Here is a 51,115-nt window from a genome sequence, read left to right as displayed (position 1 = left end):
GGCTCGCAAATTTGACCCCGTATCGGCGTTCAATTTTGACCCCTTCGCGCGGCGTGGTTTGAGGGTAGCGCTCGACTCGTCGGAGCTGGCCGGGATTGCGGAGACGAGACGAGCGCGGGTGGCGTGATCGTCGTCGCGGCTTTTGAAGCGCCAGCTGTCGTTACCGGTTTCGACGATGTCGCAGTGGTGGGTCAACCGGTCGAGCAGCGCGGTGGTCATCTTGGCGTCGCCGAACACGCTGGGCCATTCGCCGAAGGCGAGATTGGTGGTGACGATGACGGAAGCACGCTCGTAGAGCCGGCTGACGAGATGGAACAGCAACTGGCCGCCGGATTGGGCAAAGGGCAGATATCCGAGTTCGTCGAGCACGATGAAGTCCATCCGGGTCAGATGTTCGGCAAGCCGGCCCTGACGTCCGTTACGGGTCTCGATCTCGAGGCGATTGACGAGGTCGACCACGTTGTAGAAGCGACCGCGGGCGCCGGATCGGATGCAGCTTCTGGCGATTGCGATGGCCAGGTGGGTTTTGCCTGTGCCGGTGCCGCCGACGAGCACGACGTTGCGCTGCTGGGCGATGAAGCCGCCGCCGGCGAGATCATTGACGAGCGTCTGATTGATCGGCGTGCCTTCGAACTGGAAGTCATCGAGATCCTTGGCCAATGGCAGCTTGGCGATGGTGAGCTGGTACTTGATCGACCGCGCCTGCTTCTCGTTGATCTCGGCGCTGAGCAGGTCGCCGACGATGTGCTGAGGTTCGTGCTGGCGCTTGACGGCCGTCGCCATGATCTCGTCGAAGGCAGCCCTCATTCCGTAGAGTTTGAGCTCACCCATGAGGTCGAAGATTTGGGTTCGTTCCATCAGATGGTCCTCCGGAGGTTGTCGTAACGGGCGCAATCGGCGATCGGCGCATGGCGGAGCGTCAGTGCCGCCGGCGTCATAATGTTGGCCGGTGCAGCGGGTTCGCGTTGGCGAGCCAGGATGTTGAGAACGACGTCAGCGGAATGAACGCCATGAGCGATCGCCTCGGCGCAGGCGGCTTCGACCGCCGACAAACCGTCCGTCAGCACCGCATTGAGGATGTCGACCATCTGTCGATTGCCGTCGTCGGTGCTGGCGAGCCTGCGCCGGATCCGTTCGATCGCGGCCGGCAACACCCAGTCCTTGAAGGGTGCGCCGTTACGTAAGGCCCCGGGTTTGCGCGCGAGCACCGGCACGTAGTGCCAGGGATTGTAGGTCGTCTCGCCGCGTCCGAACGATCGCGGATGCTCCGCAACGATGCGCCCGTCCTGACGGATCACGATGCGATCGGCATAGGCTTGAACTTCGACCGGGCGCCCGACGGCGCTGGCAGCGACCGAGTATTTGTTGTTGTCGAAGCGCACCAGGCAGGTCTTCGAGACCGATGCCGGCACCGCGTGGAATCCGTCGAACCGGCCAGCATAGGGAACGAGCTTGGGCCGCTCGGCTTCGAACACCTCCCAGACCGTCTGTTCGGCCAGTTCTGGATGTCGGTGCGCCTTGGCGTAGGCGATGCACTTATCCAGAAGCCACGCGTTCAACTCGTCCAGGGTTTTGAACCGCAGCCGTGGCGTGAAGAACCGTTCCCGGACCAGCCCGACCTGGTTCTCGACCTGACCCTTCTCCCAGCCCGACGCCGGCGTGCAGGCGACCGGATCGATCAGATAGTGGCTGCACATCTGCAGGAAGCGGCGATTGTAGCGGCGATCCTTGCCGACGAAGATCGTCTCTACCGCCGTCTTCATGTTGTCGTAGATGCCGCGGCTGCAGGTACCCTTGAACAGTGCGAACGCCCGGTCGTGGGCGTCGAATACCATCTCCTGCGTCTCCCGCGGATAGGCCCGCACGAACAGCATGCGGCTGTGGCACAGCCGGACATGAGCGACCTTCACGATCGCCGTCACGCCGTTGAGGAGAACGATCTCATGGCTCCAGTCGAACTGGTAGGCTTCGCCCGCCGCAAAGCTCAACGGAACATAGGCCGCCGCGGTCGATTGCCCGCGCTCCTTGCTCCAACGCCTGGCGTAACGCCGTACGGCATCGTAGCCGCCGTCATAGCCGCGTCCGCGCAACTCTTCGAAGATCCGGATCAGCGTCAGCTGTTCGCGAGCCGATTTGGCCGCGTTCGCCGCCAGCAGTTCATCAAGCTCCGCCGCCCAACGCCCGAGTTTGGGGCGCGGCTGGATCGAACGCTCATACTCGAACAAGGTCTTGCCCGACCTCAGCACCTTCCGGACCGTGTTCCGCGACACCTTCAGGTCACGGGCGATCTCCTTGATCGTCTTGCCCTTGATGAAGTGTTCGCGCCGTATCCGCGCAATCGTCTCCACGATCAGCATCCCCGACCACCTGCTTCATGACAAAGCAGGCAGCGCAACAGCCAACCTGTAGGGGGTCAATTTTGGACGCCGATCCCCCGGCTTACGGGGTCAATTTTGCATGCCGAATGACACATTGCCGACTATGAAGAAATGAAGGCCCGCACCCTGCGGATCGCGCGTGGCGAGGAAAAACCCGCCGTGGGCGAGGCGAAGGTATGGTTCGACTCCACCGAATCCTTCGCGGGCATCCTGACAACCGGCAATCGGGAGCTGCTGCACGTCATCGCCGAGCGCAAGCCGCAATCCCTTGAGGAGCTTGCCGAGATGACCGGCAAGGCCATGCCGAATCTGTCGCGGGTTCTCAAGAAGCTGGTTGGCCTTGGCATCGTCCGTATCGAGAAGGACGGGCGCAAGGTGGCGCCGAAGATTCTCTATGACCGCTTGGTGCTGGAACTGCCGCTGACCAGGCGGCCGCAATCGACAAGAGCAGCGGGAGGCTGACATGAACGTCCATCATTCCCCCAACGACCATCAGTCCGGCACGGTGGCGCTGCGCGCCGCGCTTTACCTGCGCGTCTCGACGGCGCGGCAGGCCGAGCATGACGTGTCGATCCCCGACCAGCGCAAGCAGGGCGAAACCTACTGCGCCTCGCGCGGCTATCAGCTCGTCGACGTGTTCGTGGAGGCCGGCGCGTCGGCCACCAACGACCGTAGGCCGGAATTCCAGCGGATGATCGAGGCCGGCACGTCGAAGCCCGCGCCGTTCGATGTCGTCGTGGTGCATAGCTTCTCGCGGTTCTTCCGCGACCACTTCGAGCTGGAGTTCTATGTGCGCCGTCTGGCGAAGAACGGCGTGCGCCTTGTGTCGATCACCCAGGAGATGGGCGACGATCCCATGCACGTCATGATGCGCCAGATCATGGCGCTGTTCGACGAATACCAGTCGAAGGAGAACGCCAAGCATGTCCTGCGCGCCCTGAAGGAGAATGCGCGGCAGGGCTTCTGGAACGGCGCGCAGCCGCCGATCGGCTATCGCGTCGTCGCGGCCGAGCAGCGCGGCGCGAAGGTCAAGAAGAAGCTGGAGATCGATCCGCTGCACGCGGAGACGATCCGCATGATCTATCGGCTGGCAATCCAGGGCGAAGGCGATTCCGGCCCGATGGGCGTGAAGGCGATCGTCAACTACCTCAACAAGCGCCACATCTATACGCGCCACGGTGGCCGTTGGGGCATCGGCCAGCTCTACCGCATCCTCACGCGGCGGACCTATATCGGTGAGCACGAGTTCAACAAGCGCTCCAAGGCGAAGGAGCTGAAGCCGGCCTCCGAGGTCGTCACGGTCGAGGTTCCGCCGCTGATCGACCGCGACACCTTCGACAAGGTGCAGGCGCTGCTACGCCATCGCAACCAGAAGGTCACGCCGGCGCGTGTCACCAGCGGCCCGACGCTGCTGACCGGCATTTGCTACTGCGCCAAGTGCGGGGGCGCGATGACGCTGCGCACCGGCAAGAGCGGGCAATACCGCTACTATGCCTGCTCGATCAAAGCCCGGCAGGGAGAGACCGGCTGCTCCGGCCGCGCGATCCGAATGGACAAGCTCGACCGGATCGTCGCCCGCCATATCGAGGAGCGGCTGTTGTGGCCCGACCGGCTGGAGGAGGTTCTGGCCAGCGTTCTCGATCGCAGGGAGGAGCGCGGCGCGCGCCGCCGTGAGCAGCTCGCTGAACAGCGGATGCGGATCGAGGACACCAAGATTCGCCTGAAGCGGCTTTACGACGGCGTGGAGGCCGGCGTGTTCGATCCGCATGAACCGGCCTTGGCCGAGCGCATGGCCGGCCTGCGCGGCATCCACGACCAGGCGCAGGTCGACGCCGAGCGCATCGAGGCGATGCTAAAGAACGCGGGAGAGAAGGCGATTTCGCCGACGACCATCCGCAGGCTCGCGGCTTCGGCAAGGGAAAAAATGCGACTCGCGGGCGGAGGCTATCGCCGCGAACACCTGCGGGCGCTGGCGCAGCACGTCGAGGTCGCGGAGCGCGAAGTTCACATCAGCGGGTCGAAGCACGAGCTGCTCAAGGCGTTGACGGGCGCGGATGCGGCTAAAACGTCAACGATATCAGTGCCCATTTCTGTTCCGAAATGGCGGAGAGAGTGGGATTCGAACCCACGGTACGGTTTCCCGCACACACGCTTTCCAAGCGTGCGCCTTAAGCCACTCGGCCATCTCTCCCGACACCTTCTCATGACGGGGCGTGCCGATTTTTGCAAGAGAGCTGCACCGTGGCATCGGGATTTATCTAACGAAACGGGATAGTCCCGCCATTTTACCCATCGCTGCCGCAAGCCGATGTGGGTGATCCTGTAACCCGCGCCGTAACCGAAGATCCGAGGGAAACGCCGGACGAGCGCGGCATTGCACGCCCCCGGTTGGTTAACCCGAAACTGCTTCTATTGCGTTTCAAGTGCCGAAGAACAGATCACTAAAGAGGGTTCCCTGCAAACGGCAGGATCAAACAGCTAATGAACGCCAGCGCCGCTACGCGAACCCACTACATGCAGCGGCCATGATTTCGACGTTGCCGCAGCAGCGGGACGGTTGTTTGCCGTGTTTTCGTTAAACGCGCGCGCCTCCTCCAGCGCTTCGGAAAAGTCCGCAAACCATTGCTGGATCGTGCCGGTACGCAACTTCCGCATCATAGCTTCCCAGCGCGTCCTGCGCTCCGTCAGCGGCATTGCGAATGCGGCGGCGATGGCGCGGGCCATCCCGTCGATTTCGTGAGGGTTGACGAGGAGCGCTGTCTGCAACTCGTTCGCCGCGCCTGCGAATTTGGACAACACCAATACGCCCGGATCGGCGGGGTTCTGCGCAGCCACATATTCCTTTGCGACGAGATTCATTCCGTCATGCAGCGGCGTCACCACGCCCACACGCGCCGTGCGATAGAGGCCGGCCAGCACGGTCTGACTATATCCGCGGTTGAGATAGCGAATCGGCATCCAGTCCGTTTCACCGTGACGGCCGTTGACGTCAGTCACGAGCTTCGCAAGTTCGCTCTGCAGATTGCCGTAGGCTTCGATGGTGCCGCGCGATGGCGTCGCAATTTGCAGCAGCGACACAGTGCGCTTCAGCGCGGGATTCAAGACCAGCATCCGATCGAATGCATTGATCCGGTTCACAAGGCCCTTCGAATAGTCGAGGCGATCGACGCCGATCGCCAGTTGCTCTCCGTTCAGGCTGCGGCGCAATCGCGATACGTCGGGATGCGAGGACGCCTTGGCGGCCTGCAAGGCAAATTTCTCGACATCTATTCCGATCGGGAATACCGCGCATCTCGACTTGCCGTAACGCGACGTCACGACGCCGTCCTGAATCTTGAGGCCTAGCTCCGATTGAAGATAGCTGAGAAAATTTTCGCAGTCTTCGTCGGTCTGGAAGCCGATCAGATCATAGGCCAGCATCGCCTCGATCAGTTCGCGATGATGCGGCACAGCACCTACGAGGGCGCGAGCAGGCCAGGGCGTATGCAGAAAAAACCCGAGGGGATTGCGGACACCGAGATCTCGCAATTCCGCGCCAAGCGAGAGAAAATGATAGTCCTGGATCCAGAACGCGGTATCCGACTTGCGGAAACGCATCAAGGCCCTCGCCATGAAGGCATTGACCTCACGGTACGATTGATAATCGTCGTGCGACACGCGAATGAGATCGGACCGGGAGTGCAGCGCGGGCCATAACGCCGAGTTGGCGAAGCCTTCGTAGTAACCGCCGTAATGCGCGGCCGGCAGATCAAGCAATGCGAGCGCTCCGGCTCCGAGGGCTTCAACTTCAGCAAAGGGTTCCTTGTGTGACCCGTCGCGTACTCGTCCGCTGGAACCTACCCAAATTGCCCCTGATTTTTCAACAACTGGTAACAACGCCGCCGCTAGGCCGCCTGTCAAGGGCTCATTAGCCCGCGCACGCGCCACGCGATTCGAAACGACAACGAGGCTCACAAGGATCCCCTCCCGCTTTTGCACCCGTCAGATAAACGTTCGTTCATCAATATGGTTCCTGCCTCCTTCCCACCAAATTGACGCCAAATTCAGGCAGTCTAGAACGAAACTCAAGTTCCCGGTGATTAAGTAATGAAACGGTTCTCACGGTACTTTTAACGAGAAATGTTTTTCATCGGATCAGCTGCGCCAGTATCGATCTTCCCAATTGCGCGACAATTTCATCCCGGTCAGGATCAATCCGGCCATCGAGTACGTTTGCGGGAAATTCCCGAACAGCGCGCCGGTTTTCGGATCAACATCCTCAGATAACAGCCCGAAGCGATTGCGATGCGCCAATGCATCCACAAAAGCCTCGCGCGCTTCCTCGCGCCGTCCGAGCGCCCACCACGCATCGATCAGCCAGAACCGGCAGATCAGGAAGGCGGTCACGGGCAGACCGAAATCATCTTCCGCCGCATAGCGCATCACATGCTTTTCGCGCAGCAACTCGCGCTCCATGGCCGCGACAGTCTTGATGAATCGCGGATCGTCAACCTCGCAGACGCCGAGTTCGGGTAGCAACAGCACGCTCGCGTCGAGATCATCGGATCCGAATGCCGCGGTGAATGCCTCGCGCTTCGGATTCCAGGCGCGCTCGATCAGTTCGGCATGCAGGGGATCGGCGATGGCGTTCCAGTGCGCCGCGCGGTCCGACAGGCCGAGCCGTTCCGCGATGGCCGCGAGCCGGTTGATCCCGGCCCAGCACATCGCTGCGGAATGGGTATGGATGCGCTGACGGCCACGATACTCCCAGATGCCGGCATCGCTGGTCATTGCGACCCGGGCCGCCTTGTCGCCTAGCGACTCAAGCAGCTTGAACAGGCTTTCGTCCCCTGGTCGCGGCAATCGCCGGTCGAAGAACATGGGCAGCGCGGCGAGGATGGCGCTTCCATAAGTGTCGTGCTGCTTCTGGTCGACCGCGGCATTGCCGACACGCACCGGTCCGTCGCCATGATAGCCTTGAAGGTCGGCGGCGATCCACTCGTTCAGCGGCAGGTTCGGGACCACGCTGTAGACCGGCTTGAGATCCTCCTCGGCATTGGATACGAGCGAGAGCGTGAAGCCGATGAAGTCTTCCATCGTCCGCGTGGCGCCGACGCGATTGAGCGCCTTGACGACGAAATAGGCATCGCGCAGCCAGCAATAACGATAATCCCAGGTGCGGCCCGAACCGGGCGCCTCGGGAATCGAGGTGGTGTGCGCGGCGATGATGCCGCCGGTTTCCTCGAAGTTGGATAGCTTGAGCGTGATGGCAGCGCGGATGATGGCTTCCTGCCATTCATAGGAGATGTAAAGACGACGCACCCAGCCCAGCCAGTAGGTTTTGGTTTCGTCGGCAAAACGCTGGGCGGTCGATGCCAGATCACCGGGAAACGCCTCGTCGTTGCCGAACACGAGATATATCGGCCGCGTCAGAACGAACGGCGTTTCATTTTCGATCAGCGCCAGGGGCGCATCGGTGGTAACCCGGATCGCGGTTCCGTCTTCCTCGAAGTAGCGAATGTGGTTGCTGCCCATCGAGTGCCGAGCCAGCGGCTTGCCATAGGCGTGCGTCGGCCGGATGCGGATCGTGATCCGGGGCAGACCCGCGACAGGCTCGATGATGCGAAACAACTGCGGCGGCCGGAATATGCGGCCATATTGCCGGAAACGCGGCGCGAAGTCGGTGATGCGCACGATATTGCCGTGCATGTCGGTCAGAATCGTAGAGACGATCGCGGTGTTGCGAACATAGTCGGACTGAAAGTCGGCCATGCCATCCAGCACGACATCACTGAAACCCTTTTCTTCGTTGCCGGCGAGCAGGCGCGAGAATACCGGGTCCGAGTCGAAGCGCGGGAAGCACCACCACACGAGCCGCGCGGTCGGATCGACAAGCGCCGCCGTGCGGCAGTTGCCGATGACGGCAAGGTCAAGCCCATGATCGGTCATTCAGCGACCGCTCGTTCACCGTCGAGCAGGCGGGCCAGCCAGGACCTGACATTGCTGGGCGCTTGAAAGTGGCCGTTCACGCCTTGGGCACGCCGTCCGACCGAGAATGACAAGCCCTTCATGTCCGGCATAATGGCAAAGACCGTTTCATCGGTCACATCGTCGCCGATAAAAACCGGCCGACGGCCCTTGAACGGCTGATGCGACATCAGTTCGGTTACTCCGGTCGCCTTGGTAAATCCAGAATGCTTGATCTCGCAGACGAACTTGCCCGGCAGCACCTCTATTGGCGCGTTCGGCAGGTCGGCGCGTATTGCCGAGACCCGATCATAGATCACGCGCTCGATATCCGGCGCCTTTCTGAAATGGAGCGCCAGCGAGTAACCCTTGTTCTCGACCAGGATGCCGGGATGCAGTTCGGCGATCGCTGCAAAACGTCGGATTAAATCCGGATTGAGCGGCGGCGCCTGCGCAGCCACGGCCTCGCTTTCGATCGAAATCCGCATCTCCGCGCCGTGGCCACCCACAGCTGGAAACAGCACCGGCGCGAAAATCCGGTCGATGTCGCTGAGCGATCGACCGCTGACCAGAGCGAGCGCGCCATCCATCCGCGTCAGCAGCCGCGACAGCGACCGCGCGAGCTTTGGCGGCACGTAGACCTCGTTCGGCGAGGGCGCGAGATCAAGCAGCGTACCGTCGATATCGAGCAACAGCGCAGATGTACCGAGCGGCAACGTGTGAGGCTCGGGGTCGGCGGCCGCGGAAGCGGTTTTGTTCGGTACGGTTTCCATTACACCCCGATTCATCGTGACTCCACAACGGCAAGCGGCGACGCCACCGATTCCAACGAACGCCGTTCGGCGGCAATTCCATATCGCCAACCGATCAGCGCGGCTACGATCATTAACGCCGACCCGAAACAATATCCGGCGAATACGCTGTCACGCGAGCCGCTGTCGATCAAGGCGCCGAACAGCGTCGGACCGACGACGCCACCGATTCCGGTCCCCACGGAATAGAATACCGCAATCGCCAGCGCCCGCACTTCGAGGGGAAAAGTCTCGCTCACCGTCAGGTAAGCCGAACTGGCGGCCGCCGAAGCAAAGAAAAAGATCACCATCCACGCGATCGTCTGGGTCTGTGCGGTCAGGACGCCGGAGGCGAAAAGATAGCCTGTTATGACGAGCAGAACGCCGGAGATCCCGTAGGTGAACGCGATCATCGCGCGGCGTCCGACGGTATCAAACAGCCGGCCGAGCAGCAGCGGTCCGAGAAAATTACCCGCCGCGAACGGCAGGAGATACCACCCGATCCGCTCCGCCGAGATGTTGTAAAAGGTCGATAGCACCAGCGCGTAAGTAAAGAAGATCGCATTGTAGAAGAACGCCTGCGCGGTCATCAGCGCAAGGCCGACCAGCGAGCGTTGCCGATACGTTTCGAACAGCGTCCGAACCACTTCGCGCAGCGGGGTGTGGCTGCGCATCCGGAGCCTGATCATCGGCCAGATCCCTTCGGCGGGTGCATCGGAGTGGCGAACCGCTATCTGTTCGATGTCGGCGACAACGCCCGCCGCTTCATCCGGCCGGCCATGAATCATCAGCCACCGGGGACTTTCCGGAATCCACAGGCGCATCACAAACACGACAAGCCCCAGGGCTGCGCCGGTGAGGAACGCGAGCCGCCAGCCTAGTTCGGGATCAATGACGAGTGGGTCGAGCAGCACGATCGCGCCCACCGCGCCGAGGGCAGCGCCGACCCAGAAACTGCCATTGATGCTCAGGTCGGTCCAGCCTCGGTAACGCGCCGGCACCAGTTCCTGAATCGTCGAATTGATCGCGGTATATTCGCCTCCGATGCCTGCCCCCGTGAGAAACCGGAACAATGCGAAGCTGGCGACGTTCCAGGACAACGAGGTCGCCGCCGTCGCGGCCAGATAGAGCGCCAACGTGACGAAAAAAAGTTTCTTGCGCCCGATGCGATCGGTCAGCCAGCCGAAGCCCAGCGCCCCGAGCACGGCTCCGATAAGATAGGCGCTGCCGGCGACGCCGATATCGAGGTTGCTGAAGCGAAGAATGGGGCTGTCCTTGAGCGCGCCGGAAAGCGCGCCGGCAAGCGTTACCTCCAGCCCGTCCAGTATCCAAGTAATACCGAGAGCGGTCACGACCCTCGTATGGAACGAGCTCCAGCGCAGGCTGTCGAGACGCGCGGGAATGTCTGTCTCGACGATCCGGTCCTTCGGTTCCTGCAATGATGGCCTTTCAATCGTCAAAAAGCGTGTGGCCGGCGGGCTTGTCCGTGGCCATCGGCCGAGCGAAACGCTCGGGGTCGCTCAGTATTCCATGGAATGCGTCGGGACATAAACTGTGGACCGCCGGCAGTCCACCCGTCAGGCCCCCTCCCCTTTTTAGCGGGACAGTAAACGTAGCTGGACTAGCAAACGCGCTATTTGGCTAGCTGGTTCCGATTTCGAAGGGCCTGTTGATGCACCTCCATGCCTTGAATAATTTCGAACGAACTTCCGCTGACCGGCGTCAAATCGGGACAGACGGGGCGGTGATAACCGGTTACCTTTGTGACGCCCGTCACGGTAGAAATGGCGCAGGTCACGCATAGAATACTGCTCTGACAGTCCATCGTGCGGCGGACCAGTGAACAGAAATGGGAGATGATCATGTCGATTCAGACGATTATCGGGAAAAAGCTGAGCGCAGCCATTCTGGCGGCCGGCTTGGCCGCGATCGCCGCGCCGCAAGGCGTTTCGGCCGGCGACCTTTCCGCCCGGCAGATTATCGACGGGCTTAAGGTCTCCAAGACGCGAAGCCTCAGCGCACCCGCGCAGCCGGCGCTGAGCACGAGCGATCTGGATTTCGTCAAAAGCGTGCGCGGCAAGGCCCGCTCGCTGTCCATGGGCGACCGAGATCACCTGGCCGAGATTGCCGCCAAACGTCCGAAGATCGATCTGGACATCAATTTCGATTTCGATTCCGCGGCTGTGACGCCACGGACCGAGCCGCAGTTGCACAGCCTTGGAAAGGCGCTGACCAGCGACGAGCTGGCAGGCTCCGTCATTATGCTCGGCGGGCACACTGACGGCAAGGGATCCGACGCCTACAATCACAACCTGTCCGAACGCCGAGCTGAGGCCGTGAAGCGCTTCCTTATGGAGAGATACAAGATTCCGGCGGCAAATTTGGTCGCGGTGGGATATGGAAAAGAAGGATACAAGAATTCGGCAGACCCGTTCGCTCCGGAGAACCGTCGCGTCGAGGTCGTCAATATGGCCGCGAAAGAGCAGGCTGCGAATAAATGATGCTGATACCGCGATGCCGCTTTGGAGCCGCCATGCCGCTCGCACGACCACGCGGCGCGAATGCGGTCATTGACGCGCCAGCCGCGCATTTACCAACCGTTGACAGGCGTCGCGTCGTCGGTTTGAAAATTCGGATCGCGTAAGATAAGGTCCCCGCGGCGTGTGTTGGAATGGCGTTTAACTCTTGGACTGGCGTCGCATGAACATTCGGGTTGCGGTGCTGACCGTGTTGACGCTGGCGACGGTGCTTGTGATGGCGCGGGCGGTCGCATCGGCCGCAGCCGCAGCCGACGGCAGCACACGGGTCGCGCTTGTCATCGGCAATGCCGCCTATCCGGACAGCGAGGCGCCGCTCAAGGAACCGATCAACGATGCCCGCGATGTTGCCGCCGAACTGAAGCATGACGGATTCGACGTCGAAACCGGCGAGAATCTGACCGGCGAAGCCATGCGCCTCGCGCTCAAGCGCCTCTACACCCGCATCAAGCCCGGCAGCGTCGCGCTGATCTTCTTCAGCGGATACGGCATTCAGTCCGGACGCCAAAGCTATCTCATCCCGGTCGACGCACAGCTGTGGACCGAAGCGGACGTGCGCCGCGACGGCTTTAGCCTGGAGACCATTTTGGGCGAGATCAATAATCGCGGCGCCGGAGTCAAGATCGCGCTGCTTGACGCTTCCCGCCGCAATCCGTTCGAGCGCCGCTTCCGCAGCTTTTCGGCCGGTTTGGCTCCGGTGATCGCGCCGAGCGGAACGCTGGTGATGTATTCTGCGGCATTGAGCTCGGTGTTCAGCGATGCCGGCGCCGATCATAGCCTGTTCGTGAGCGAATTGCTGAAGGAGATCCGCGTCCCCGGCCTGACAGCCGAGGAGACGCTGAACCGCACCCGTGTCGGGGTGACGCGAGCCTCGCGCGCCGAGCAGGTGCCGTGGATTTCGTCGTCCTTGGCCGAGGATTTCTATTTTATTCCCGGCCGGGACCAACCGGATGTCGCTGCAACGCCATCGTCGCCGCCCACCCCGCAGGCCGAGTCTTTATCTCCACCCGTTGCGCCAGCTCCACCCGTTGCGCCGCCCCCGCCCGTACCTGCTCCGCAGGCGACACCCGCTGCCGCGTCCGCACCTCCGCCTCCGGCGCCCGAATCCTCGTCGAGTCAGGCCCCAAAACCTCCGGCGGAACCTCCGCCCCAAATCCGGGATGACAAGAAGACGGCGCTGGCTTTGGCCGACGATCCAACGATCAAATCGCTGACGTCCAGGATCGCCGCCAGGACAGACGACGCCAACGCACTCTATCGGCGCGGACAGGTCTATGCCAGCAAGGGCGCCTATGCACTTGCCATCAAGGATTTCGACGCGACGATCCGACTCAATCCGAAGGACGTCGAGGCCTACAACAATCGCTGTTGGACCCGGACTGTAATCGGCGAGTTGCAGTCCGCGCGGCGCGACTGCGACAAGGCGCTGAAGCTGAGGCCGGGCTTCGTAGATGCGCTGGACAGCCGCGGCCTGCTTAACCTGAAGAGCGGCGCGAACAAGGACGCGATCGCGGATTTCGACGCGGCGCTCAAGATCAACCCCAGGCTGACCTCCTCGCTTTATGGCCGAGGCCTTGCCAGGCAACGCAGCGGCGCCGTCGCGGAGGGCAACCTGGACATCGCCAACGCCAAGGCAATGGATCCGGACATCGCGAAGGAGTTTGCCGGGTACGGCGTACGCTGACGTAGTAAACCTGCATTGTGATGATTCTTGACCCGCTCGTTTTGCGATTGCGGATGCGCCGTATAGATTTGTTGCCGCATCAAGATACGCGGCGCGTTCAATGTGAGAATTACAGGGTGAGGCAACTTTCGGATTTTGCATTTGGGCCGCGATGCGCGCGTAAGCTCGCCTCCGGCCTGTTTTTTGGCATACTGGCGGCGACTATCGGCGGCGGGAGCCCTTCGTCCGCCGCCGACGACACCGGGCTCTCTGGAGGCGCTCTCGTGACCGTCGCCCGCGCGACCAATGCCTGCTTTTCGGACATGGTTCGCGTCACCGGCTTCGTTGTCGCGCGCCGGGAAGCGGTGGTCAGCCCCGACTCGGAAGGATCGCAGGTGACCGACGTGCTTGTCCGCGAAGGCGACACCGTCACGCTAAATCAGGAGCTGGCTCGGCTGACGCCCTCGCCCGGCAGTAAATCGGGATCTGTCCTGCGTGCGCCCGCTGCCGGCCTCGTCACCGAAGTCCGCACCGCCGTCGGAGCACCGGCCTCGCCGCAAGCCGGGCCGATGTTTCGGATTGCAGTCAATGGCGAGGTCGAGTTGGACGCCGAGGTGCCTTCGATCCATCTGCTCAAGCTCAACCCGGGCGCAAGCGCCCGCATCAGCCGCGAAGATGGGCCCGATTTGATCGGGCGCATCCGGCTGGTTTCCCCCGAAATCGATCGCAAGACCCAAATGGGTCACGTCCGGTTGTCCCTGAGCGAAGATCCGACTTTAAGGATCGGAATGTTCGCCCGCGCCAGCATCGACGCCAGGCGCAGTTGCGGCGTAGCCATTCCCCGCTCCGCAATCGATCACCTGACGGTTCAGGTGATAAACGGAGATGTTGTGGAGACCCGTCGCGTTCGCATCGGATTGACGTCCGACGCTGCCGTCGAGATCCTGGAAGGATTGAAAGTCGGAGAGATCGTCGTGGCGGATGCCGGCACGTCGCTGCATGACGGCGATCGTGTCAAGACCATATTCCCCGATGATCTCGATCGATCGCGAGCACGTTGATGGCCTCCAATATTTCCGCCTGGTCGATCAGGCATCCGCTCCCATCCGTCCTTTTTTCGATAATTTTGCTGGTGCTGGGCTGGGTCAGCTTCACCAAGCTCGCGATCACACGGTTACCGAGCGCGGATATCCCCGTAATCTCGGTGGCGATCTCGCAGTTCGGAGCGGCGCCCGCCGAACTCGAGGCACAGGTCACCAAGACGATCGAGGATGGCGTCTCGGGGGTCGAGGGCGTCCGGCATATCTCGTCCTCGATCACGGACGGCTTGTCGCTGACCACGATCCAGTTCGCGCTCGAGACCAATACGGATCGTGCGCTGAACGATGTCAAGGACGCCGTGACGCGGGTCCGCGCCAACCTCCCGCAGAACGTCAATGAGCCGCTGATCCAGCGCGTGGACGTCATCGGATTGCCGATCGTCACATATGCCGCGATTTCGCCCGGCAAAACGCCCGAACAACTGTCGTATTTCGTCGACGACGTGGTCAAGCGGGCATTACAGGGCGTGCGCGGCGTCGCCCAGGTGGAGCGCATCGGCGGCGTCGAGCGCGAAATCCTGGTGTCGCTCGATCCGGACCGGCTGCACGCGGTGGGGCTGACGGCCGTTGATGTCAGCCAGAGGCTGCGCGGCACCAACGTCGATGTCGCCGGGGGACGGGCGGAGATCGGACAGAACGATCAGGCGATCCGGACCCTTGCCGGCGCCAAGACGCTTAACGAACTCGCGGGCACGATGATTTCCCTGCCGGGCGGCAGCGAAATCCGGCTCGACGATCTCGGCACGGTGACCGATACCATCGCAGACCGCAGGACCTTTGCCCGCTTCAACGGCGAGCCGGTGGTCGCGCTCGGCATCAAACGCTCCAAGGGAGCGAGCGACGTCGTGGTGGCGAAGGCCGTGCAGGAGCGGATCGACGCGCTGAAGGAGCAATATCCCGATGTCGATCTGAAGCTCATCGACACCTCCGTCGAGTTCACCAAAGGCAACTATGAGGCGGCGATCTCGACTCTGTTCGAAGGCGCCACGCTTGCTGTCATCATCGTCTTCCTGTTCCTTCGCGACATCCGCGCCACCATCATCGCCGCGATCTCGCTGCCGTTGTCGATTTTCCCCGCCTTCTGGGCGATGGACCTCCTCGGCTTCTCGTTGAACCTGGTCAGCTTCCTCGCGATCACGCTCTCGACCGGCATCCTTGTCGACGATGCGATCGTCGAGATCGAGAACATCGTGCGCCACATGCGGATGGGGAAATCGCCATACCGGGCGGCGTTGGAAGCCGCGGATGAAATCGGCCTTGCCGTGATCGCGATCAGCCTCACCATCATCGCGATCTTCGCGCCCGCGAGCTTCATGTCGGGCATCGCAGGGCAGTTTTTCAAGCAGTTCGGCATCACCGTGTCGGTGCAGGTGTTCTTCTCACTTCTCGCAGCGCGCCTCGTGACGCCCATGCTCGCCGCTTACTTCATGAAGGATCATTCGCATGAGCCTCCGCCACCGGGCCGCGTGCTGCGCGCCTATAGCAGCCTCGTTACCTGGTCGGTGCGGCATTACATCATCACCGTCCTGATCGGCTTTGCGATTTTTGCCGCCTCGATCTGGAGCATCAAGTTGCTGCCGCAGGGCTTCCTGCCGGCGCAGGACACCGCGCGGTCGCTGCTGGCGATGGAGCTGCCGCCGGGGTCGCAGCTCGCGCATACTGAGAAGATGACGGAAGAGATCGCCGCGCGCCTGCGCAAACGGCCGGAGGTGGCGAGCGTCTTCGTCGACGGCGGGCGCGTGCCGCCAGGACTGCAGGAGGTACGCCGCGCCTCCCTGATCATCAACTACACCCCGAAGCAGGACCGTAGCATCACCCAGCGTGAACTCGAACTCTCCATCGGACAGGAGCTCGAAAGCGTTCCCGACATCCGTTACTGGTTCCTTGACGAGAACGGCTTGCGCGCGGTCTCGCTGGTGGTGACCGGACCCGACATCGGCATCGTCAGCAATGTTGCAAACGAGCTGGCGACGCAGATGAAGCGTATTCCGCTGATCGCCAATGTCACGCCGGAAACATCACTCGACCGTCCCGAACTCAGAATCCAGCCGCGAGCGGATCTCGCCGCTCGTCTTGGGGTATCGACCGAGCAACTCTCGCAAACCATTCGCGTTGCGACGATCGGCGACGTCGGACCGGCTCTGGCGAAGTTCGATGCCGGCGACCGCCAGGTTCCGATCCGCGTGCAACTCGAAGAGGACGCACGCACCGACTTGAAGATGCTGGAGCAGATGCGCGTGCCGATCGGTGGCGGTCGCGGTCATGTCCCGCTTTCCGTCGTTGCCGATATCAGCCTTGATCAAGGCCCCACCAACATCAACCGCTACGATCGCCAGCGGCAGGCCACCGTCGCGGCCGACCTCGTCGGCACGGCCGCACTCGGCGACGCGACCGATAAGATCAACGACCTGCCGGTGATGAAGACCCTTCCGAAGGGTGTGAAGGTCAATCCCTCAGGCGACGCCGAGAGCCTGAACGAGCTTTCCGAAGGATTCGCAACAGCGATCACGGCCGGACTGATGATGGTTTATGCGGTTCTGGTGCTGCTGTTCGGCACCTTCCTGCAACCGATCACCATCCTGTTCTCGCTGCCGCTATCGATTGGCGGTGCGATCATGGCCCTGCTGCTCACGGGCAAGCAGCTCACGACGCCCGTCTGGATCGGCATCCTGATGCTGATGGGCATCGTCACAAAGAACGCGATCATGCTGGTGGAGTTCGCGGTCGAATCAATCCGCGCAGGTCACGCGCGGGAGGAGGCGATCATCGATGCCGGCATGAAGCGCGCCCGTCCGATCGTCATGACCACCATCGCGATGGTCGCAGGCATGATGCCAAGCGCGCTGGCGTTCGGTGCCGGCGGTGAATTCCGCTCGCCGATGGCGCTCGCAGTGATCGGCGGGCTGCTATTTTCGACACTGCTCTCGCTGGTCTTTGTGCCCGCGATGTTCCTCCTGATGGATGATGTCGGCAAGTTCATCTGGCGTTACAGCAAACGGCTGTTGACGTCCGGCGCGGAGGTCTCCGAGACGGCAGCGGCCGAACAAAAAACGACAAAACTCGTTTCGCTTCCGAGCGCCGAATAAGCGCTTATAGCCTTGAAGTTAGAGTCCTTCACCGCTTCACGGAAACGGTGAAAGACTCTAGCTTTTTGATTTGACGCGTTTTCTTCACGCGAACCGGTATCCGTCCTCGGGTCAGTCCTGAGGACATGCTTCGCTCGAAAACGCTATGGCTACGCGTTGCGTGCGACGTCGGTGAGACGGCTCATGTTCTTGAGCAGGATGCGGCCGCGTTGAAGGTCGAGAATACCGTCCTTGCGCCATTGCTGGAGCTGGCGATTGACGCTTTCGCGCGCCGCACCGACGTAAACGCCGAGCTGTTCCTGGGAAATATGAACTTCCGAACCATAATCATCGGCCAGGGCACAGAGCCGGCGCGCCATTCGAACCGGAAGCGGTTGCAACACCGACTCCTCCATGCGCTCGCTGATCCAGCGAATGCGCTGGCACAACAATTCGATCAGGCGGATGGCGATCCTCGGCTCCCGCTCCAGAAACGCCAAAAGATCGCCCCGGCGCAGCACGAACAGCTCGGTCGGCTCGCCCGCCACCGCATCGGCGGTGCGAGGCTGACCGTCAAGCACAGCGATTTCCCCGAACAAATCTCCCGGACCCTGGAAGTTCAGGGTCAACCGGCCGCCGTCGGAAGCGCCGGTCTCAATGCGAATCTGACCGCGACGGACGCCGTAGAGCGCATCGCCGTCATCACCCTTCTGAAACAGCACCTCGCCGACATCGAGCTGGAGGGTATGGCACAGGCCCGCCACGCGTTGCAGATCATCGGCATGGAGGTCCGAAAACAGCGGATTCATCTTGAGAATAACCGCGAATTCCGACTGCTTGCTCATCGCATTCACCCCGAGGCCAAACAGCCTGACGACGCCCTCAGGCTCCTGGTCGGCGAGCCCGCCCGGATCTCGCCGGTGCGGGCCGCCTCGTGTTTCAACATGCTCGATCGAAAATCGAGCAAAGTGTGCCATAGGTCACGAGTTTTCTAGTGGTCCGATGCTAACATTCGCATCCCGTTTCAGCGAGCCTTGTTGCGAATGTTAGTATCAAAGGGACCGCTCGCAAATATGAGTCGCAGCAGAGCTTTGAATTCGATATTCGCGTCCGGAACGGACGGCCAGGGTGAGGCGCGAGTGTCAATTCACTCCACGAGCCCTTTCAAACCCGTTGACATGACATCTCCACATTCAACCCAGAATTACATTGCTCCTCAGTTTCCGATGGTTTGCATGCAAGGACGCGCTATTTCGAGATGGCAAGAGCATTGAAAATCGCAGGGCTCGTCGCAGCCAGCCTGGTCACGATCGTTATCGTGCTTCTCGTAACCGGAATTCCTTCCGGCTTCGTCGCATCGCTGGTGCAGGACCGGATCGAGCGCGACACCGGGTACCGGCTTACGATCAAAGGCACGACCGGAATTGACCTATGGCCTTCGCCCGGATTTGCGCTGCATCTTGTTACGCTCGATCAACCGGGAAGCGCCGCGGGAGATGCACAGATCGTCGTGGGGGAAATCCGCGCCGCTTTCGAGCTTGCGAGCCTGCTGTCGGGGACTTTGAAGATTTCGGAGCTGGCTATCGACCATCCCACGCTACGGATGCCGCTGCTTCGTGAACGCACCAGCAGCGGCGTTCCGTCCAGGCCGGATCGCTCCGAAGAGGCATCCGAAGGCGATACGTTATTTCCGGTCGACCGGGTGACGGTTTCCAACGGCGCGATCGTTTTCTTCGATCCGCAAACGGGATGGGAGAATCGCGTCAATGACGTGAACGCGAGCTTGACGCTCCGCGCCGACCGGCAGATCAAAATCACGGGCGATGCGCGCTCCGGCGACCGTTCGCTGACATTCGCCATCGCAGCGACACCGCCCGCAGGCCCGCTCGGGCGTCGGAACGTCCCGACCGAATTAACGCTTGAGGTTTCCGGAGCGCCGGCCCACCAGTTGGCAGCCAGGGCCGAGGTTCGGATCAACAGGCAGACGCTTCTCATCAACGGCTTGTCCGGGTCGCTCGACGACGGCAAGTTCAACGGCTGGGCGTCGGTCGATCTTGCGAGCAAGCCGCTGGTGAAAATCGATCTCGATTTTCACCGTCTTGATCTCGGCGCAGCACCGCACGAGCCTTCGGCGCCGCGCTCGGGCGCGCAGCCATGGAGCGCTACGCCGATCGAAGTCGGCGGGCTGAAATATGTCGACGCGCAGGTGACCATTTCAGCGGCGGAACTGAATATCAGCCAGGCGCGCTTTGCGCCCGCCCAGGTCGAGGCCGCCATCGCCAGCGGCGTGTTGAAAGTTTCATTCTCCAACCTCGGCGCCTATGACGGGCGAGCCAATGGCAGCCTGTCGATCGATGCATCAACAACGACTCCGTCCTACGCGCTCAAAGCCGACGTGAGCAGCGTTCGCGCGCTGCCGCTGCTGTCGAGCTTGGCCGATTTTGACAATGTCGATGGTAAGATGCGGGCAGCGGCCGACGTGCGTGGCGCCGGCGACAGCTTGCGCGCGATCATGTCGAGCCTCGCGGGAACAGCTTCGATCGAGATCCGCGACGGCGCAATCCGCAACCTCAACATTGCGAAAATGATCCGCGCTTTGACGTCCGGCACTCTGTCGGGATGGCAGGAGCGTCCTGACCAGACCACCGACATGACGCAGCTCAGCGCAACCGCCACCATCGCGAAAGGACTGGTAGCCACGAACGACCTGTCTCTCGCTGGGCCGCTTGTGCGAATGACCGGCGCCGGCACCATCGATCTCGGTTCGAAGCTGCTGGCGCTTCGGGTCGAGCCGAAACTCGTCATGACCACCGAGGGTCAAGGAGGGCGCACCGAGCCGATCGGCCTCGGCATTCCGGTTGTCATCCAGGGAACATGGAATGAGCCGCGCATCTATCCTGATGTCGACGGCATTCTGGACGATCCCGGCGCGGCCTATGCGAAACTCAGGGAATGGGGACAGGGATTGTTCGGCCGCAGCGGAATCGGCAGTTCCGACCCATCCGGCTCCAACATGGGAGAGACCCTGGATACCTTGATCCGGCAAGGTCTCGGTGCAGGAACCAGTCCCGCTCCCGGCGGCGCCGGAAAGCCTTCTCAAGGACCGCCGCAACAGGATGCGCCGTCTCGGGACAAGCCGCCGCCCGTGGATGAAATCATGAAGCAACTGTTCGGGCGTTAGAGCATGATCCCGAAAGGTGGAAACCGGTTTTCGGATAAGATCATGCTCAAACAAAAAAGATAAGCGACGAGTTTGATTCTGGAGCAGATTCATTCAGACGGAAAGATCCGTCATGGCCGGGGTTTGTGCCGGGCATGATGTTGATTTCGCTTAAAAAAACATGCTCTGGCTTCGCAATGGCAAGCCGGTCGCAGGCGCATTACCACATCGTCTGCCGCGCGCGCTCGAGCCAGGTCCTGTCATAGTCCTCGCCGCCGACCCGATCCTTGCTCATCTCGGCGAGGATCTGACCCGGCGTCGGCAAGCTCTTGGGGTCGACGCGCCTGGAAGGATCCCAGAGGTGCGAGCGGATGATGGCGCGCGCGCACTGAAAGTAGACCTCCTCCACGCTCATGACGATGACAGAACGGGGCGTCTTGCCCTCGACTCCGAACGACGCCAGCAGTTCCGGGTCGGCCGACACCAGCGCGCGACCGTTGACGCGCAGGGTGGTGCCGGATCCCGGGATCAGAAACAACAGCGCGGCCCTTGGGTCGCGTAGGAGATTTCGCAGCGAATCGATGCGGTTGTTGCCGCGCCGATCCGGCAAGATCAACGTCTGGTCGTCCTGAACGCGAACGAAGCCCGGCAGATCGCCGCGCGGCGAACAGTCAAGCCCCTCCTCGCCGCAGGTCGCCAATATCGCGAACGGAGAGCTTTCGATCAGCGCGCGATAGGACGGCGTGATCCGGTAGGCTACCTTGATGGTCGCCGCCTCACCCGGCTGGCCATAGATGGCCTCGAGTTGCTCGATCGTCTCGATGGCGGTCACCACGATTTGCTACTCCCTGCGCTGAGGCGGCCTTCTCCGCCATGGATCATGGACCGGCGGGATTGCCATCCTATACAGCGCGGCGCGCGTTCTGTGAAACGGCACGCCCCCCGCCCAATAGACCGTCATGCGGCGAACCCCATGGATCGCGCGCTGATCGTCGGGCACGAGATCACCTGCCGTCCTGGAAGCGAAGCAGCACGGTGCTCCCGGCTGGCAGGATGATCTTTGATTTTGCGCTGGCGCCAACGCGGTTACGCCGACAGCTTATGCTGCAAAATCCGGACAATATCAAAGATCAGCACAATCAATTGCGCGCCGCCGTATATCAAAAACGCCAAATAGAACTTCGGCTGGCCGCCATCGGCTGCGGAGGCCCACGCTCCCGCGATCACCACAATTATAGCGCTCACCGCATTGACGCACACGGCCTTGCCAATCGTGTCTGGCCACCTCCTGGCAAACAGCCCAACCAGCCGCGACATCAAATAGGTCGCCACCAACGCCACAATGATAATAAAGAGCATCGATCCTCCGACGTGAATCCAAAAAGAAAGTAGGCGACGACCTCGCCGCTCGATTGGTCTCCTCTTTTAGCGAAGCGATGCAGGATATCTACACCTGCCACATCAACCATAAACTTTTCCATGAGCGAATTTGTTCGCTGCCGGCCATTTGAAAGAGATAATCATCCGTCTTTCCGAAAGACAGCTTTTTGGGTTGTCGCAAACGTAATTGCATATTGTGCTGCCACAGGCTCCGCTACACCTGGTTTTGCCTTCACACTGTTTTTCACGTCAGCGGGCGGCCTCGGGAACCAAGATGCTCGCAGCCGTTCCCAACATGTCCGCATTCTCGCCGCGATTGCCGTGCACCACGCTCCAATCGTGGGGACACGCACATTGCCACATCATGTTCACCAACCGTCGCTTGCCTGCCGCCGCGCCGTGTTACGCGCGTTTGCAAGCGCCGCCTGCACATTGACTCTCGGCGCGTCTGTCGGCGGCTGCACCAGCGCCGCTCTCTCCTCCGGAGCCGCGACCTTCGATGCCGCTGAACTTTCCACCAATCCGACGCTTCTCGTCGCCACCACACGCAAGCCCGTGAACGGTGCGCGCGCCAAGCCTTGGTATGGCTCTGAGCGAGCCGCGCGACTGAATGTCGCTCGCGCCAAGCTCACACCGCCCAGCGAAGGGCGCTTCTCACTCAATGCGGTCGGGCTGGGTGACTGGCGCCTGGACGCAATCGAGCCGGCCAGCCAAATCGGCGATCTCTACGCTGAGCCAGGCGGCACCCGTGATGTGCTCATCTACGTGCACGGGTTCAACCAGACCTTTGAAAGCGCGGCGCTCGACGCCGCCCGGATCTCCGAAGGCATCCGTTTTCACGGCGAGACCATGGTGTTTTCCTGGCCTTCGAAAGCGAGTCTGCTTGACTACGGCTACGACCGAGAGAGCGCGATGTGGTCGCGCGACGCGCTTGATCAAGTCCTGACCGGACTGATGGCGAGTCCGGTCACTGGCCGCATCCACATCGTCGCGCATTCGATCGGCACGATGCTGACGATGGAGGCGCTGCGCCAGATCTGCGCACGGCAACCGGCGGCGGGCGAACGCATCGGGGCCGTTATCTTCGCCTCGCCCGATATCGACCTCGATGTCTTCTCCTCGTCGGTCGCGCGCGTCGGCCCGCTCGCCGGAAAGATCACGGTCGTCACCGCGACAAACGACCGCGCGCTGGCCCTTTCCGGCTTCCTGGCCGGTGGCATCACGCGCGTCGGCGCAGCCGAAAAGGCCAAACTTGAGCGACTAGGGTTGCGCGTCATCGACGCTTCGGCGCAGGGTTGGGGCATTATCAACCACGATCTGTTTCTGTCCAATGCGAAGGTCCGCCAGGTCATTCGACGCGCCGTTGACGGGCGTCCCCCGGTCGACGGGGCCTGAGGCGCATCCAGACGCATAACCTTTTGACCCGGCGGCCTTTTGAGCTTCTGTCGGCGCGCTTAAACCGGTCATTGTCATTGCGGGGGTCATCCGCGGGAGGACCCGCCCGTCACCTTAATATGGCCGGATCGAAACCTGGCGCGACCTGCCGGTGCGAAATCGCTCGCAACTTTGTCACGTCAAGCCGAACAGCTTTATCAGAATAAGACTGGCGAGCAGCCCTAGCACCGTCGCCATGATCTTGATTTGGCGCAAGGCTCTGCCGTTATGAAAGGCGTTGCTTGCCGCGCTAATTAGTAACTCGCGGTCCGTCATGGAATCGAAGTCGAGGCCAAGCGGTTTATCGGCCCTGGCTTTGGGCGCTTCGCTGCGTGTCTGGTTGTGGTCGGAGGTCGCGGGAGGTGCCATATGAAAGTGACTTTCGATCTTTCGCCGGGAAGGAATGCCTGTCTATGTCGGCAGAGACGCCTCTGGTAGTTCAAGACCCTGTTGAATGGCAGATGCCGAAACAATCGCGCATCAGAGGCGGTGGTGAACTCAAGGCCGACAGGCCTACTTCGACGATAAAGCTTGCCTCTGTCATAAGTTGACATCTGCTAGCTGGGTCGACCCGTTCACCATCTCCGGATTACCCCGCTTTAGTCAGCGTGGCCAGATCTTTAAGGCCGGCACACACTGACGCTATTTGAAAATCACGATGCGGCCGATGACAACTCCATAATGCATCGAGGAGGGTGACGGTTCCGATCGCCTCTCGGGTCTAGCAGACGCAACCAGCAGCTCAGCTTGACATGACGATCTTATGCGCACCGGGTCAATGAGCGATTGCGAACAGCCTTCCTGCCCGAAATCCCGAAGCCGCCAAGGCATTGGCGAGTGCCCTGGCGGCTACTACCGGCACCAAAGGGACGATTAATGATGCAGGCGCAATCAACATACCAAAACGAAAAAAACTGACGAAGCAAATCCCCGTGAAACGTCGAGACGACAAGAGCACGGCTTCCACCGCGGTCTCCAACACGCAAAGTCATTCGAACGAGAAGCGCGTCGAACCAGAACCACAAAGCTGCGCGCCTGCCTCCATCAGAAACAGAAAGACGCCATGCAAGCCGGAGAAGAGGCGACTTGAGTCAAGAGCTTTACGTTGAAGGCTCGCGGCCGCACGACCACTTCATCATTCACTTGGTCTATGAGTCGTGGAGTTAACACTTTGCATGCGGAATGCGCAGGGGTGCTCCCAAGCTGACGTGGGAAGTCAATGAGGCGATGTATAGTAATGTATACATTCCCTTTGACGGAAGAAAACTCGCCGGAAGGCCGGCGGCTTGCGTCGCGGATCATGTTCGGACGATTGCCCGTCCGGACAATTGATGCGCGTGAGGGGAAGTCAGGAAGAAAAGAAAATGATGGCAGATGCAGATAGGGTAGAGTTTGGGAATCGCCTTGCGAAACTTGTCGCTGACAAGCATTGGACGGAAGCGGAGTTTGCCCGCGAAGCATCGAAGCGGTTTCGCGGCGCTCATGATTTCCGCCGCTGCGAGATCTCGCTCTACATGCGCGGCATCCAGTTTCCGAATCCTCCACGTCTAAAAGCGATTTGCGAAACACTCGGAGTTGACGAAAAAGCGCTTGGGACCGAAGTTCATGTCGGTGTGAAGCACTAAGAGCCTTTCCGCTTCTGATTGAATCGGAAGCGGAGCTCCATGATTCTGATTTAACGCGTTTTCATCACGCGAACCGATCTCCCTTCGCCGAAAGCGCATTGGTCTAAAAACATAACCCCGCTTCGGCGGGGTTTCTCTTACCGCTTGTAAAGTTTGAGGCTGGTTCGGACCACCAGCTCATTGTGCGCCGGATTGATTGCTTCTCGGCGCGGCAATAACAGCCTCGCATGCTTTGAAGTGGCCGTGCCACGATGCCCGGATTGCTCGTGCAAGATTCTCGAGCGCTCTCACGGTAAGAAGGCGAAACGCAACGTCGTGGCGACCACGAACGAGGCGCGGTCTTCGTCTTGATTGCGTCAGGTGTCGGGCAACACGGAAGCATTAGAGCCCTTCCGCTTCTGATTGAGTCGGAAGCGAGGCTCTATGATTCTGATCCGGCTCGTTTTCTTCACGCGAACCGCTATCCACATCGCTCGAAACGCTCTAGTTAGCACTTCGTTATCCTTTACGAGCGCTCGGTGGCAGGTCGTCCCTTTGCACGCTTTCGCGCAGGTTTCCAGCAACTTTCCAATTCGCCGCGCACGACCAAAGTGATATGCCCGGCTCGCCTGCTAGCGGCCGGTTCTGCTAGAGATGAACGCTTGCCGGAACGCAGGGTCAGGCGACTCAGGTCCGCATTAAGGATACCATTGGCGAGACGATCGATTGCGGGGGCAGAGCGGAGACATTGATGAACGGCGCAGAGCACAACAGCCGATCGCCCTCCAGGGGTCTGTTCGCCAAATACGTCATGTCGTTCGTCGGCTTGGTGGTGTTCGTTCTTGCCGTCAACGGGGCGCTGGAGATTTGGATCAGCTACAACCAGACCAGGACCGCGCTCATTCAGGCGATGTCGGAGAAGGCCGAGGCGACGGCGCACCGCATCGAACAGTCGATAGCGGATCTGGAGCGCCAGGTCAGCTGGGTCACCCGCGCCAGCGTCGTCACTGTCGAGCAGCGACGCGCCGACTACACTGAATTGCTCAATCAAGCTCCAGCGGTCACTCGCGTTTTTCAGCTCGACGGATCCGGCCGCGAGCAACTTCGTCTGTCCCGCCACTCCGTCTTGTTCGGCAGCGGGGCTGACTTCTCCCGCGATGTGAGGTTCACCCGGGCCGTCGCCAGAGGCACCACATACGCGCCGGTTTTCTTCCGCGAACGACAGCCCTTCATGTCGATTGCCATCGCTCATTCAGGACGGGACGCGGGAGCGTCCGTAGCGGAAATCGATCTCCGCTTTCTGTCCGGGTATGTCGACGACGCGCAAGCCCGCAAGGTGGGCTCGGCCTATGTCGTGGATGCGAATGGCATCCTGCTCGCCAGCTCCGACAAGACCATGCATCCCGGCAAGAACCTCTCTGCGTTGCCACAGATCGCGATCTTGCTGAAATCCGGCAGCTCATTCTCCACATCGGGAACGAACGACGAAGGTCAGGCGGTGCTGACCGCATCGAGCCGGGTCCCCACGCTCGGCTGGTTCGTGCTGTTCGAGCAGCCTGCAAGTCACGCGCTCGCGCCGATCCGCGATCTCTTGATACGCATCGGAATTCTTGTCGCATTGGGCCTTGTCGTCGCGATCCTCGCCGGCATGCTGCTGGCGCGGCGCATGCTGGTCCCGATCCAGGCGCTCAACAGCGGCGCGCAGCGCCTCGGCGGCGGTGACTTCGAACACCGCATCGACATCAAGACCGGAGACGAACTTGAGCAACTCGCGGCGCGCTTCAACAGCATGGCCGGACAGCTTCAGGAGACCTACTCGGACCTCGAACTCAAGGTCAAAGAACGGACGCGTGATCTGACTCAATCCGTGAACCAGCTCAAGGTGCTCGAAGAAGTCGGCCGCGCCGTGGTGTCGTCGCTGGACCTCGAGGCGGTGCTTTCCACCGTCGCCGCCCGAGCCCTGGAGATCACAAAGGCGGACGCCGTGCTGATCTACGGTTTCGATGCCGACAATCGGCGGTTCGATCTCGTCGAGGCCAGCGGCGTTGAGAGATCGGCGGCCGGCGACCACCTCGCGATCGGCGCGGATGATAGCTTGCTGGGCGGCGCCGCCGTGAGCGGCCAGCCCATCGCAATCGAGGATCTGGCGACGGCCGAGGCAAATCCGCTCAACGCGGTCGCAACATCGGCCGGCTTCCGTTCTGTTCTGGTGGTCCCGCTCGTGGACCAGAAAGGCGTCCTTGGCTCGCTCATCATGCTGCGCCGAAGCGCAGGCGCGTTCTCACCGAACCTGGTCGGGCTGATGCAGACATTCGCCCATCAAGCGGCATTGGCGATGCGCAATGCAAGACTGTTTCATGAGGTCGACCGAAAGGGCAAGGAACTCGCCGCCGCGCACGGCGTCGTGCAGCAACAGGCCGACAAGCTCCAGGAACAGACCTATCGACTGCTCAACTGGAACAGGTCGCTTGAGGAGCGGGTCGAGGCGCAGCTCGGGGAGATCGAACGGATCCGCAGGCTCGAGCGCTTCCTTGCGCCCCAGGTCGCGCAGATCGTCGCGTCGTCCGATGGTCAGAATTCCCTTCTCGATAGTCATCGCGGTGAAGTCACGGTGGTCTTCTGCGATCTACGCGGCTTCACGGCGTTCACTGAAAGCTCGGAGCCGGAAGAGGCGATGAACGTGCTGCGGGAATATCACGCGGCGCTCGGCGAACTGATCTTCAAGTACGAAGGCACGCTGGACCGTTACGCTGGCGACGGCGTGATGATCCTGTTCAACGCTCCGGTCCCGGTTCCGGATCACACCCCGCGCGCCATCAAGATGGCGGTCGAAATGCGCGATGCCATCGGATTGCTGTCGCAGAAATGGCGTAGCCGCGGCCATAGTCTTGGCTTCAGCGTCGGGATCGCCGTCGGCTATGCGACGTTGGGCCAGGTCGGATTCGAGCGCCGGCTTGAATATGCGGCAATCGGCAGCGTGACCAATCTCGCCTCGCGCCTTTGCGACGAAGCTAAAGCGGGCCAGATCGTGGTTAATCAGCGTGCTTATGGCATGGTGGAACACCTGGTCGATGCCACTGAATTGACGCCGCTGGTCCTGAAAGGCTTCCACCACCCGGTCGCGGCCGTCGAGATTCATCGCTGGCGGGATCAGGTCGAGGGCGGACCTGTACCCTCGGCCGCGGGCCGGACGGCATGAACGTTGTCGCGCCTGCGATCGTGCCGGCTGTTGAAACGCGATCCTGGCTTGACTATAGCGTTCTTAAGCGAAGTGGACCGCGGCGTCGCGGCGATTGCCCGGAAAAGAGTGTTTGATCAATGTCCGCGAAACTTCTGGACCCGCACCCTATCGCAAGGCAGGCTCTCGCTCTCGCCGTTGGACTGGCGACGATCGTCAGCTCGCTTTCGGGATTGTCCGCGAACGAAGAGCTTGCCCCGAACGCCGCCGCAGTCAGCGTCCTGAAAGCCGTCAGATCCTGCTTCCCGGCAAGCGTCCAGGTAGCGGGAATCCTGATCCCGAAGAATGAGACGGCGGTACGGCCGGAGCGGCCCGGCTTGAAGGTCGCTGAGGTCCTGGCTGAGCCGGGACAGAACGTCACCGCCGGGCAGGCGCTTGCCCGCCTCACGCGCCCCGAAGGCGGAACGATCCAGGTTTCTTCCCCGGTGGCCGGACTGGTCAGCCGCTCGTCCGCCAAGATCGGAGCGATGGCGTCGGGCAAGGGCGAGGCGCTGTTTAGTATCGTCACAGGCAACGAGTTCGACCTCGTGGGTCAGGTCCCGAGCAGCGACCTCGCGAAGCTCGCGGTCGATCAGACCGCTAAGGTCATAACCATCGGCGCGGGCGAAATAGACGGCAAGGTCCGGCTGATCGCGCCAACGGTCGAACCGAACAGCCAACTCGGGCAGGTCTTCATCGCCGTTGACCCGAGCAAGCACCTGCTGGTCAATGCGTTTGGCCGCGCGATCATCAAGACCGGCGAAAGCTGCGGGATTGCGGTGCCTCTGACAGCGATCCTGTATGGGAACGCGGGCGCAGTGGTTCAGGTCGTCCGGCGCCAGCGCGTTGAAACGCGGCACGTCGAGGTTGGATTGCTGTCAGGAGGACAGGTTGAGATCCGGGAGGGATTGTCGGAAGGCGACGTCGTGGTGGCGCGCGCCGGCTCCTTGCTGCGGGAAGGCGATCCGGTGAGACCGATCGCCATTGAAGCGAGCGCGGCCCATTAAAGCATGATCCCGAAAAGCGGAAACCGGTTTTCGGAAAAGATCATGCTCTAACGGAATCAGAGCGGAAGGCTCCGATCGCCAGCTACGGCCCTTTGCGCGAGACCACCACCGCAGCTGACCTGAAAGGCACGTCCTGCGCCAACGAGGACGATACGGTTGGGACCTGTTCGCCCTGGCTTGCATGTGAAACCGCTATGCGAGTCCGGCTGAAAACGGCTTCGGCGCCCGTGTCTGGCTTGCCGAGACTCTTGAGCAATTCAGCCATCAACAGGCTGTAGTGCCCGTTTGATTCGTCGATGACCCGTCCCGGTGTGGCTGAGGCCAGAATCAGCGCGTTGTCCGGCACGTTGATCGGCGCAAGACCGTGTGAGTATGAGCGAAAGCGCCGCTCATACGGATTGCGTCGCGAGGCGTCGATCACCGCGAGCTTGACCTTGGCGGCGCGCTCCTTCATCGCCCCGAGAACGGTTTCGATGGAGAGCCCATCGCGCCGAACGTCGGCTTCCTTCCAGATCCGGGCATTGACCGGAATCATGTAGCTCTCGCGACCGGACTGAATGCCGAATCCACTGAAGAACAGCAGCGCCGTCGTATCGGGACCGATCTTGGTTTCCAGACGGCGGACCGCGCGATGCATGTCGTCCTTGTCGGCGTCTTCGACCATGATGACGTCGAAGCCGTCGCGCCGCAGAATTGTTGCCAGCGCCCGGGCGTCGTTGATGGACTGCTTCAGGGGCTGGGTCGCATCCGGATAGTGCCCGTTGCCGATCACCAGCGCGACCCGCGCCGACTTGACGGAGATGCTGCCGGTGGTGTCTTCGACGTCGAGAGCCTTCGCGACCTCCAGGTTGCGCTTGTTGAACGCTGCGTGGGCTCCGATCGCCAGCGACACCATCCCGATAAGGACGGCGATCAATGTGACGGATCGTGGAGAAACGCGAAACTGCCCGAACGTCATAATGATCAATTCCCGGTCGCGCTCAATTGCGCTCGTAAGTCGCGCCAACGCCAGATTGGTTTCAGGAAGCGCTTAACTTATTGCCGTCAAATTACGCTCGTTTTGCGGCACCGCAGCATGACAGGCCATGCAAAGCGGCTTCCCCATGAACAATAAGAAACCTTTATTTATTGGAAACACAATTGGTTAAGCACGCCGCGCGACAACCAAAGCTGGAGCCGGACTCGCGATATCAATCTGGCGTTACCGTTGGCCGGATACGGCCGGATGCAGTGATTTGGTGGCCAGATTGTTATCTCTTGCCTATTCGTATAGTTTTTCAATGGCTTGGCTGGAATACAGCCTTGACACGAGAAACGCGCATGGGGGCGCGGAAAGAAAATCATGACTGCTCGCCATGTGGCCGGCGCCGTCTACCGCGCGCTGACAAATCGTAAGGAGGGGCCGACACTCTACGATGTGTGCGATCCCGTGCTGTTGCGCCATAAGGGCGGCGACGGCCATCTCGCCAAATTCTACAGGACCGCGCTGGCGAACCCGGCGCTGCGCCCGCTGTTGCGGCGCGCCGGCCTGCCAGAACTAAGCGACCCGTCCCGCTTTCGGGAACTGCAAGACGCGCTGCGACGGGCGAGGGACGATGAAACGCCGGATTGGACGACGATCGGCCGGCCGGTGGCCGCATTGCTGGACACGGTGACGTTGCACCATCCCCGCCCCGGAGCAACATCCCACGCTGGACCGGAGCCCAAGCTTGCCGATATCGAGCGCGTTATCAGGACCTGCGGCACGCATCTGCTTCAATCGTTCCGAAACAACGGGTTCATCCCCACCTTTGCGGCGTTCAACCTGATCGGCGATCCCGATCTGCACGGTCGGGATTTTCTTGCGGCCCTCACCGGGCTCGATGCGCGCGGCTACAAGAACTCAACGCTGCTTTTTAATCTGGCGCGGGTTTTCATCGCGCGGTCGCCGGCACGCGAGGTAATCAACCCGCCGTGGCGCGGCATCGCCGAACCGATGTGGGAGCCGGTGCAGATTCGCCATCGCTCGGCCTATTACGACGCATTCTTCACAGAGGCGCTGCTGAGCTTTGCCGAAACCGGCCTTGCTACGGTTGCGGAAACCGATGCGATCCGGCGCGCCGCCCATGAGATGGTCGATTTCTGCCTGAAAACCAGCCGCGAGGACGTGTTTTCGCGCGACGGCAGCCGGGTCAGCGTCATCACGGCGCTGGCGCCGAATCCGCATCCACGGTTCAACCGGTTTTTTACACACATCAAGCAAAATCTCGGCTTCGGCATTTACGTTCCGGACTGCGACACCACGGCCTGTTCGTTTTCGGCCGCCACGCAAGTCGGCTCAAGAGATCCGATCCTTGATCAGCCCCTGCTCGATTTCTACGCCGGCTATCAGGTCGGCGGCGGCGCCAACGAGCCGCTCGTGACCGTGCCGCTGAACGACAACATCGATTACGACGGCGGCATCGTCACCTGGATCGACAATCTCGCGGGCGATCGTCCTTACGGCAACGATCTCGATCCCACCCTCAATCTCGATGTTCTCGAGGTCAGCTTCCGCAACTGTTCGCGGTGGCGCGTCCTCGAGACGCCGCAGCGCCTGCAGACGTTGCAGCGGATCATCGGTTTCCAGAGACGTCTGGTCGAGAGCGGCGCGTTCGCCGATCCGAGGTCCCATATCTACTATCTGCCTGAGCTTTATTGCGCCTACTTCGGACGCTGTTACGCCGCATTCGCGATGCTGCCCTTGGTCGTCCGGCAGGTGATCGATCCCGACGACAGCTTTGGCTACATACGCGGCCGGGTTCTGGCATATGTGCAGGACATCCTGATCGCCGCCGAAATGAACGCGTTCGATGCGGCACTGGCGCTCATCGCCTTGGGCCATCTTGGCGCGGATCGGGCTGCTTTCACGCCCGCGCTGAGTTGCATCGTCAGCCACGTCGGTGAAGGCGGGCGGCGCGGTCCCTTCAGGGCTTATGAATGGAACAAAATGAAAACTCCGACCCGCATTGTAGTGGGCGGTCCGGAAGTGACCTCCGCCTTCGTCCTGATGGGACTGGCCCTGGCGCGCAAGGAGATGAAACGAGCAGAACAATAGTCTGAAGGCGCCTGTTTCAGTGGTTCCGTTAAGGCGGCTTCCAATAGGTTTGGCCGATAAATTCCACCGATTAGAGGGCGTCCCATGGACAAGACCGTCCACACGCATTCTCGGGTACCGGTTCTCGATCTGTTGCGTCTTGCAGCCGTGGTAGCCGTTATTCTTTACCACTATGGCTTCTGGGGGCCGATCTCAACGAGCGGCATCTCGCAGGTGGCCTTGCCTGCATTGGCGCCAACCGGACAATACGGATTTCTCGGTGTATCGGTTTTCTTTGCCATCAGCGGCTTCGTCATTGCGTACTCGGCGGAGGGACGGTCATGGATCGGTTTCATCATCGCGCGCTTCAGTCGTATCTATCCGACATTTGTTCTCTGCATGACATTAACGTTTACGGTCATGCTGGCGGTTGGCGTCGGGCATGTCACGCGCTCACAGTGGCTCGCCAACCTATTCATAGCCGCGCCATTCCTCGGCCAGCCCTATGTCGACACCGTCTACTGGTCGCTCGTGATCGAGGTGGTGTTTTATGGATGGGTCGCGCTGTTCCTGATGTTGGGTTGGTTTCCTCGCCACATTGATGCGCTCATCCTCGCCTGGCTCGCAATCACGTTTGCGAACGAACTGACGATCGATGCACCGATCTTCGAGAAGGTTTTCATCGCCGACGATAGCGGATTCTTCGTGGTCGGCCTGCTGATCTACCAGCACTACCGTGGACGTCGCGGAACGCGATTCTGGAGTCTGTTCGCCCTAGCCATGGGGACGGCAATCTTTCAGGCCACGCACAAGCTGGAACGGCTCGGTGCGCATCCGGATAATACGTTCGACCCGAGGATCGTGGCAGTCATCTGTATCCTGGCGCTGCTCGGCGTATTCCTCGCGACGCGCATCAAGCGCATCCCGCTCCCTGCCACGTTTGTGATCGCCGCCGGCGGAATAACCTATCCGCTGTATTTGTTGCACATGCAGATGGGTTACGTGATTTTTTCGGCGACGGAGCCACATGATCATGCTGCGATAGCCGTCACAACGATCGTCGCAGGCATTGCACTTTTTGCGTGGGCCATCTGGCGGTTTGTGGAACCGTGGATGAACCGATTTGTCAAATCCAAGTTGACCCAACTCGCCGCCCGTCAAGGCTGGCCTTTATCCAGAGCCTCATGCCGATGGCTTTCCTAGTTGTCAACGGCCGACGCTTGATCCACCGGTAGCACCGTAGCCAATGGCAAAACCAGCAGCTTTGTTTCCAGGGCAGACCTACCTGGCCGAGCCCCAAAGAGCCAGACCGGCCACTGGACGGTCTTTCCGTGTCCCTACATGATGCCCCGGCGCTTCGTGGCCTGCTTTGTCACCATGGCGCACATCGTCCGTGGCTGTCACCGGTGCGGAAAGGATTTCCCATGCGACGCGCCAATGAAGCTTGCCAAAACTTCCTTCAGCTCCAGCAATTTTCCTTCATGAAGGATCAGCCGATGTTGGCCGAGCCAACGGGCAGCGTTGCGTGACCGGCGAAAATCCGCAGCGGCTGCGGCGCGATCTTGGCGTCGGCGGCGCGACCATGTTGGGCCTGGGCTCGATGGTCGGCACGGGCGTGTTCGTCAGTATCGGCATCGCCGCGGGTGCGGCCGGCCCCGCGACTATCCTCGCGATCGTGCTCGCTGCGCTTGTCGCGACCTGCAACGCGCTGTCGAGCGCGCAGCTTGCCACCGCCCACGCGGTAAGTGGCGGCACTTATGAATATGGCTACCGCTATCTGACGCCCTCGCTCGGGTTCACAGCCGGCTGGATGTTCCTCTGTTCCAAGACGGCGTCAGCAGCAACCGCGGCGCTGGGATTTTCTGGCTATCTTCTCCGCCTCGTCGGTGGCGGAGAAGCCGCGATGCCTTGGGTCGCGTTTAGCGCGGTAGTGCTGTTCACGCTGCTCGTGCTCGCAGGACTCAAGCGATCGAGCGCGATGAACATTGCGATCGTGTCGGTGACGCTGCTGGCGCTTAGCGCGTTCGTCGCGTTCGGTCTGCCCACCGCCCTACGCACGACCGGAAATTTCTTCCCCTTCTTTCCCGCCACCGACGGGCCGGCCCTGCACGGTTTCTTCTATGCAACCGCGCTGATGTTCGTCGCCTATACGGGCTACGCGCGCATTGCGACACTGGGCGAGGAAGTGAAGGAGCCGCGCACATCCATCCCGCATGCCATCATGGTCACGCTGACGGTGACGGCAGCGCTTTACGTTCTCGTCGCGGTCGTGGCGATCGGCACGGTGGGAGCAGATCGCTTCGCGGGATCGGTGTCCGAGCGTGCCACGCCGCTCGAATCCGTCGCTCGCGCGCTCGATGTGGCGTTTCTGCCGCAGTTGATTGCAATCGGCGCGGTGATGGCGATGCTGGGCGTGCTGCTAAACCTCATTATCGGCCTGTCGCGCGTCGTGCTCGCCATGGGCCGGCGGGGTGATGCGCCGCCGCTGTTCGCGCGCCTTTCGCGTGACGGCCGCGCGCCGACGGGTGCCGTGATCCTGGTGGGGCTCGCGGTCGGCGGCCTCGCTTTGACCGGCAGCGTCGAGACGACTTGGGCCTTCAGCGCGTTCACGGTCCTCATCTATTATGCGGTCACCAATCTCGCGGCGCTCAGGCTTCCGCCTGAGGACCGGCTCTATCCGCGCTGGGTCGCGATCATAGGACTGATCGCGTGTCTGTTCCTCGCCTTCTGGGTGCCGATCACGATCTGGGTTGCGGGCCTTGGCCTCATTCTCATCGGGCTGGCTTGGAAGACTCTGGCGCCGCGCCTTTGGACAGCAACGAATAGGAGCACGCTTTCATGAAACTGTCCTGGTGGTTGTCTCCCAAGGATCACCTGCCTCAGCCTTTCGCATGAGCGGCTGACCAGCCTTTATCCGCACCGATTCCGCTACATTGTCGCAGAATTCGAACTCATCCGAAGCCAGCACGATGATCGTCGATCCGTGCTCGAACCAGCCGAGTTCCTCGCCCTTGCGCACGCTTGCATCGCACGGAAAAGCCGCCAGTCCCCTGGTTCGAGCGTTGAGGGTGGCATCGATGAAGTGCAGGCGAATGCTCGCGACCAGAATCGCCGCCACCGGCACCAGGGTCAGCGCCTCGCCGGTTTTCAGCCGCGCCTGAATCACCGCCCGCTCATTCTTGCAGAACAGCCGCTCGACCCGCTTCAGTGCGATCGGGTTCACGTTCCAGACGTCACCATGAATGAACGTGACCCGATCGATCCGGCAATCGTGCGGCGCATGAAAGCGATGGTACATGCTCGACGTCAGCCGCAGGGTAATAAAGCGGCCATTCCGGTGGGCTTCGACCAGCGCCGGATCGCCGAGCAGGTCCAGTAGCGAATAAGGCGCGCCCTTGATCTGAAGAAGCTCCGTATCAGCCACCTTCCCGAACGCCCCGACGATAGCATCGCAGGGGCTGACCACAATCGCAGGATCGGGATCCGGCAGGCGCGAACCCGGAAGCAACCCCCGCGTAAAACAATCATGCAGACTCTTGAAGCTGGTCTTGTGCGCTTCGCTAAGATCGAGGTCTGAAAACAGACGCCAGCAAGCGATGGACAGGTCGCGGATCAGGGGCTGTTCGATCTTGCTGAACCATCCCATGAACCGGGTCAGGGCGGCCCGTGGAATCCGGTTGGTCAGCAGGAAATTCAAATCCTCCTGCTGGGTCAGATCTGAGATCAGCTCCCGCATTGTCATGAACCTGTCAGCAGGGTTGGGTAGCGCTGGTGGCATGGATTCGTCACTTTCGATTCTAGCTTTGTCTGCCGCCGCGGTTGCCGGCGCAGCAGTTGCCTTTCCCAAACTGAACGCCCGGTTGGCGCTTTCACGGGCCAAACACCGCTCGCTGACCGGTCATTCCAAATTGTCCAAGACGGTTGCCCGGCTGCTGCCGTTCTACGAATTCGATAACAATGACTTCTTCGATTCCGACGGCGCGCCACCTGAAATCGCCAGGCAGCGGCGGGACGCTTTCTTTCGGCTCGCCCACCTTTATGAAGAACGCTACGCCAGGGGCCGGAAGATGACCGCAGAAGCGTCGACCCGGATCTCCGACCTGCAGTTCACCGAAACCTATCGGGTGCCCTTTCAGTATAGCCGGATGGTGCGCGCGCATCTCTCGACCAGCAGCTTCATGCAGTCCTCTAACGGCGTCACCGTCACGGACGTCGACGGCAATGTCTTCTACGATCTGGCCGGCTCCTACGGCGTCAACATCTTCGGCAACGACTTCTACAAGGATTGCATCGCCGCCGCGGAAAAGCGCGCGCATGCATTGGGACCAGTGCTTGGATCCTACCATCCCGTGATTGCGGACAATGTGCGCCGGCTCTGTGAGATTTCCGGTCTTGACGAAGTCTCGTTTCACATGTCCGGCACCGAAGCCGTGATGCAAGCCGTGCGGCTCGCCCGCTATCATACGGGCCGGTCGCATCTGGTTCGCTTTGCCGGGGCCTATCACGGCTGGTGGGGCGACGTTCAACCTGGCGTTGGCAATCCGACTTCTCCGCACGAAACCTATACCCTCGCCGACATGTCGGAGCGAACACTGCATGTTCTGAGGACAAGGCGCGATATCGCCTGCGTTCTCGTGAATCCCTTGCAGGCACTTCATCCCAATGCCAATGCTCCAGCCGATTCCGCACTGGTCGATAGTTCCCGCAAAGGCCGGTTCGACCGAGCCGCCTATAGCGCATGGCTGGGGCGGCTGCGCGAGGTCTGTACCGAGCGAGACATCGTGCTGATCTTCGACGAAGTCTTCGTCGGCTTCCGTCTTGCGGCCCGGGGCGCGCAGGAATATTTCGGCGTCCGCGCCGACATGGTGACCTATGGCAAAAGCCTCGCCGGGGGTCTCCCTGTCGGCGTGGTCTGCGGTCGCAAGGAGCTGATGCGACGGTTCCGCGACGATCGGCCAGCCGACATCTGCTTCGCCCGCGGCACCTTCAATTCTCATCCCTACGTCATGGCGGCGATGGACGAGTTCCTGAGCCGACTCGACGGTCCGGACATCAAGTCCACTTATGACAATCTTGACGAGACCTGGAACGGACGCGCGAAACAGCTGAATGACCTTCTGAGTGCGCGAGACCTTCCGGTACGCGTCGGTAACCTGTCGTCGATCTGGACGGTGCATTATACCGCACCGTCGCGCTACAACTGGATGCTTCAATATTATCTGCGAACCGAGGGGCTTGCTCTGAGTTGGGTCGGCACCGGTCGTCTGATCTTCAGCCTGAATTACAGCAACACTGACTTTGCCGCAGTCGCCGATCGCTTTGTGACAGCCGCTGAAAACATGAAGCGGGACGGCTGGTGGTGGCGCAATCCCTCGCTCACCAATAAAAGCGTGCGCCGGCAAATCCTGAAGGAGATAATCACGCGAAGACGGCCGCGATGAGCCGGCGACCGCCATCTTGCGGATCATTTTCAGTTCGAGCGCGCTTTACGCGTCTGGACTTGTCCAAGGCCTGGATCAATCAACTCGCCCTTTATCAGATACAGCGGTGCCTTGTAATATAGTTTGAGATCGTGGAAAGGGTCGGTCAGGATCTTGGTCATCCAGACGAGACCTGTCTCAACATCACGAATGAAGAACAGATGGACGGTTCGGAACAACACGCCGCCGATTCCGATCGCCAGCCATACCTTGGCGACCTGCCGCATGAAATCAGCCGGAGAGGTCCATGGCGTAAAGACACCGAACAGTGTCGGATCGACGAAGAGAACCAGCGGCGAAATTGCCCAGAGGGCCATAAGAACGATCTTCCGATTCAGATTATATCCGACCTTGATTTCCTCCTTGTGATCATGGGTCGCCTGATTGCCGTGATCATAGCCTTTCGGCTCGAAGAAGAAATGACCCGCCTGCCTTGTGGTCATGGAGAACAGCCAGCCGACCATTGCGGCGGCAACCGGGTCAACGAACAATAACGCATACGCAACGAGAAAGCTGAAGGCGCTGACAAAATGCAGGCTCTGGTTAATGCGGCTGTGATGGTAGTAGCGATGGTCATCCCACCGTTGAGTGCGCAGTTGCTCTCGAAAGCTCATAATTCATTCCCTGCCCGGAATAACGTTCATTCGGTTTACAAAGATTCGATGTACGCAAGATGACATTATGCAAATGTCACAAGGTCACGCCGCGACAACGCATTCGCGCGGACTTCGACCGCCTCGATCAGGCGGCAACCGCGATCGCGGCTTTCCGAATACGGAGCAGAGAGAAGTGGCCGAGCGGTGGTATCGGTCGGTTTTCCACCAACTCAATTTTCCTTGTCGCCGTCAACCATAGCGCATAGCGCGACCAGGTGAATTCGGCCGTCCGGAAACCAAGCGGACGCACCACCGGCTGCAACCGGCGCTCGATGAAGCGGCGCATCCCGGCATCGGCGCTGATGCGGGTCAGGATGATCAATTCACCGCCCGGCCGCAGCACGCGAGCGAACTCATCAAGGGCCGCTTCCGGATTCGGCACCGCCGTCACGACGTATTGCGCCATCACAACATCGAACGATTTGTCGGGAAATTCGAGCTTCTCCGCATCCATGACCGCGAGATTCTCGACGTTCTTTAGACCGAGGTTATTGATCCTGCGCTTCGCTTTCCGCAGCATTGCTTCCGAAATATCGGTACCGAAGATGCGAAGGTGGGGCGCATATTGCGGCAACGAGATTCCCGTACCGACGCCCACCTCGAGCACGCGCCCGCCAACCTTGTTGGCTGCCTGAATTGCCGCCTTGCGCCCCTTGCTGAACACGCCGCCAAACACGAAGTCGTAAACCGGAGCCCAGCGATCGTAGGCCTGCTCAACCGTCGCGCGGTCGAAATCCAACTGCCCGCCACCACCCAGCTTAAAGATTTCTGCCATGGTAATTTCACTTTTCCTCTTATTTAGCTTGGTTAGCCTTACGCAGCGCTTTGCGGCATCAGGCGGCCGCGAGGTCGCAATGAACGGCTCGGCTGCAACGCACTGAGATTACCGATGAACTGTCTTGCGCTATTTTCCCAGGAGCGTTGCAAGGCAAAATTCCTGCAGGCTTCCCGTGACATGCTGAGCGCTCGGATGCAGGCGCTTCTCAAGTTCATGTCCAACGCACCAACCGGATGATCGGCAATCACATCCAGGGGGCCGGTGACTGGGAATGCGGCGACGGGTGTGCCGCACGCCAACGCCTCGAGTTGCACGATGCCGAACGTGTCCGTCAGGCTTGGAAAAACGAAGACGTCAGCCGCCGCCAGATGCGCGCTGAGGTCGCGGCCCGTCTTCTCGCCCAGAAACCTGACTTTAGGATACCGGCTTTCCAGCTCCACCTTTTGCGGTCCATCGCCAATCACCACCTTGGACCCCGGCAGATTCAGCGAAAGGAACGCCTCCAGGTTCTTCTCGACCGCGACACGACCTACGGTCATGAAAACCGGTCTCGGCAGATCAAGCTCGAACGCATCATCGGGTGTAAACAGTTCGGTATCGACCCCTCGCGTCCAGGATCCGAGCCTTTTGAAGCCTCTCGCGCTGAGCTGTTGCCTGAGCGAGGATGTAGCGACCATCGTCATGGCGCCGGCCGCATGAAATCGCCGGAGCACCGCATAGCTCATAGACACCGGGACCATCGAGCGCGCGGCGATGTATTCCGGAAAGCGTGTTGTGTAAGACGTTGTAAAGGCCAGCTTCCGACGGCGGCAATAGGCTCGCACCATCCACCCGACCGGACCCTCGGTCGCGATGTGAATGGCATCTGGCGATGCCGTATCTATCCTGCGGGCAATCTCGCCGCGGTTTGGCAAGGCTACTCTCAACCCCGGATAGGTTGGAAGGGCCACTGATGGAAAGCCTTCCGGGGTCAAGAATCTGATGTCAGCTCCCAGCGCCGACGCGCTGCGGGCCAGGGACGTTAATGTGCGGACCACACCGTTTACCTGCGGATGCCAGGCATCGGTCGCAACCAGAATTCGCATCAGGATCTCGAGTTTTCTGATTCTCAATTCCGGGACGATCGCCCAACGATGTTTCAAGCTTATGACGCCACCGATATCGATCGGTCTCCTTTTGAATTGTAACGTAGGAAATCGGCTCGGCTTGGCCGGCCGTTTCCGAAGAGTCGGCCGGTCTCGGGGGATATGGCAAGGTCCTGACCTCCTTTCGTCTAACTTGACCCGACGCGACGAGCACTACGAGGATGGGCCGGAAGCATCCTGGCTGAACGGGAGCGCATCAAGCGTGAGACTATCGCAAGCCGTCGCTTGCACCATCAAATGCAGGCCGCTTAAACTCTCGCCCCAGAATGGCAAGCCATGCGGATCGAAGAAGCGGGTTTCTGCGCCGAAGTGTTCAGCAGGCGTTCGGCTTCCTGTGTCAGGAATCGACTATATGACCGCTCGCGAAGCGAGCCGTTGAGCAACAGAATGCGCGGCGGACGGGTTGAGGGTCTCGCCCGCAGTCGATCAATGAGCGGCACAGCGATGCAATCGGCATCCACATTTAGGGAGATTGGGCAACATCAACTGTTCGCCTCCACGGTAGCCGCGACCTTACCCTCACGCTCGTACCAGCCCTTGGAGCGGTTCACGATCCACACGACGGACAGCATGACCGGCACCTCGATGAGCACCCCGACGACCGTGGCCAGCGCTGCGCCGGAGTGAAAGCCGAACAGGCTGATGGCGGCTGCAACGGCCAGCTCGAAGAAGTTGGACGCGCCGATCAGGGCTGATGGGCCGGCGACACAATGTTGCTCCCCCGAGATTCGATTGAGCAGATAGGCAAGGCCCGAATTGAAATAGACTTGTATCAGGATCGGCACGGCGAGCAGCGCGATCACCATCGGCTGCGCCATGATTTGCTCGCCCTGGAAACCGAACAACAGCACAAGCGTCGCCAGCAGCGCGACCAGTGAGACCGGTCCGAGCTTCGCGAGCAACCGGTCGAGCGCGGCTTGCCCGCCATTCGCCAGCAAACTCCGGCGCACGACCTGCGCGACGAACACCGGGATGACGATGTAGAGCGCAACCGATAAAGTCAGCGTACCCCATGGCACGGTGATCGCGGACAGGCCAAGCAGCAGACCGACGATCGGCGCGAAGGCCACTACCATGATCGCGTCGTTGAGCGCGACCTGGCTCAGCGTGAAATGCGGCTCGCCCTTCGTGAGATTCGACCAGACGAACACCATCGCCGTGCAGGGTGCTGCGGCAAGAATGATCAGGCCAGCAATATAGCTGTCGATCTGATCGGCGGGCAGCAGCGGTCTGAACAGCCAGCCGATGAAGAGCCAACCAAGCAAAGCCATGGAGAATGGCTTCACCGCCCAGTTGACAAACAGCGTCACGCCGATGCCGCGCCAATGACGGCCGACCTCGCCGAGCGCGGCGAAGTCGACCTTGAGTAGCATCGGAATGACCATGAGCCAGATCAGTCCCGCCACCGGCAGGTTGACCTTGGCGATTTCCGCTACGCCGATCGCTTGAAACACGCCCGGAACTACATGGCCGAGCGCGATGCCGATGACAATGCAAAGCGCGACCCAGAGGGTGAGATAGCGTTCAAAGGTGGACATGGTTTTCCTCAAACCGTCGCGATGCGGCGACCTTGCTCGTCGATGACGCGCTCGCCGTCTTCTTTGATGAACCCGCCTTGCTGGGGCGGCAGCAGATCAAGCACCTCTTCAGAAGGCCTGCAGAGTTTCACGCCCTTGGGGCTGACGACGACCGGCCGGTTGATAAGAATCGGATGCGCCATCATGGCATCGAGAAGCTGGTCATCGGTCAGCGCCGGATCGGCAAGACCAAGCTCCGCATAAGGCGTACCCTTTTCGCGTAGAAGCGCGCGAGCGGAGATACCCATGCGCGCAATGAGTTGCCTCAGCAGCCCGCGCGACGGCGGCGTCTTAAGATATTCAATGACATGCGGCTCGACGCCGGCGTTGCGGATCATCGCCAGCGTGTTGCGCGAGGTGCCGCAGTCGGGATTGTGATAAATGATGACGTCCATGGACTTGCCTCACGCCGCGCTGTTGCGAGGCGAGGACGCGTCGTCCGATTGCCCGATTTTGACGAGCTTCGTGCGCAACGACGCCAAGCTTTTCAGTACCTTCAACGCGAAGGAACCAACCTCGCTTTTGGGCTGGCTGCCAGCGGAAAAGGCGCGAAAGCGACTGGCGCCATCCTTGGTCAAAATGCTCTCGGCGAGAATCGAGCGAGCCGAATTATCGGTGCAGAGGAAAAGAACATTGAACATGCGGTCTGGCTGATCTGCCTCAGACATGGGGAGCGCCTTTTTTAGGTTCGCAACAGGAGGACAGCGCAGCGACAGCCGGATTACACACTTCGGGATGACCCTGGCAGCAATCGCGCATGAGGAATTCGACAAGGCCAGAGAGCGTCGCCAGCGCCGCGCTGTAGATGATCGACCGCCCTTCGCGCCGAGATTCGACAAGCCCGGCCTGTTCAAGATGGCTCAGGTGAAAGGACATGCGCGAGGAGGACGCGCTGTCCATCGCCTCTCCTATGGTCCCAGCCGACATCCCTTCGGGACCGGCTTTCACCAGAAGACGGATGATGCGGAGCCTCGTTTCCTGCGAAAGCGCGGCGAAGGCGACGAGAGCCTGCTTTTCGTGCATCATCATCTCAATATCTAAATAATTATTGAGAGAATGAATACACCAAGAATTCGTGTCGCGCTAGGTCGGCTCTCAAATCATTGTTGACTAGGAAACTTAATTACATTAGTTTCCTAGTCAACAAGGGGCGTCTCGTGACCTTAGCTTCGGAACCGACCGATCACACCGGATACTGGATGCGGATGGTGTCAAACGCCGTGTCGCAGGAGTTCGCGCGCAAGGTGTCTAGCGAAGATGTCACCGTCGCGGAGTGGACATTCATGCGGGCACTTTACGATTTGGAGCCGACACCTCCGTCAGCTCTGGCGGAGAGGATGGGCATGACGAAGGGGGCCATCAGCAAACTTGCAGAAAGGCTGGTAGTCAAAGGATTAGTCGAGCGGACGGAAAGCCAAGAGGATAAGCGCGCTCACAGCCTGTCTCTGACGACGGAGGGGCGGGCCAAGATTCCAATCCTGGCATCGCTTGCCGACGAGAATGACGCCGGATTCTTTGGCGTTCTGACCAACGACGAGCACGAAGCGCTCGATCGCATCCTGAAGGCTCTCGCCGAGAGGCGCGGGCTCAAGACGACCCCGGTGGACTGACCTCCGCCGGACCCGACCCACATCGAGATGAAAGGAAGCCGCCATGGACGCGGAACGGATTTCTATTGCCCAAACCTGTCTTAACGCCGCTCATGACGGCAGCCTGAGTTTTCCGCAGATTGTCGGCAGGCTGATCGGCGCCGGTTTCGAGGGCTATAGGCCTGAATATCCTGCGGTACGTATTTCTTCGCCAGCATCGCCTTGACGATAGCGACTTCCCATTTCCAGCGTGTTTCCTGGCCGTCGCGCCATTGACCTCCTCCTCAGTCTTGCCGCCACGTTCTTTCATTGATGCCGGGCAAAGGGCTGCCGAGAGCGGTGTTGACGACTTTTTTTTGCCATGCTTTGCACGTTTCGATCTATATTAGCATATTGATAAATGTGACAGATATTCTTTTATATATCGAAAGAGCTTGCAAGGTGACGTCAAGGATGATACGTTTAAGCACATCACTATGCACATTAGATATGTATAGGCATATCATGCCCTACGCGACTGACGACATTCTCCAGACCCTCCGCGCCGCCCGCGAGCAAACGGGACTAAGCCAGCGCGACCTCAGCGCGCGGATCGGGGTGCCGCAAAGCCATATCTCGAAAATCGAGAGCGGTGGCACCGATCTCCGGCTTTCGAGCCTGGTCGAGCTTGCGCGCGCGCTTGATTACGAGCTGGTGCTCGTGCCGCGTAAGCTGCTGCCCGCTGTCGAGGCCATTGTCGGCGGCGCGTCCATGACTCTGTCCGGGGAAACCCGCCAGCGCGCGACCGTCCTCAACCGCGCCCAGGCGGCAGTTGCAAGGCTGACCCGCACCCATCCCGACGCCGCCGAATTCAAGCGCCTCGACCAGACGCTGCGCGAGCTTGCGAATTTCCAGTTCGGCAAAGCCGATCTGGCTACGCTGCGCGCCGTCACCGACAAGCTGCTGAAACTCCCGACCGGCGCGGCCGCGCTCCCGGCCGCCGAGCGCGCCTCCCGTCAATTAAGAGAGCTGCGCAACAGGATCGCCCATGCGCTGCCGGAAGCGCCGCGTCCCGCCTACGAGCTAGACGAGGAGGACGACGATGCCTGACGTTTCCGTTCTCGATGTGCGCCTTTACGGCGACAAGATCGGTACGCTCACCCTCATTCCGGGCGACCGCACACTGTTCGCCTTCGACAAGGCGTATATCGACAATCCCGAGCGGCCGACGCTGAGCCTGTCCTTCAAGGATCAGTTCGGGCAGCTCCTGACCGAATTCAAACCCGTCAACGTGAGGGTGCCGCCCTTCTTCGCCAACCTCCTGCCCGAGGGGCCGCTACGCGCCTATCTTGCCGAGCAGGCTGGCGTGAACGAGAAGCGCGAGTTCTTTCTCCTGTGGGTTCTCGGACGTGATCTTCCCGGCGCGCTCACCATTGTTCCCGCGGACGGCGAAGCGTGGCCCGACCTCAAGGATGAGGACAGCGAGGAAGAGCACCGCAAGCGCCGGACCAACGCCCTGCGGTTTTCGCTCGCGGGCGTGCAACTGAAATTCTCGGCGGTGAAGAATACGGGGAAAGGCGGCGGGCTCACGATCCCGGCGGACGGCGTCGGCGGCTCGTGGATCGTGAAGCTGCCCTCGCAGCTCTATGACGGCGTGCCAGAGAACGAATTCTCGATGATGAGCCTTGCGTCCCAGCTCGGCATGAACGTGCCCGAGCTCCAGATTCTCGACATCGATGCAATCGGCGGCCTGCCCGAAGGGATCGGCAGGCTCAAAGGCCAGGCGCTTGCGATCCGGCGTTTCGACCGCACGGAGGGCGGCCCGGTGCATATCGAGGATTTCGCGCAGGTGTTCGGCGTCTGGCCCGACGACAAATACAAGCGGGCGAGCGCGCGCAATATCGCGGCCGTGATCGGCGTCGAGGCGGGCGACGAAGCCGCCGCCGAATTCGTCCGCCGCCTCGTGTTCAACACGCTGATCGGCAACGCCGACATGCACCTCAAAAACTGGTCGCTGATCTATCCCGACCGTTGCACGGCGGCGCTCGCGCCCGCCTACGATTTCGTATCGACGATCCCGTATATCCCGGACGAGTTCGCCGCCATCAAATACGCCCGGACGAAGCGCATGTGCGAGCTTTCGCTCGACGAGCTGCGCTACCTCGCGGCGAAGGCGCGCCTGCCGGAAAAGCTCGTCGTCGATGCCGCGACGGAAACCGTCGCCCGGTTCCGCGACGAATGGCCGGAAGCGAAGAAGGCGCTGCCGGTCGCGCGCCCGGTCGCGGACGCCATCGACGCGCATCTGAAAGACCTCGCTCTGAGCTCCGAAACATTGCAACGCCCATGACTGAACTTACGACCTTTTCTGTTTCAGTATGGGCGTCAATTTCGCCTCTATCGATTTCTCTGAAGTGGCGATCTGAACCGCCCCGGGTTTGCCGGAGGCTCCAACTCCTGAGAGGATGGAGCCATGACAAGCAAGACGACGAACAAGTTTTCACCGGAGGTTCGGGCCCGAGCGGTTCGAATGGTTTTGGATCACGGCAGCGAGTATCCGTCCCGCTGGGCTGCGATTGAGGCGATAGCCCCCAAGATTGGCTGTTCCGGCCATACCCTGCTGGAATGGGTGAAGAAGGCGGAGATCGACAGCGGCAAGCGAGCAGGCGTCCCAACGGACGTGGCGGAGAAGCTGAAGGCGCTTGAGCGTGAGAACCGCGAGCTTCGGCAAGCCAATGAGATTCTGCGCAAGGCAAGCGCTTATTTTGCGACGGCGGAGCTCGACCGCCGGTCCAAGCCATGATCGCCTTCATCGACGATCATCGCGCGGCGCATGGGGTCGAGCCGATCTGCAAGGTTCTGTCGATCGCCCCCTCGACCTATCATGCCCATGTCGCCAAACGGCGTGATCCCGCCAAGCTGTCGGCGCGCGCCAGGCAGGATGTCATCCTGAAGATCGAGGTCCGGCGCGTCTTCGATGAGAACTTCCGCGTCTATGGCGTGCGCAAGATCTGGCGGCAACTCAAGCGCGAAGGCTTCGATATCGCCCGTTGTACGGTGTCACGATTGATGCGGACCATGGGCTTGCACGGTGTTATCCGCGGCAAGTCGGTCAGGACCACGATCGGCGACAAGGCGGCGCCATGCCCGCTGGATCACGTCAACCGCCAGTTCAAGGCGTCGAGGCCGAATGCGCTTTGGCTCTCCGACTTCACCTATGTTGCCACCTGGACCGGCTTCATCTATGTCGCCTTCGTCATCGACGCCTATGCCCGCAGGATCGTCGGCTGGCGGGCATCACGTTCGGCGCACGCCGGCTTCGTGCTCGATGCGCTGGAGCAAGCCCTGCACGATCGACGGCCGGTCCATCGCGGCGGGCTCGTACACCACAGCGACAGAGGAAGTCAGTACGTATCCATCAAGTACACCGAGCGCCTGGCTGAAGCTGGCATCGAGCCGTCTGTCGGCAGTGTCGGCGATTCCTACGATAATGCTCTCGCCGAAACCATCAACGGCCTCTACAAAGCTGAGGTGATCCACCGACGCGGACCGTGGCGTAGCTTCGAGGCCGTCGAGTTCGCAACGCTGGAATGGGTCGATTGGTTCAACAACCGACGGCTCTTGGAGCCCATCGGAAACATCCCGCCCGCCGAAGCCGAGCAACGCTACTACGCCATGCTGGAACAATCGGCCATGGCGGCATAACTTAAACCAAACGGCCTCCGGCAAACCCGGGGCGGTTCAATCGCCAAACTGTTGGTATCAGATCAATGAGTGAGTCAAAAAAGCGATCGGAACAACACCTGATCGATCAGGCAGGCCAGCAGCTATTGCGATCAAAGCTGCCCGCTCATTGGGTCCTGCGGGACTATAGGCCCGACTACGGCCTGGACTACTCTCTAGAGGTCTTCAAAGAGACCGACACTGTCGCAAGGTTTCCGACCTACGAGACGCTGGGGGAACACCTTTTATCCAGCTCAAGAGCGTCGCCTCGGCGAGGACGCTTCCATTGACAGTTTATGAGCGTGGCAACGTTGAGAAAGCGCCGGAACGGCTGGTGAAAGACAAAATAGCAGGCACGATTGAAACTTATCGATTCTCCCTGGAACGGGCGGAACTCGTAACCGTCGAGCGGATGGGCGTCGGCGTACCCGTTCTCCTTGTCATTGCCGATCTAGAAGCGCAGCGATGCTGCTTTGTCTGCCTCAACGACTACATTGATAAAATCCTCATCCCGCGCAATCCGGACTATCAGGCAAAGGCCAGCCGGACGATCCATCTTCCGGCCATCAACGAAATCGGATCGATGATCGGTCAAACGGCGCTGCGGTGGTATGCGAAGAGACCAAAACTGTTTTCAGCCTTCCAGCGGTTCGTCTATCAAGAAAATGAACTGAAATGGTCGGCGGACTCTCCAAATTGGGAGGAGCTCGCCATTTATTTTGCCCGCCGCATACAGACATATGATTTCTGGAAGGACACAGAGATGTGGATTCCTGTCCGGTGGTGGGGCGACGCCATCACGCGCTACCTCGAAACCGGTGATCTCAAGCTCCTCGACAGGACGAATGACGCGCAAAAGTCTGAAGAAGAGATCACCGCCCGGCACAAGTGGGAGGTTTACGAGCTATGGCGACAACTGGCACTGCTTCCGAGGACGTATGAGGATGTCTGTCGGGAGTGGTTTCTGCCTACTTCACTCGCCCTCATCGCCTCGTATCCAGAGTCGTTTCCAACAAAGTAGGTTAGGTCTCTTCTACTTCGTAGGTGCGCAGGGCACGACCTGACCTTTCTTCGCGCACGGCGACCGCTGATCGATGTCAGGGTGCTTCGGCGGAACGTTGAAAGCCGTGGAACAATCTATCCGAAATTCGTTAGCCTTCTTGACCAGAAACCGGCCAATCCAGCGACGTTACCTTCGCTTACTTAGGAGCCTGCCGCAAACGACGGAGGCTCAAAATGTACCTGAAATACCGCGATGTGCTCGACATATTCATGAACCGACTGCCTGTAACGGAGGAAAACGACGATGTGCTTCGCGCTAACGCAGAGTGCTTCTTCCGCGCATGTATCGAATGTCTCCGCAACAGCGACGAAGTCCCAGCCGAGTGGCCCGCGATATCGCAGCTAAATCAGATCGAACTTGGCTACGCTTGTTGGCTTCAAGAAGTGCGAAGCGCGATCGAGGCGGCGCGCTCCGATTTTCCACCTCAATATGCTTCTTATTATGAGCGGTTTCTCGGCGCGGCGGCTATGGCCCAGGTGTATCTTTTGAACGTCGATCTGATGGAGGAGCTTGCAGGGGAAAAGCTCATGCTGCTCCTCAAGCGGCATGCCGCCCGGTGAAAGGACGGACGCGACAAGAAGAAAACGCCGGGCGATGCGCCCGGCCTTTTCGCTTCATTCATCATCTTCGTCGTCGGGCGGCGGCGCTTCGGCCCGGCCCTGCGCGAAACGCTCGGTGTAGCCGCGCGCGGGGAACGCAAGATAGCCGGGAAGCCACGGCTCGCCCTCGCTGCTGGCGGCAAGGCAATCCGCAATCACCTGCTTCTGCACCTTCATTTTGGAGGCAAGGTGCGCGTTCGCCTTCCTCGCGCCCGCGATCTCGCGCAGCATCGCGTTGACGGCATCCTTGTCGCGCAGCAGCGCGAAGAACGCCTCATCCGGCGACCACCAGTTCCGCATGTCTGTATGCAGCAGTTCCCCGAGCAGATCGACGGAATCGCCGTGTGCCGCCAACGCCTCGGCCATGACGAAGGACAGAACCCGCATGACGGCCTCGTCCTCCATTTGCAGGAGGGCACGGAAGATGTCTGAAAGGTCGCGGGCGCGGCCGAATGTGTTGCCCGACACGACAGGCCCGTCCTCGTCGTCCGCGATGCCGAGAAGCGCGGCGATCTCGCGGCGCTGGGCTGCGAACGCGGCTTCCGCCTTGCTCGCAGCAAGGCTTTCGGCGATGGCGGTGTTATCGGCCCGCTGGCCTTCCGCCTTCACCGACCACAGCCCGGAACCCGCGATCATGTGCGCGACCGCAAGGCGCAGCGCCATGCCGGGATGGCCGAGAAGCTCCGTCCGCACCGCCGCGTGGCGGTGCAAGCCGAGATAGTTCTGCATCGCCCTGGTGGTTTCGGGGCGAAGGGCGGCGCTGTCCGTCCCGGCTGCCGCCGCCTTCTCCCGCTTGCGGACTTCCTTCACCGGAAGAAAGCCCTCATGGAAGGCGACCTCGCCGTCACGGGTGCAGGTGACATAGACGCGCCCGCCCTTCGATTTCGGGGTTTTCTCAAAATCCCAGCTCATCCAGTGCTTGCCCGGCTCAAGCATGACGATTTCGGTCCAGCCCTTGGCGAGATAGGCGTCCCGCTTCGCCGCGATGGCTTCGCCCTGCAACTGCCAGAATGACGCGCTATCCATGAAGTAGCGCTCGTCGCCGAACAGGTCGGACGCAATCGCGCCCTTGTAGGCGGCAGGATCGAACAGGGCGTTGCCGACAGGAATCTGCGCGCCGCCGAACAGCCATTCGCGCAAGGCCCGCCCTGTCGGGGCGTATTCGTCGTCGCTCTTATAGAGCTTCCACCATGCCTTCTGCTGGCGGTGTGTCGCCATGGTGAGGCTGCGCAGCGTATCCGCCCTGATCTCGTCGCGGCGATAGGCATTGAGAAGCGGCTCGATCAGGTTCGCTATTGTCATTCGGCATGCAAAATTGACCCCGTAAGCCGGGGGATCGGCGTCCAAAATTGACCCCCTACAGGTTGGCTGTTGCGCTGCCTGCTTTGTCATGAAGCAGGTGGTCGGGGATGCTGATCGTGGAGACGATTGCGCGGATACGGCGCGAACACTTCATCAAGGGCAAGACGATCAAGGAGATCGCCCGTGACCTGAAGGTGTCGCGGAACACGGTCCGGAAGGTGCTGAGGTCGGGCAAGACCTTGTTCGAGTATGAGCGTTCGATCCAGCCGCGCCCCAAACTCGGGCGTTGGGCGGCGGAGCTTGATGAACTGCTGGCGGCGAACGCGGCCAAATCGGCTCGCGAACAGCTGACGCTGATCCGGATCTTCGAAGAGTTGCGCGGACGCGGCTATGACGGCGGCTACGATGCCGTACGGCGTTACGCCAGGCGTTGGAGCAAGGAGCGCGGGCAATCGACCGCGGCGGCCTATGTTCCGTTGAGCTTTGCGGCGGGCGAAGCCTACCAGTTCGACTGGAGCCATGAGATCGTTCTCCTCAACGGCGTGACGGCGATCGTGAAGGTCGCTCATGTCCGGCTGTGCCACAGCCGCATGCTGTTCGTGCGGGCCTATCCGCGGGAGACGCAGGAGATGGTATTCGACGCCCACGACCGGGCGTTCGCACTGTTCAAGGGTACCTGCAGCCGCGGCATCTACGACAACATGAAGACGGCGGTAGAGACGATCTTCGTCGGCAAGGATCGCCGCTACAATCGCCGCTTCCTGCAGATGTGCAGCCACTATCTGATCGATCCGGTCGCCTGCACGCCGGCGTCGGGCTGGGAGAAGGGTCACGTCGAGAACCAGGTCGGGCTGGTCCGGGAACGGTTCTTCACGCCACGGCTGCGGTTC

Annotated in this window: 42 protein-coding genes, 1 tRNA gene, 3 pseudogenes and 1 other annotated feature; of the genes and pseudogenes, 23 read left to right on the top strand and 23 right to left on the bottom strand. The window is 60.8% G+C overall.

From position 1 onward, the window contains the following. The coding region (gene istB, locus NB311A_RS07395; protein ID WP_009797880.1) for an IS21-like element helper ATPase IstB at nucleotides 1-858 on the bottom strand (858 nt) is incomplete at its 3' end. Further along, on the bottom strand, nucleotides 858-2,357 hold the full coding sequence (istA, locus tag NB311A_RS07390; protein WP_009796680.1) for an IS21 family transposase: 1,500 nt from the start codon (nucleotides 2,355-2,357) through the stop codon (nucleotides 858-860). The genes istA (NB311A_RS07390) and istB, both read right to left, overlap by 1 nt. A 132-nt stretch (nucleotides 2,358-2,489) precedes the next feature. Between istA (NB311A_RS07390) and NB311A_RS19635 the strand changes: the two genes are divergently transcribed. Both NB311A_RS19635 and NB311A_RS23060 read left to right on the top strand, forming a co-directional pair. Then, nucleotides 2,490-2,840, top strand: coding sequence for an ArsR family transcriptional regulator (locus NB311A_RS19635; protein ID WP_009797879.1), 351 nt, complete (start codon nucleotides 2,490-2,492; stop codon nucleotides 2,838-2,840). A 1-nt stretch (nucleotide 2,841) separates the two neighbouring features. Continuing rightward, a pseudogene (locus NB311A_RS23060) lies at nucleotides 2,842-3,903 on the top strand (recombinase family protein); the annotation flags it as partial. 576 nt (nucleotides 3,904-4,479) lie between these two features. Here NB311A_RS23060 and NB311A_RS07370 read toward each other — a convergent pair. The 5 genes from NB311A_RS07370 to NB311A_RS07350 all read right to left on the bottom strand — a co-directional run bounded on the left by NB311A_RS07370 (nucleotide 4,480) and on the right by NB311A_RS07350 (nucleotide 10,554). Then, nucleotides 4,480-4,569 (bottom strand) — tRNA-Ser (locus tag NB311A_RS07370). Nucleotides 4,570-4,856: 287 nt separating this feature from the next. Continuing rightward, nucleotides 4,857-6,332, bottom strand: coding sequence for a trehalose-6-phosphate synthase (locus tag NB311A_RS07365; protein ID WP_040674323.1), 1,476 nt, complete (start codon nucleotides 6,330-6,332; stop codon nucleotides 4,857-4,859). Nucleotides 6,333-6,512: 180 nt separating this feature from the next. Next, nucleotides 6,513-8,306, bottom strand: a complete 1,794-nt coding sequence (locus NB311A_RS07360; RefSeq protein ID WP_009797876.1) for a glycoside hydrolase family 15 protein — start codon at nucleotides 8,304-8,306, stop codon at nucleotides 6,513-6,515. Next, complete coding sequence (gene otsB, locus NB311A_RS07355; protein WP_040674283.1) at nucleotides 8,303-9,112, bottom strand: trehalose-phosphatase; 810 nt, start codon at nucleotides 9,110-9,112, stop codon at nucleotides 8,303-8,305. The genes NB311A_RS07360 and otsB overlap by 4 nt, the downstream gene beginning before the upstream one ends. Further along, nucleotides 9,109-10,554 carry an MFS transporter gene (locus NB311A_RS07350; RefSeq protein WP_116394726.1) on the bottom strand — a complete coding sequence of 482 codons (1,446 nt, stop codon included), beginning with the start codon at nucleotides 10,552-10,554 and terminating at the stop codon, nucleotides 9,109-9,111. Before NB311A_RS07350 ends, otsB begins: the two co-directional genes overlap by 4 nt. Before the next feature lie 423 nt (nucleotides 10,555-10,977). Between NB311A_RS07350 and NB311A_RS07345 the strand changes: the two genes are divergently transcribed. From NB311A_RS07345 to NB311A_RS07330, 4 genes are all read left to right on the top strand, one after another. Continuing rightward, nucleotides 10,978-11,616, top strand: coding sequence for an OmpA family protein (locus NB311A_RS07345; protein ID WP_040674317.1), 639 nt, complete (start codon nucleotides 10,978-10,980; stop codon nucleotides 11,614-11,616). Nucleotides 11,617-11,815: 199 nt separating this feature from the next. Continuing rightward, nucleotides 11,816-13,336, top strand: coding sequence for a caspase family protein (locus tag NB311A_RS07340; protein WP_009797871.1), 1,521 nt, complete (start codon nucleotides 11,816-11,818; stop codon nucleotides 13,334-13,336). Between the two features lie 116 nt (nucleotides 13,337-13,452). Next, nucleotides 13,453-14,376 (top strand): efflux RND transporter periplasmic adaptor subunit, encoded by a 924-nt coding sequence (locus tag NB311A_RS07335; protein WP_040674311.1) that lies wholly within the window; start codon nucleotides 13,453-13,455, stop codon nucleotides 14,374-14,376. Beyond that, nucleotides 14,376-17,501 (top strand): efflux RND transporter permease subunit, encoded by a 3,126-nt coding sequence (locus NB311A_RS07330; RefSeq protein ID WP_009797869.1) that lies wholly within the window; start codon nucleotides 14,376-14,378, stop codon nucleotides 17,499-17,501. The genes NB311A_RS07335 and NB311A_RS07330 overlap by 1 nt, the downstream gene beginning before the upstream one ends. A 149-nt stretch (nucleotides 17,502-17,650) precedes the next feature. On the opposite strand, the gene NB311A_RS07325 is transcribed toward NB311A_RS07330, so the two are convergent. Further along, nucleotides 17,651-18,325, bottom strand: a complete 675-nt coding sequence (locus NB311A_RS07325) for a Crp/Fnr family transcriptional regulator (RefSeq protein WP_040674308.1) — start codon at nucleotides 18,323-18,325, stop codon at nucleotides 17,651-17,653. 413 nt (nucleotides 18,326-18,738) lie between these two features. Here NB311A_RS07325 and NB311A_RS07320 point away from each other — a divergent pair, with 413 nt between their 5' ends. After that, nucleotides 18,739-20,661 (top strand): AsmA family protein, encoded by a 1,923-nt coding sequence (locus NB311A_RS07320; protein ID WP_009797867.1) that lies wholly within the window; start codon nucleotides 18,739-18,741, stop codon nucleotides 20,659-20,661. Nucleotides 20,662-20,860: 199 nt separating this feature from the next. Here the strand turns inward: NB311A_RS07320 and NB311A_RS07315 are convergent, their stop codons facing one another. Next, nucleotides 20,861-21,472 carry a pyridoxamine 5'-phosphate oxidase family protein gene (locus NB311A_RS07315; protein WP_009797866.1) on the bottom strand — a complete coding sequence of 204 codons (612 nt, stop codon included), beginning with the start codon at nucleotides 21,470-21,472 and terminating at the stop codon, nucleotides 20,861-20,863. A gap of 254 nt (nucleotides 21,473-21,726) precedes the next feature. Next, a complete protein-coding gene (locus tag NB311A_RS07310) occupies nucleotides 21,727-21,999 on the bottom strand; it encodes a hypothetical protein (protein WP_009797865.1) in 273 nt (90 codons plus the stop codon). A 420-nt stretch (nucleotides 22,000-22,419) separates the two neighbouring features. On the opposite strand from NB311A_RS07310, the gene NB311A_RS07305 reads away from it, so the two are divergent. Next, on the top strand, nucleotides 22,420-23,415 hold the full coding sequence (locus NB311A_RS07305) for an alpha/beta hydrolase (protein ID WP_009797864.1): 996 nt from the start codon (nucleotides 22,420-22,422) through the stop codon (nucleotides 23,413-23,415). Between the two features lie 174 nt (nucleotides 23,416-23,589). Here NB311A_RS07305 and NB311A_RS07300 read toward each other — a convergent pair whose 3' ends face one another. Beyond that, entirely contained in the window at nucleotides 23,590-23,823 is a 234-nt protein-coding gene (locus NB311A_RS07300) for a hypothetical protein (RefSeq protein ID WP_009797863.1), read from the bottom strand. A gap of 406 nt (nucleotides 23,824-24,229) precedes the next feature. Then, on the bottom strand, nucleotides 24,230-24,421 hold the full coding sequence (locus NB311A_RS21540; RefSeq protein ID WP_131522887.1) for a hypothetical protein: 192 nt from the start codon (nucleotides 24,419-24,421) through the stop codon (nucleotides 24,230-24,232). A 397-nt stretch (nucleotides 24,422-24,818) separates the two neighbouring features. On the opposite strand from NB311A_RS21540, the gene NB311A_RS07295 reads away from it, so the two are divergent. The 3 genes from NB311A_RS07295 (at nucleotide 24,819) to NB311A_RS07285 (ending at nucleotide 29,282) form a co-directional block, all read left to right on the top strand. After that, nucleotides 24,819-25,079, top strand: coding sequence for a hypothetical protein (locus NB311A_RS07295; RefSeq protein WP_116394728.1), 261 nt, complete (start codon nucleotides 24,819-24,821; stop codon nucleotides 25,077-25,079). Between the two features lie 730 nt (nucleotides 25,080-25,809). Beyond that, complete coding sequence (locus tag NB311A_RS07290; RefSeq protein WP_009797861.1) at nucleotides 25,810-28,257, top strand: adenylate/guanylate cyclase domain-containing protein; 2,448 nt, start codon at nucleotides 25,810-25,812, stop codon at nucleotides 28,255-28,257. Nucleotides 28,258-28,376: 119 nt separating this feature from the next. After that, complete coding sequence (locus tag NB311A_RS07285) at nucleotides 28,377-29,282, top strand: efflux RND transporter periplasmic adaptor subunit (protein ID WP_009797860.1); 906 nt, start codon at nucleotides 28,377-28,379, stop codon at nucleotides 29,280-29,282. Nucleotides 29,283-29,364: 82 nt separating this feature from the next. On the opposite strand, the gene NB311A_RS07280 is transcribed toward NB311A_RS07285, so the two are convergent. Then, a complete protein-coding gene (locus tag NB311A_RS07280) occupies nucleotides 29,365-30,240 on the bottom strand; it encodes a caspase family protein (RefSeq protein WP_040674270.1) in 876 nt (291 codons plus the stop codon). A gap of 384 nt (nucleotides 30,241-30,624) precedes the next feature. Between NB311A_RS07280 and NB311A_RS07275 the strand changes: the two genes are divergently transcribed. The 3 genes from NB311A_RS07275 to NB311A_RS07265 all read left to right on the top strand — a co-directional run bounded on the left by NB311A_RS07275 (nucleotide 30,625) and on the right by NB311A_RS07265 (nucleotide 35,179). After that, entirely contained in the window at nucleotides 30,625-32,358 is a 1,734-nt protein-coding gene (locus NB311A_RS07275; RefSeq protein ID WP_009797858.1) for a hypothetical protein, read from the top strand. An 84-nt stretch (nucleotides 32,359-32,442) separates the two neighbouring features. Next, nucleotides 32,443-33,540: an acyltransferase gene (locus NB311A_RS07270; protein ID WP_009797857.1), complete on the top strand. Its 1,098-nt coding sequence runs from the start codon at nucleotides 32,443-32,445 to the stop codon at nucleotides 33,538-33,540. Nucleotides 33,541-33,862: 322 nt separating this feature from the next. Beyond that, nucleotides 33,863-35,179 (top strand): APC family permease, encoded by a 1,317-nt coding sequence (locus tag NB311A_RS07265; protein ID WP_009797855.1) that lies wholly within the window; start codon nucleotides 33,863-33,865, stop codon nucleotides 35,177-35,179. On the opposite strand, the gene asd is transcribed toward NB311A_RS07265, so the two are convergent. Continuing rightward, a complete protein-coding gene (gene asd, locus NB311A_RS07260; protein ID WP_040674267.1) occupies nucleotides 35,174-36,079 on the bottom strand; it encodes an archaetidylserine decarboxylase in 906 nt (301 codons plus the stop codon). The genes NB311A_RS07265 and asd overlap by 6 nt on opposite strands. A 34-nt stretch (nucleotides 36,080-36,113) precedes the next feature. Between asd and NB311A_RS07255 the strand changes: the two genes are divergently transcribed. Beyond that, a complete protein-coding gene (locus NB311A_RS07255; protein WP_009797853.1) occupies nucleotides 36,114-37,778 on the top strand; it encodes an aminotransferase class III-fold pyridoxal phosphate-dependent enzyme in 1,665 nt (554 codons plus the stop codon). A 29-nt stretch (nucleotides 37,779-37,807) separates the two neighbouring features. Here the strand turns inward: NB311A_RS07255 and NB311A_RS07250 are convergent, their stop codons facing one another. From NB311A_RS07250 to NB311A_RS20195, 8 genes and pseudogenes are all read right to left on the bottom strand, one after another. Then, a complete protein-coding gene (locus NB311A_RS07250; protein WP_009797852.1) occupies nucleotides 37,808-38,431 on the bottom strand; it encodes a hypothetical protein in 624 nt (207 codons plus the stop codon). Nucleotides 38,432-38,558: 127 nt separating this feature from the next. Continuing rightward, nucleotides 38,559-39,248: a methyltransferase domain-containing protein gene (locus NB311A_RS07245; RefSeq protein WP_009797851.1), complete on the bottom strand. Its 690-nt coding sequence runs from the start codon at nucleotides 39,246-39,248 to the stop codon at nucleotides 38,559-38,561. Between the two features lie 38 nt (nucleotides 39,249-39,286). Continuing rightward, nucleotides 39,287-40,336: a glycosyltransferase family 1 protein gene (locus NB311A_RS07240; RefSeq protein ID WP_040674264.1), complete on the bottom strand. Its 1,050-nt coding sequence runs from the start codon at nucleotides 40,334-40,336 to the stop codon at nucleotides 39,287-39,289. Nucleotides 40,337-40,663: 327 nt separating this feature from the next. Continuing rightward, a pseudogene (locus tag NB311A_RS22505) lies at nucleotides 40,664-40,857 on the bottom strand (NADPH-dependent FMN reductase); the annotation flags it as partial. A 21-nt stretch (nucleotides 40,858-40,878) separates the two neighbouring features. Next, on the bottom strand, nucleotides 40,879-41,934 hold the full coding sequence (gene arsB, locus NB311A_RS07235) for an ACR3 family arsenite efflux transporter (RefSeq protein ID WP_009797849.1): 1,056 nt from the start codon (nucleotides 41,932-41,934) through the stop codon (nucleotides 40,879-40,881). A gap of 8 nt (nucleotides 41,935-41,942) precedes the next feature. After that, nucleotides 41,943-42,368, bottom strand: coding sequence for an arsenate reductase (glutaredoxin) (gene arsC / locus NB311A_RS07230; protein WP_009797848.1), 426 nt, complete (start codon nucleotides 42,366-42,368; stop codon nucleotides 41,943-41,945). 87 nt (nucleotides 42,369-42,455) lie between these two features. Further along, nucleotides 42,456-42,641: pseudogene (locus NB311A_RS07225) on the bottom strand (arsenate reductase ArsC); the annotation flags it as partial. Further along, a complete protein-coding gene (locus NB311A_RS20195; protein WP_009797846.1) occupies nucleotides 42,634-42,996 on the bottom strand; it encodes a helix-turn-helix transcriptional regulator in 363 nt (120 codons plus the stop codon). The pseudogene NB311A_RS07225 and the gene NB311A_RS20195, both read right to left, overlap by 8 nt. A gap of 176 nt (nucleotides 42,997-43,172) precedes the next feature. Here NB311A_RS20195 and NB311A_RS07215 point away from each other — a divergent pair, with 176 nt between their 5' ends. From NB311A_RS07215 to NB311A_RS07185, 7 genes are all read left to right on the top strand, one after another. Next, on the top strand, nucleotides 43,173-43,583 hold the full coding sequence (locus NB311A_RS07215; protein ID WP_050752081.1) for a MarR family winged helix-turn-helix transcriptional regulator: 411 nt from the start codon (nucleotides 43,173-43,175) through the stop codon (nucleotides 43,581-43,583). A 43-nt stretch (nucleotides 43,584-43,626) separates the two neighbouring features. After that, on the top strand, nucleotides 43,627-43,788 hold the full coding sequence (locus tag NB311A_RS20190) for a hypothetical protein (RefSeq protein WP_207382358.1): 162 nt from the start codon (nucleotides 43,627-43,629) through the stop codon (nucleotides 43,786-43,788). Between the two features lie 278 nt (nucleotides 43,789-44,066). Next, nucleotides 44,067-44,651 (top strand): helix-turn-helix domain-containing protein, encoded by a 585-nt coding sequence (locus NB311A_RS07210; protein ID WP_040674297.1) that lies wholly within the window; start codon nucleotides 44,067-44,069, stop codon nucleotides 44,649-44,651. Next, nucleotides 44,644-45,888 carry a type II toxin-antitoxin system HipA family toxin gene (locus tag NB311A_RS07205; protein WP_009797843.1) on the top strand — a complete coding sequence of 415 codons (1,245 nt, stop codon included), beginning with the start codon at nucleotides 44,644-44,646 and terminating at the stop codon, nucleotides 45,886-45,888. Before NB311A_RS07210 ends, NB311A_RS07205 begins: the two co-directional genes overlap by 8 nt. Nucleotides 45,889-46,011: 123 nt before the next feature. Continuing rightward, a protein-coding gene (locus NB311A_RS07195; protein WP_086008680.1) for an IS3 family transposase occupies nucleotides 46,012-47,243 on the top strand; the annotation gives its coding sequence in 2 pieces (ribosomal slippage) (nucleotides 46,012-46,303 and nucleotides 46,303-47,243; 1,233 coding nt in all). Beyond that, nucleotides 46,296-46,412 (top strand) — a sequence feature (AL1L pseudoknot). (Overlaps the previous gene by 117 nt.) Nucleotides 47,244-47,547: 304 nt before the next feature. Next, nucleotides 47,548-48,282, top strand: coding sequence for a hypothetical protein (locus tag NB311A_RS07190; RefSeq protein WP_009797841.1), 735 nt, complete (start codon nucleotides 47,548-47,550; stop codon nucleotides 48,280-48,282). Nucleotides 48,283-48,497: 215 nt separating this feature from the next. Next, nucleotides 48,498-48,884, top strand: coding sequence for a hypothetical protein (locus NB311A_RS07185; RefSeq protein ID WP_009797840.1), 387 nt, complete (start codon nucleotides 48,498-48,500; stop codon nucleotides 48,882-48,884). Nucleotides 48,885-48,938: 54 nt separating this feature from the next. Here the strand turns inward: NB311A_RS07185 and NB311A_RS07180 are convergent, their stop codons facing one another. After that, nucleotides 48,939-50,225, bottom strand: a complete 1,287-nt coding sequence (locus NB311A_RS07180; protein ID WP_009797839.1) for a hypothetical protein — start codon at nucleotides 50,223-50,225, stop codon at nucleotides 48,939-48,941. 107 nt (nucleotides 50,226-50,332) lie between these two features. Here NB311A_RS07180 and istA (NB311A_RS07175) point away from each other — a divergent pair. Further along, nucleotides 50,333-51,115: IS21 family transposase (gene istA, locus NB311A_RS07175; protein WP_009797838.1), on the top strand; the 783-nt coding region annotated here is incomplete at its 3' end.

Origin of the sequence: Nitrobacter sp. Nb-311A (assembly GCF_000152905.1) — a bacterium.
Taxonomy (GTDB): Bacteria; Pseudomonadota; Alphaproteobacteria; order Rhizobiales; family Xanthobacteraceae; genus Nitrobacter.
Note: the sequence above shows the minus strand (reverse complement) of the source record. Positions and strands in the feature narration are given on the sequence as shown.

What these genes read in the sequence shown, in the direction of transcription:
- NB311A_RS07180 (WP_009797839.1), bottom strand. Translation starts at nt 50,225, where the DNA reads ATGACAATAGCGAACCTGATCGAGCCGCTTCTCAATGCCTATCGCCGC.
- NB311A_RS07295 (WP_116394728.1), top strand. Translation starts at nt 24,819, where the DNA reads ATGATGGCAGATGCAGATAGGGTAGAGTTTGGGAATCGCCTTGCGAAA.
- NB311A_RS07270 (WP_009797857.1), top strand. Translation starts at nt 32,443, where the DNA reads ATGGACAAGACCGTCCACACGCATTCTCGGGTACCGGTTCTCGATCTG.
- NB311A_RS07275 (WP_009797858.1), top strand. Translation starts at nt 30,625, where the DNA reads ATGACTGCTCGCCATGTGGCCGGCGCCGTCTACCGCGCGCTGACAAAT.
- istA (WP_009796680.1), bottom strand. Translation starts at nt 2,357, where the DNA reads ATGCTGATCGTGGAGACGATTGCGCGGATACGGCGCGAACACTTCATC.
- NB311A_RS07310 (WP_009797865.1), bottom strand. Translation starts at nt 21,999, where the DNA reads ATGCTCTTTATTATCATTGTGGCGTTGGTGGCGACCTATTTGATGTCG.
- NB311A_RS07250 (WP_009797852.1), bottom strand. Translation starts at nt 38,431, where the DNA reads ATGAGCTTTCGAGAGCAACTGCGCACTCAACGGTGGGATGACCATCGC.
- NB311A_RS07340 (WP_009797871.1), top strand. Translation starts at nt 11,816, where the DNA reads ATGAACATTCGGGTTGCGGTGCTGACCGTGTTGACGCTGGCGACGGTG.
- NB311A_RS07185 (WP_009797840.1), top strand. Translation starts at nt 48,498, where the DNA reads ATGTACCTGAAATACCGCGATGTGCTCGACATATTCATGAACCGACTG.
- NB311A_RS20190 (WP_207382358.1), top strand. Translation starts at nt 43,627, where the DNA reads ATGGACGCGGAACGGATTTCTATTGCCCAAACCTGTCTTAACGCCGCT.
- NB311A_RS07345 (WP_040674317.1), top strand. Translation starts at nt 10,978, where the DNA reads ATGTCGATTCAGACGATTATCGGGAAAAAGCTGAGCGCAGCCATTCTG.
- NB311A_RS07360 (WP_009797876.1), bottom strand. Translation starts at nt 8,306, where the DNA reads ATGACCGATCATGGGCTTGACCTTGCCGTCATCGGCAACTGCCGCACG.
- arsC (WP_009797848.1), bottom strand. Translation starts at nt 42,368, where the DNA reads ATGGACGTCATCATTTATCACAATCCCGACTGCGGCACCTCGCGCAAC.
- NB311A_RS07285 (WP_009797860.1), top strand. Translation starts at nt 28,377, where the DNA reads ATGTCCGCGAAACTTCTGGACCCGCACCCTATCGCAAGGCAGGCTCTC.
- NB311A_RS07240 (WP_040674264.1), bottom strand. Translation starts at nt 40,336, where the DNA reads ATGCGAATTCTGGTTGCGACCGATGCCTGGCATCCGCAGGTAAACGGT.
- NB311A_RS07330 (WP_009797869.1), top strand. Translation starts at nt 14,376, where the DNA reads ATGGCCTCCAATATTTCCGCCTGGTCGATCAGGCATCCGCTCCCATCC.
- NB311A_RS07245 (WP_009797851.1), bottom strand. Translation starts at nt 39,248, where the DNA reads ATGGCAGAAATCTTTAAGCTGGGTGGTGGCGGGCAGTTGGATTTCGAC.
- NB311A_RS07280 (WP_040674270.1), bottom strand. Translation starts at nt 30,240, where the DNA reads ATGACGTTCGGGCAGTTTCGCGTTTCTCCACGATCCGTCACATTGATC.
- NB311A_RS07215 (WP_050752081.1), top strand. Translation starts at nt 43,173, where the DNA reads ATGCGGATGGTGTCAAACGCCGTGTCGCAGGAGTTCGCGCGCAAGGTG.
- NB311A_RS07290 (WP_009797861.1), top strand. Translation starts at nt 25,810, where the DNA reads ATGAACGGCGCAGAGCACAACAGCCGATCGCCCTCCAGGGGTCTGTTC.
- NB311A_RS19635 (WP_009797879.1), top strand. Translation starts at nt 2,490, where the DNA reads ATGAAGGCCCGCACCCTGCGGATCGCGCGTGGCGAGGAAAAACCCGCC.
- asd (WP_040674267.1), bottom strand. Translation starts at nt 36,079, where the DNA reads ATGACAATGCGGGAGCTGATCTCAGATCTGACCCAGCAGGAGGATTTG.
- NB311A_RS07325 (WP_040674308.1), bottom strand. Translation starts at nt 18,325, where the DNA reads ATGAGCAAGCAGTCGGAATTCGCGGTTATTCTCAAGATGAATCCGCTG.
- NB311A_RS07205 (WP_009797843.1), top strand. Translation starts at nt 44,644, where the DNA reads ATGCCTGACGTTTCCGTTCTCGATGTGCGCCTTTACGGCGACAAGATC.
- NB311A_RS07320 (WP_009797867.1), top strand. Translation starts at nt 18,739, where the DNA reads ATGGCAAGAGCATTGAAAATCGCAGGGCTCGTCGCAGCCAGCCTGGTC.
- NB311A_RS07300 (WP_009797863.1), bottom strand. Translation starts at nt 23,823, where the DNA reads ATGGCACCTCCCGCGACCTCCGACCACAACCAGACACGCAGCGAAGCG.
- NB311A_RS07255 (WP_009797853.1), top strand. Translation starts at nt 36,114, where the DNA reads ATGGATTCGTCACTTTCGATTCTAGCTTTGTCTGCCGCCGCGGTTGCC.
- NB311A_RS20195 (WP_009797846.1), bottom strand. Translation starts at nt 42,996, where the DNA reads ATGCACGAAAAGCAGGCTCTCGTCGCCTTCGCCGCGCTTTCGCAGGAA.
- NB311A_RS07210 (WP_040674297.1), top strand. Translation starts at nt 44,067, where the DNA reads ATGCCCTACGCGACTGACGACATTCTCCAGACCCTCCGCGCCGCCCGC.
- arsB (WP_009797849.1), bottom strand. Translation starts at nt 41,934, where the DNA reads ATGTCCACCTTTGAACGCTATCTCACCCTCTGGGTCGCGCTTTGCATT.
- otsB (WP_040674283.1), bottom strand. Translation starts at nt 9,112, where the DNA reads ATGAATCGGGGTGTAATGGAAACCGTACCGAACAAAACCGCTTCCGCG.